The following is a 56855-nucleotide window of genomic DNA, read 5'->3' on the forward strand; positions in this document are numbered from 1 at the left end:
CGACACCGTCATGACCAGCAGCAACACCTACAATCCGCCGGGCAATATCGAGGGTGTGATCTTCACCGGCGTCGGCAGACGCGGCAGCACGAGCGAGAGCAGGCGGGGGCTCGGCGAGGAGGCGCTCATCGGGGTTCCACTCCATGATCCAGCGTCCGCCGCGCCCGGTGCCCCCGGGCTGGCGGCTGCGTTCCAGCACCGCCGCGAAGCGCGGGCGGCCGATGCCGGGAAAGTTTCCGCGCGAAGGCAGGGCGTCGCTGGGCGCGGCGGCGACGCTCCAGCGCGTGGCGGCCCCGCCCGGCCCGCCATGCGCGCCGGCGCGCAGCAGCAAGGCGGGCACGCCGGAGGCCTCCGCCGCCAGCACGAGGCGGCGCGTGGCGGTGAGGTCGAGCGCCTTGGGGTCGCCCCACGGCTCGATCAGCACGACGCCGAGCGCCGCGCAGCGCAGGGCCTCCTCGGCCGCCCGCAGGGCGTCGCGCGCGTCGGCGGCGGCGACCAGGGTCAGCCGGGCGGGATCGAGGCCGAAGGCGGCGAGGCCGGGCCCGTAGGGCTCGCCCGTCTCGCGCCCGGCGAGGTCCTGCCGCACCCACAGCCAGGGCCGCGAGGACGCCGCGCGGTGGAAGGCGAAGCGCGCCGCGCAGGCCAGGGCGAAGCCGGCCGCGGCCGCCGCGTCGCCCGGCTCGGCGGGCCGCACCTCGTGGACGCCGCCGCGCGCCAGCCCGCCGCCCAGCGCGAGGTCGGCGTCCGCGCTCCCCAGCGGCGCGACCCCGCGCGGCGCCTCCAGCGCCCGCGCCCCGCCATCCGCCCCGATGGCCGCGATGCGCGCGCGCAAGGCCGGCAGCGCCCCCGCCCCGGCGGCCGGCGTCTCGCCGGCCTTGCGCTCGATCGCGGCGGACGAGGGCTTGCCGTGGGCGTGCTCCGTCAGCGCGGCGGACGAGGGCGGGCGGGAGCCGGCGTCGCCCGAAGCGTTGGACTTTGCGTCGCCGGAGCCCGGAGCGCCGGCCTTCGCCTCGTCCGCCCTTCCCCCGGCGCGGCCGCGCGCGCCCCTCCCGCCGGGGGCGGGGAGGCCGCCGCCCGGGGCGGGCCATAGGGAAGGGTTCGCGGAAGCGGTCATGGCTCCACGTGGCTCTTTCGTCGACGGTTGGTTCACAGTTTGTTCCGCTATAGATTCCAGCGGCGCGACCCGGAGTCAATGGCTTCCCGCGCCCCCGGTTCCGGCGCCGCCCTGCGAAGCTATGCGCGCCGGCAACGCCGCGCGGAAATCACGAAGCGCGCTAAAATCGGCCTGTCCGGGAAGCACCACGTGCTCTCTCTTGAGCGTGGCGGAGCGTTCGGTCGTTCTATGTTGAGCGTGCGACGAAGCGGGCGGTCATGGATCGTCGCGGACAACCTTTCTCACGAGGATTGTCTCTCCACGGACGAAAGCTTGTTGTATGGTGACATGCACCACAACGTTGCCGAGCACAAACCTTCATGCACGCGGCGAACGAACAGGTGGAGGGAGATGCTCACAACACGCTTGAAGGTTTTTGCAATCAAGCGCGGCATGGCGGGCATAATTCTGGAGAGCGGCAATTGCACTGCTACCCCTGCGGAGTACGATTTTTCGCTACAAACCGCATTGCGGTAGGGTCACCGACGACCGGCGCACTTCGAACGCTCTCCGGAGGCTTGTCGGCAAGCGCCTGACTTATCGGGCAGACGGCTAACTAAAAAGTGACGTCGGGGATTCAAATCCCCGGCGCGGTGTGATAGCTACTGCTTTGTCTGGAAGCAGGGTGGGGCGGGATGATCAGTCCGCACCCCGTGAGGCCCAAACAGCCCCTGCGAACCGCATCGCGTTGCAATCGTGCTGCGGCCCGGAAGACGGCAAGACCGCCCATATCGGCGCGGTCGAGCCGGGGTGCCTAGCCTAGCTAGGCTCTACGTGTTGTGGGCGGCATATGCGCTCCATGATGCTCAATTTTCGGCGGAGGGGTCTGTAGGAGGATTGCCCTCCGCCGAATTCCTGTCGTGGAAGCGGACAAGAAACCACCGCCCCGACGTATTTTCCTCGTATTTTCCTGTGGCCGCGCCGCGGCGGAGTTCACCGCGCACAGACGAAATCTGGATCAGCGATTCCGCTTCCCCCGCCCGGTCCCCCATGATTTCCGCCGTCGTTGCGCCCCAAGCTCCACGAGCCTTTAGAGACCGCTCGATCAGCGTCGCTACGCTGCCTTTCGGTGCCCGTTTCCGCGCTCTATCTTTGGCGGTCGGTGGAGACACCGTGACCGTGGGCGGGTGGATGACGGTGGCTGAAGCAATGAGCCCCCGGATGCGGTCACGCTCAGAAGCTTGCCCGCGCGCATAAGCCTCGTCTGCAACCTTTTCGAATGCCTTGCGGATCAGATTGAACGCCTGTTCCAATGAAGGGTCGTGATCAGACATGGCAACCTCACCTCACGAAGAGCGTCCGAATCGACACCGTGGCCTCGACCGTAACGAGAGTCATAAGCGCGTCGGTAAGCGCGTGTCAATAGGTCGCGCCAGGATAATGACGCCGCGTTTAAACGCGCGACCGAAGATGCCGGGGCCGGTATGTTGGAGGAGGAGTTTGACGCGGCCGTCGGGAAGATAGCCCGATAAAAATAAGACCGGCAGCCGCGCTGAGTTTCCTGCAGTCCAAGTCGAGGCTTGGGCACAGGCGCGATAACGCCGTGGTTCATAAAGGGCATGATCGCCAAAAAAAAGCGCCCCGGAAGATCCGGGGCGCGCCGAGGGGGCCGGGGAAGGGTGGGATCAGGGCGTCGCCGTGCCGGTGCGGATCGCTTCGGCCTGGGTGGCGACGTCGCCGACCAGGGTGTCGTCCGCCGTCAGGCCGAGATTGGCGTTGACCTGCGAGACCACCGCGTCGTCGATCGACTTGTTGGCGGCGGAGGCGAGCGAGGTCGCCGACTGCTCGGTGGCCGCGGCCAGCGCGTCCTTGGCGGCCTGCTCGGCGGCCTGGGCGTCGGCGAGGTCGGTCGTCGCCGTGGTCTGCGCCGCGACCGCCGCGTCGTAGGCTGTCTGCGCCTCGGTGACCTTGCCGGCGGCGGCGGCGTTGTCGGCCACCGCCTGGTTGGCTGCGTCGACCGCGGCCTGGTCGGTCGACTGCTGCGCCTTGGCGGCGTCGAGCGTGGCCTGGGCCGAGGCCGCGGCGGCGGCGAGCGCCGAGTCGAGCGGGTTGGCGGCCGCGGCGGCCGCGGCGGCGTTGTAGGCCGTCTGCGCAGAGGCGACGGCCGCGATGGAGGCGTCGAGCTTGGCCTGCGCGTCGAGCACCGCCTGGTCGAGCGCCGCCTTCTCGGTCGCGGCCTTGGCAGCCGCCGCGATGGCGGCGTCGAGCGCCTTCTGGGCGTCCTCGACCGCCTTCTTGCTGGCGTCGAGCGCCGCCTGGGCGGTGCCGACCTTGGCCGTCGCGTCCTTCAGGGCGGCGGAAGCGGCCGTGGCGGCCGCCATCGCCTCCTTGTAGGCGGCGATCTTGCCGACCGTGGAGTTCGCCGAGGCGCGCTCCAGGGCGCGCGGCGAGGCGTGGGAGGCGTTCAGCCGGCCGAGCTGGGAGGCCGAGGCGAGCTGCGTCTTGGACGCCTTCTTGTCCTCGGTGACGGACGCGGTGCGGACGGACGAAGCCTGCCGGCCGGCGCTCTTGTCGGCGCTCTTGCCGGCGCTCTTGCCGCCGGAGACGGCGTCGGCCGTCCGGGCCGAGCCGCGCTGCGAGGAGACGCCGCCCGAGGTGACGCCGCTCAGGAAATCCGCGAGCGCGCCGACCGGGCCGCCGATGCCCGAGCCGCCGCGCGAACCCTGGCCGCCGCCGTGGGAGGAGCCGCCGCCCTGGCCGCTGCCCATGCCGCCGCCCATGCCGCCCCCCGTGCCGCCGCCCATGCCGCCAGCATTGCCGCCGCCACGGCCATTGCCGCCGCCGGAAGCGTCGGCGGAGGCGCCGCCGCCATTCCCGCCGCCATTGCCATTGCCGTTGCCGCCGCCATTGCCGTTGCCGCCACCGTTACCGCCGCCATTGCCGCCTCCCTCCTTGGCGAGGGCGGGCGAGACGCCGAGCCCGATCTGGGACAAAGGTTGCGCCAGCAGCGCGAGCGATGCGACCGCCGTGGCGAGGAGAAGACCCGAACGCGAAGCAGGCATGGAAGACCTCTCGAATGCCCAAGGTGAAGCCTGATGGTGACGAGAGGACACCTGAACCGTGGCCGCGGGGCAAGTTTCTTTATGTACGTGGGTCAACATGATCCCTCGCCAAATGCAACAATTTGAAACTTATGCGTGCAACTCCATGATGACTCGCGGCATCGGCCGAATGCGGCCCGGAACATCGAAAGTCGTCATCGCCAAGGCTGGCGGACTCTTCACGCCGGAACTTCCGATCAATGCGCTTCGTCTGTATGGAGATCGCGGATTTCGAGCCGTTGCTCGGCTGTGTTTCAACGGCGTATTCCGAAGCCGGCCGGGCCGCCCATGGCGCGCCGGGGCGGCCGTGCATCCTTTTCGCGCCGTCGCACGTTGCAAGTCCGGAGCGAAAGAACGATGCAGTTCACCAAGATCTTCAGCGCTTTCGCGGGCGCTGTTTCACACGCGACGGGACGGCCGATCACATTCGCCCTCGCCGTCGGCACCGTGCTGGTGTGGGGGATCACCGGCCCCCTGTTCCATTACTCGGATACATGGCAGCTGGTCATCAACACCGGCACGACGATTATTACATTTCTGCAAGTTTTCTTGATCCAGAACACGCAAAACCGCGACGGCGCGGCGCTGCAGACCAAGCTCGACGAGCTGATCCGCACCAGCCACGCCCAGAACCGCTATATCGGCATCGAAAACCTCACCGAGGAGGAGCTGGAGGAGCTCCGCCACCGCTGCGAGGACCGCGCGCGCAGGATCACCGATGCGGAGCGCGCCGGCGACGAGGCCAAGCGCAAAACCAACCGCAAGGCCGCCAAGGCCGCCGCCGACGCCGTGCGCTGAACCGCTTGCGCGGCCCTTTGCGCGGTGACACTGTTTGCCGCCGGCGATAACTTAACAATTCGCAACGACGGATAGCGTCGCCGGCCACGGCAGCGGAGGGCGGCGAGATGATCTTCAGGCAGCTTTTCGACAACGTTTCCGGCACTTACAGCTACATTCTGGCGAGCCGCCGGGGCGCCGAGGCGCTCATCATCGACCCCGTGCTCGACAAGGTCGACCGCTACATCAAGCTGCTCAACGAGCTTGACCTGCGGCTGGTCAAGGCAGTCGACACGCACCTCCACGCCGACCACATCACCGGCCTGGCGGAACTGCGCGACCGCACGCGCTGCATCACCGTGATGGGCGAGAACACCAAGGCCGACGTCGTCTCCATGCGGGTCGGCGACGGCGACCGCATCGACATCGAGGGCATCGGCCTCGACGTCATCTACACGCCGGGCCACACCGACGACTCCTATTCCTTCGCCCTGCCCGACCGCGTCTTCACCGGCGACACCCTGCTGATCCGGGGCACCGGCCGCACCGATTTCCAGAACGGCGACGCCCGCGCGCAGTACGACTCGCTGTTCAACCGCCTGCTCAGGCTGCCCGACGAGACGATGGTGTACCCGGCCCACGACTACAAGGGCGACACGGTGAGCACGATCGGCGAGGAGAAGCGCTGCAATCCTCGCCTGCAGGTGCAGTCGGTGGACCAGTACGTCGCCATCATGAACAGCCTCAACCTGCCGAACCCGAAGATGATGGACGTGGCGGTGCCCGCCAACATGCATATCGGCTTCGCCCAGGACACCGTGGCGCAGCGCGGCTGGGCGGTGCTGCCGGAGCAGGGCATGAAGCTGTTGGCCGACCCCGGGACGGTGTTCGTCGACCTTCGCGACAGGGCCGAGCGCGAGCGCCACGGCGTCATCCCCGGCTCGCTGCACGAGCCCTATGGGCGGTTCCGCGACGACCTCGGCGCGGGCGGGATCATGCGGGCCATCGGGGGCGACCGCCGCGTCGTGCTCTACTGCGCCCACGGCGAGCGCTCCGCCATGGCGACCCAGGCCGCGCAGGAAGCGGGGCTCACTGGCGTGTCGCACCTGCACGGCGGCCTCGCCGCGTGGAAGGCGGCGGGCGGCCCGATCGAGCGGCCGGGAGCCTGACATGATCGACTTCTCCCCCCTGCACGGCCTCGCTGGCGGCCTCCTCATCGGGCTGGGTGCGGTGACCATGATGGCCGGCATCGGCCGCATCGCCGGCATTTGCGGCATCGTCGTCAACGCGATGTTCGGCCTCGAGCGGCCGTGGCGGCTGGCCTTCCTGGCCGGGCTGCCGGCCGGCGCTCTCCTCGCGGGAGCCACCGGCGCGGCCGATCTCGCCGATCTCGGCTTCCCGGCTTCGGTCCCGGCCACGGTCGCCGCCGGCCTGCTGGTCGGCTTCGGGGCGACGGTCGGCTCCGGCTGCACCAGCGGGCACGGCGTCTGCGGACTGGCCCGCCTGTCCCCGCGCTCGATCGCGGCGACCGCGGTGTTCATGACCACGGCCGCGCTCACCGTCTTCGTCACGCGTCACCTGGCGGGCTGAACCATGGCGGCTGTCATATCGCTTCTCGCGGGCCTGGTGTTCGGGGCCGGGCTCGCCATCTCGGGCATGATCGACCCGGCGCGGGTGCTCGGCTTCTTCGACGTGGCGGGCGCGTGGGATCCGACGCTCGCCTTCGTCATGGCCGGCGCGCTGGCCGTCACGATCCCGGGCTACAGGCTGGCCTTCGCCCGGCGCGCGCCCGTCGCCGGCCGGACGTTCCACGTGCCGACCGCGTCGGCGATCGACCGGCCGCTGCTGGGCGGCGCGGCGCTGTTCGGCGTCGGCTGGGGGCTGGCCGGCTTCTGCCCCGGCCCGGCCATCGCCGCGCTGGCGACGCTGGCGCCGAAAGTCTGGCTGTTCGTGGCGGCGATGCTGGTCGGCATGGCCGCCGCCAAGGTCTGGCGCGACCGCGCCGGGGCGGATCCCGCTCCCGCGCCGCTGCCGAGCGGTCAGGGCCGGTAGACCTCCACCGCGTCGGACCGCGTCGCGCCCGGACGCGGCCCGCCCCCGACGACGTAGAGCGCGCCCTCGAACACCGCCGCGACCAGGCCGTGGCGCGGCGTGGCCATGGGCGGCAGCGCCGTCCAGGCATCCGACGCCGGGTCGTAGGCCTCGGCGTCGGCGAAGGTGCGCTCGCGCGATTCCCCGCCGACCACCACCACCGACCCGTCCAGCACGGCGGCGGCGACGCCGCTGCGCGGGGTCGGCATGTCGCGTCCGCGCGACCACGCGTCGCGCTCCGGATCGTAGATCTCGACCACCCCGAGATTGCGTCCGGGGTCGCCGTCGCGCCGTCCGCCGGCGGCGACGAATCGTCCGCCGATCTCGGCCATGGCGAAATGGTCGCGCGCGGTCGGCAGCGGCGCGCGCGCCATCCAGCGCCCGGTCGCCGGGTCGAACGCCTCGTGCGCCGGCGTGTTGCGCCCGTCCGCGCCGCTGCCGCCGACGACGTGCAGGCGGCCGCGCCAGACGGCGGCGCAGGGCGAGCCGCGCGGCGTCGGCAGGTCGGGCAACGAAGTCCATGCGTCGCGCGAGGGGTCGTAGAGCCGCACGGCGGCGAGCGGCCGCCAGCCGGGATCGAAGCCGCCGGCGAGGACGAGCCCGCCCTGGAACGCGGCGGCGGCGGCGTGGTGGACCGGGGCGGCCAGCGGCGCGCCCACGCGCCAGCTTTTGGCGGCGGGGTCGAAAATCTGCGTCTCGCGCTCGCCGTGATAGCCTCCCGCCACCACGACAAGGCGGCCGACGAGCGCGCCGGCGATCTCCGTGCGCGCCGAGGGCATCGGGGCGGCGGCGCGCCACGCCCCCGCCGCGCGCCCGGGCGCGACGGGCAAAAGGGGCGCGACAGCGCCGAGGGCCAGAAGGTCACGCCGCGAGGGGGCCATGCGCATCGCTCCGGGACAGGGCGCGATGATGCCGCGTTCGCGAGCGCTCCGCTACGCCGGACGCCGGACCGGCCTCAGCGCTTGCGCAGCCCCAGCGCGGCGATGATCGTCTCGGCCACCTGCGCGGGCGATTGCGACACCGGCACGGAGAGCACATTCTCCTCCGGCGCGGGCGGCTCCAGAGTGGCGAACTGGCTGTCCAGCAGGGAGGTGGGCATGAAGTGGTCGCGCCGGCGCGCCATGCGGTCGCCGATCAGCGCGCGGTCGCCCACCAGGTGCACGAGGCGCGCGCCGTCGTTTCCGGCCATCAGCACGTCGCGATAGGCGCGTTTCAGCGCCGAGCAGGTGACGATGCCGGGCTCGCCGGAGGCGATGCGCTGGCGGATCCACGCCGCGATGGCCTCCAGCCACGGGGCGCGGTCGGCGTCCGTCAGCGGCACGCCGCGGCTCATCTTCTCGACATTGGCCGGCGGATGGAAGCTGTCGGCGTCGCGGAACGGCCAGCCCAGCCGCTCGCTCAGCAGGCTGGCGGTGGTGGTCTTGCCGGAGCTGGACACGCCCATGATGACGACGACGCTCACCGGGGCCGTCTTGTCCGCGCCGCTCATTTCTTGCCGGGCTCCTGGTGGCCGCCGAAGCCCTTGCGCATGGCGGAGAGCACCTTCTCGGCGAAGGTGTGGTCCTGCCGGGAGCGGAAGCGCGCGAAGAGGGCGGCGGTGAGCACTTCGGCCGGCACGGCCTCCTCGACGGCGGCCTGCACGGTCCAGCGGCCCTCGCCGGAATCCTCGACATGGCCGGAATAGCTGCCGAGGTCCGCCTCCTCCGCCAGCGCGGCGGAGGTGAGGTCGAGCAGCCAGGAAGTGATGACGCTGCCGCGCCGCCACACCTCGGCGATGCCGGGCAGGTCCAGCTCCAGCCGGTGCTCGGGGGGCAGCGCGGGCGTGGCGGCGTTCCTGAGGATGTCGAAGCCCTCCGCGATGGCCTGCATCATCCCGTACTCGATGCCGTTGTGGATCATCTTGACGAAATGCCCAGCGCCGGTGGGGCCGGCGTGGATGTAGCCCTGCTCGACGCGCGGGTCGAGCGCGCCGGCGTTGGGGGTGCGCGGGATGTCGCCGAGGCCGGGCGCGAGCGCCGCGAAGATGGGGTCGAGCCGCGCGACCGGCTCGCTGTCCCCGCCGATCATCAGGCAGTACCCGCGCTCCAACCCCCAGACGCCGCCGCTGGTGCCGATGTCGAGGTAATGCAGGCCGCGCGCCTTCAGCTCCGCGCCGCGCCGCACGTCGTCCTTCCAGAAGGAGTTGCCGCCGTCGATGATGACATCGCCCGGCTCCATCAGCCCGGCGAGCTCCTGGACCGCCGCCTCCGTGGCCGCGCCGGCGGGCAGCATCACCCACACGGCGCGCGGCGCGGCGAGGCCGGCGACGACGCCGGCGAGATCCGCCGCCGTGGTGGCCCCGGCCTCGGCGGCGAGCACGCGGCCCGGCTCGGGGTTGCGGTCGAACACCACGCAGCGATGCCCGTTGCGGGCGAGCCGGCGCACGATGTTCGCGCCCATCCGGCCGAGGCCGACGACACCGAGTTCCATTCCCGAGACTCCCACAGGCCGCGACGGCCGAAGCCGGTCATTCGGCGACTTCCCGGGCCGAGTCAAGCGTGGCGGAAAGGCGCTCCCCGCCGCGCCCCCGAGGCGGCCGGGGAGGCCGGCGGGACAGAATCTGGATGGGTGCGGACGTCCGCCGCCGCGCGGTTGAACCGCGCCACGCAATCGGCTAGACAGAACCCGTCGCCCCATAGGGCGGCTAGCACCCGTAGCTCAGCTGGATAGAGCGTTGCCCTCCGAAGGCAAAGGTCACACGTTCGAATCGTGTCGGGTGCGCCAAAGCTTTTTTCGTATCGATGCGACTTGAAAACGTCCGCCGGCACGGCGACCGGCGGCGCGTTCCCCCTTCACGCCTCGCACACGTAGCTGACCGTGCGGATGCGGCGGTCGCGGAGGTTGGCGACCTGGTTGCGGGCCATGGTCGCGAAGTCGGCGCCGAGGAAGGTCTGGAAGGTCACGGCCGGACCCGAGCCCGCCATGCGCGCGGCCATGTCCTCGAACCAGCGCTGGCTCGCTTCGGTCGAATCCTCGGTCGCCACGATGCGGAAGCCCGCGTCGCGCAGCAGGGACGCCATGGCGTCGGGGGTCGCGAGGTGGCTGATGGAAGGCTCGCGCGCCCACGGCACCGGGTAGATCACCTCGCCGCCCTCGCCCTGAAGCACGTCGTAGGCGACGAAGCGGCCGCCGGGCTTCAGGACGCGCCTCGCCTCCGCGTACATCCGGTCCTTGGCGGCGATGTTCATGGCGACATGCATGGTCATCGCCGCGTCGAACGCATGGTCGTCGAAGGGAAGGCTGGTCGCGTCGCCCTGCCGGAAGTCGACGCGGTCCGCGAGGCCGACCCAGCCGCTCATCGCCGTCGCGGCGTCGCAGAAGGCCTGGGTGAGGTCGATGCCCGTCACGTGGCAGAAGAAGGTCTCGGCCAGCGTCCGCGCCGGCCCGCCGAGCCCGCTGCCGATGTCCAGCACGCGCGAGTTGCCGTCGAGGTTAAGAGATGCGGCCAGCTCCAGCGTCGCCTTGCGGCCGCGAATGTGGAACTCGTCGACGGACGCGAGGTCGGCCGTCGTCAGCCGGTCCATGTCCTTGCCGGCCTGGCGCAGCCTGTCGGCGATCGCGCCCGCCAGATCGCCCGCCCCGCCATAATGGCTCGCCACCTCGTCCGCCATGGTCGCCCCTCCCTGGGCCATTCCAGCCAGAACGCTGTCGCGAATAATGAAACATGCGGATTTCGTTAAGTCGATCCGGCAACGGCGTCATTTAAAGCGCGGGCCCGTCGCGTTGCCGTGCTCCCCGCCGACCCTTCCCGCCCGGCCGAACGGGCCGCGCCGAAGGGGCGGAAGCGCACGACCGTCACATTTGTCGTTGAACTGTCGTGGAACGTTCATGTTAAGCTGGCACCAAACCACAACATCCGTTCCATCGAGGGCGGGGTTCACCGGACCCGTGTTGTGGGACCGAAGGGAGAAAGACGAATGAAGTTTCACCTGACCGCCGCCATCTCCGTGCTGGCCATGTCGATGGCCGCGCCGGCTTCCGCGCAGACGGAAATCCAGTGGTGGCACGCGATGACGGGCGCCAACAACGACGTCGTCAACAAGCTCGCCGCCGACTTCAACGCCTCGCAGAAAGAGTACAAGGTCGTCGCCACCTACAAGGGCTCGTATCCGGACGCGCTCAACGCCGGCATCGCCGCGTTCCGCGCCGGCAACGCGCCGCACATCCTCCAGGTGTTCGAGGTGGGCACCGCGACGATGATGGCCGCCAAGGGCGCCATCAAGCCGGTGCAGGAGATGATGAAGGAGGCGGGCGAGAATTTCGATCCCAAGTCCTACCTGCCGGCCATCACCGGCTACTACTCCACGGCGAAGGGCGACATGCTGTCCTTCCCGTTCAACTCGTCGTCCATGGTGATGTGGGTCAACCGCGACGCGCTGAAGAAGGCCAACATCGCCGAGATCCCGAAGACCTGGCCGGAGGTGTTCGAGGCCGGCAAGAAGCTGAAGGCGGCCGGCTGGGACAAGTGCGGCTTCACCGCCGCGTGGTCGCCGTGGGCCCTGGTCGAGCAGTTCTCCGCCTGGCACAACGTGCCGATGGGCACCAAGGCCAACGGCCTTGACGGCTTCGACACCGAGATGAAGTTCAACAGCCCGCTGCACGTCAAGCTGCTGACGGACCTCGTCAATCTGCAGAAGGACAAGACCTACGACTATTCGGGCCGCGGCAACGAGAACGAGGGCCGCTTCACCTCGGGCGAGTGCCCGATCATGCTCACCTCGTCGGGCTTCTACGGCAACGTCAAGGCCAACGCGAAGTTCGACTTCGCCGCCGCGCCGATGCCCTATTATCCCGACGCGCCCGGCGCGCCGCAGAACTCGATCATCGGCGGCGCCTCGCTGTGGGTGATGGGCGGCAAGTCGGCGGCCGAGTACAAGGGCGTCGCCAAGTTCTTCACCTTCCTGTCGGACACCGACCGCCAGGCCAAGCTGCACATCGAGTCCGGTTACCTGCCGATCACCAAGGCGGCCTACGACAAGGTGAAGGCGTCCGGCTTCTACAAGGACTTCCCGGATCGCGAGACGCCGATCAAGGAGCTCACCAACAAGGAGCCCACCGAGAACTCCCGCGGCCTGCGCTTCGGCAACATGGTGCAGATCCGCGACATGATCTCGGAAGAGCTCGAGAACGCGCTGGCCGGCAAGAAGTCGCCGCAGCAGGCGCTGGATGACGCCGTGTCGCGCTCCAACGCCACGCTGCGCCAGTTCGAGCGCACCGCCGGCCGCTAAGGGCCGCCCGGCCGCTCCCCCAGGGAGCGGCCGCATGACATCGACCCCGGCCGCGTCCGCGCGGCCGGCTTGCCTTTCGGACAACCGGGCGGTCCGAACCATCCTTCCCGGCTGGGCGTAGTCAACGCGCATTCCATCCAAAGCGCACGCATCGAAGAGGACGCATGGACAGACGCACGGTCTTCAACAACCGCCTCCTGCCCTATCTGCTCCTCGCGCCGCAACTCGCCGTCACGCTGGTGTTTTTCTACTGGCCGGCCTCGCAGGCGGCGTGGATGTCGTTCCGTCTGGAGGACGCGTTCGGCCTCACGACGGAATTCGTGGGGCTGGAGAACTTCCAGGTCCTGCTGCGCGACCCCTCCTATTACGGCGCCATGGTGAACACGGTGGTGTTCTCCGGCTCGGTCGCCTTCCTGTCGCTGTCGCTGGCGCTGCTTCTGGCGGTCATGGCCGACAAGCAGATCCGCGGGGCCACCGCCTACCGCACGCTGCTGGTGTGGCCCTACGCGGTCGCGCCGGCCATCGCGGGCGTGTTCTGGCTGTTCATGTTCCAACCATCGCTGGGCATGATCGGGCGCACGCTGCGCGGCATGGGCGTCGACTGGAACCCGCTGCTCAACGGCGGCGACGCGATGCTGCTGGTCATCCTCGCCGCGACCTGGAAGCAGATCAGCTACAATTTCCTGTTCTTCCTGGCGGGTCTGCAATCGATCCCCAAGAGCCTCATCGAGGCCGCCGCCATCGACGGCGCGCGCCCGACGCGGCGGTTCTGGACCATCGTGTTCCCGATGTTGTCGCCGACCACGTTCTTCCTGCTGGTCGTCAACATCGTCTACGTGTTCTTCGACACGTTCGGCATCATCGACGCGATCACGCGCGGCGGGCCGGCCAAGGCCACCGAAACGCTGGTCTACAAGGTCTACAACGACGGCCGGCTCGGCGGCGACCTCGGCGGCTCGGCCGCCCAGTCGGTGATCCTGATGGCCATCGTGATCGCGCTCACCGCCATCCAGTTCCGCTACGTCGAGAAGAAGGTCACCTATTGATGCCCCCGCGCGGAGGAAGCGCCTGATGGTCGAGCGCCGCCACTGGTTCAGCGACATGCTGCCCCATCTGATCCTGACGATCGGCGTCGGCATCCTGGCCTTCCCGGTCTGGCTCGCCGTCGTCGGCTCGACATGGGACGCCGGCACCATCGCCAACGGCACGATGCCGCTCTATCCCGGCCCCTACGCGGTGGAGAACTACACCCGCGCGCTGGGCCACGGCGGGCGCAGCTCGGGCGAGCCGGTCGGCATGCTAATGCTCAACAGCTTCGTCATGGCGCTGGCGATCGCGCTCGGCAAGATCGCCATCTCGATGATCTCCGCCTACGCGGTCGTGTATTTCCGCTTCCCGTTCCGCATGGCGGCGTTCTGGCTCATCTTCATCACGCTGATGCTGCCGGTCGAGGTGCGCATCTACCCGACCTACCAAGTCGTGGCGCAGGTCGGCCTGCTCGACACCTATGCCGGCCTCGCCGTGCCGCTGATCGCCTCGGCGACGGCGACGCTGCTGTTCCGGCAGTTCTTCATGACCATCCCGCCCGAGCTCGTCGAGGCGTCGAAGATCGACGGGGCCGGGCCGCTCAAGTTCTTCAAGGACACCGTGCTGCCGCTGTCGATCACCACGATGGCGGCGCTGTTCGTGATCCAGTTCATCTATGGCTGGAACCAGTATCTGTGGCCGCTGCTCATCACCACGCGGCCGGACATGCAGACCATCGTCGTCGGCATCAAGAAGCTCCTGGTGACGCAGGACGCGCTCACCGAATGGCAAATCGCGATGACCACCGCCGTGCTCGCCATGCTGCCGCCCGTGCTCGTCGTGCTGGTCATGCAGAAGCTGTTCGTGCGCGGCCTGGTCGAGACGGAGAAATAAGAATGGCTGTCGTCACCCTCCAGAACGTCCGCAAGGTCTACGCGGGCGACATCGAGGCGGTGAAGGGGGTGAGCCTCGACATCCCCGACGGCCATCTGTGCGTGCTCGTCGGCCCGTCGGGCTGCGGCAAGTCCACGCTGCTGCGCATGGTCGCCGGGCTGGAGACGATCACCTCCGGCTCCGTCGCCATCGGCGGACGGGAGGTCAACGAGGTCGAGCCGGCCGACCGGGACATCGCCATGGTGTTCCAGAACTACGCGCTCTACCCGCACATGTCGGTCTACGACAACATCGCCTATGGCCTGCGCAACCGCCGCACGCCGAAGGACGAGATCGACCGCCGGGTGCAGGAGGCGGCGCGCATCCTCGCCATCGAGCCGTTCCTCAATCGCAAGCCGCGCGCCCTGTCCGGCGGCCAGCGCCAGCGCGTCGCCATGGGCCGCGCCATCGTGCGCAAGCCGCAGGTGTTCCTGTTCGACGAGCCGCTGTCCAACCTCGACGCCAAGCTGCGCGTACAGATGCGCGTCGAGATCAAGAAGCTGCAACGGGCGCTTGGCGTCACCTCGATCTACGTCACCCACGACCAGGTCGAGGCGATGACGTTGTCGGACAAGCTGGTGGTGATGAACGCCGGGCGGGTCGAGCAGGTCGGCGCGCCCTCCGAGGTCTACCGCCGGCCGGCAACGCGCTTCGTCGCCACCTTCATCGGCTCGCCGCCGATGAACCTGCTCGACGGCGTGGTGGAGGGAGAGGGACGCGTGCGCGTCGACGGCGCGGTGCTGGACGTCTCCGACATGCGGGCGGGCCTGCAGCCCGGCCATCTCGTCGAGGTCGGCATTCGCCCCGAGGACCTGGAGATCGTCGGCAGCGCCTCGAACTCGGTGTCGCTGCCGATCGACTTCGTGGAGGAACTCGGCGCGACGCAGCTTTTCTACGGGGCGCTGGGCGGCCAGCCCTTCGTGGTGCAGGCAGGAACCGGAGTCGTGCCGGCGGACGCGAAAAGCCTCGGCCTGCGCATCGCGGCCGAGCGCATCCATGTGTTCGACCGCGAGAGCGGCCAGCGGCTCGGCCGGGTCGCCGAAACCGCCGCCGCCTGAGCCGCCGTCAGGCCGTCAGCGCCAGCCGTGCGCCGACCTTGTCGAGCAGCGCGTGGTGGGCGCGCTCGACGATGTCGTCGAGCGAGGGCGTGCGCACGAACATCGCGTGGGCGCGCTCGCGCAGATCCTCCCGCGTCGGCAGATGCGGCAGGTGGATGCCGGCCAGCACGTCGGCGGCCCGGGTCTGCGCGCTGGCAAGGCGTTCGCGCAGCTCCGCCACGGCGTGCGCGCCCGGCAAGGAGGCCGCGACGGCGGCGGCGATGCTCTCGACGTTGAAGGTGGCCACGAGGTCGGCCGCCGCCTTCTCGATGACGCGGCTGCCGAGCTTCTGCTCGTTGCGCAGCACCGCCTCGGGCGGCGACTTCATGTCCCACACCACGCCGACCCAGGACAAGGCCGTGAGGATATAGAAGGTCGGGTCCACCTCCCACCAGCGGAAGCCCTGGCGCACGCTGCTCTGGTAGGCGTGATGGTTGTTGTGCCAGCCCTCGCCCATGGTGGCCAGCGCCAGCAGCCAATTGTTGCGGCTGTCGTCGCCCGTCACGTAGCGCTTGCGGCCGTGAACATGCGCCAGCGAGTTGATGCAGAACGTGGCGTGGTAGACCAGCACGGTGCTCCAGAAGAAGCCGACCACCAGCCCCGCCCAGCCGTCGATGGCGAAGCACAGCGCGCCCAGCGCCACGGCGGGCGCGAGCTCCAGCCGGTGCAGCCACATCAGCTCGGGATATTTGGCGAAGTCCTCGACCTTGACGAGGTTGGTGTCTTCATGGCGGCGGTCGAAGATCCAGCCGACATGCGAATAGAAGAAGCCCTTGTGCCGAGGCGAGTGGACGTCGAGCGGGGTGTCGGAGTGGAGGTGATGGTGGCGGTGCTTGGCCGCCCACCACAGCACGCTCTTCTGCGCCGTGCTCTGCGCCAGCACCGCCATCACGAACTGGAACACCCGGCTCGTGGAGTAGGAGCGGTGCGAGAAATAGCGGTGGTAGCCGGCCCCGATGGCGAAGATGCGCAGCCAGTACAGCGCCACGCAGATGACGACCGAGGTCGTCGTCACGCCCGTCCACAGCGCCGCGAAGCACGCCAGGTGCACCAGCACGAACGGGATCGCGGAGGGATAGATGATGTCGTCGTGCCCGTCGTCGTGAGCCTGCGGCGCGGCGTCGGGCCGGGCCTCTCGACGGCTGGACTGGCCCGGGCGGGAATCGGGGCGCGTGTGGCGCTGCGGAGAGGTCACGTGGCGGCGGTCCCTGCTTGGAGTGAAGACGCAGGACGGGGGGCCTGCGGAGGCGATCGGTAATTCAGGTTTGCGGCGGTTGCGAGGCTGCTCCCCGCCTTATGCTGGACCGGGGGCGGCCTCAGTTCAAGCGGCCGGCGAAGCGTTCGCGGGCGAGATCCTGCATGGCGCGCAGGTGGAGCACGTGAAGGTCCTGCAGGGCCTCGCGCTGCAGCACCGGCACCTTGCGGTAGTCGAGCGCGAAGGCCCGGCCCTTGAAGATGTGCTCGCCGATGCGCTGCTCGACCTCGGGGTCGTTGGCGTCGAGGACGATGAGGCCCGCCATGCGGGACTTGAAATGATCGGCGGGTGCGCTGCGCGTCTTCGTCATGGTCCCACTCCGCGTGGAACCCAACACCGAAACCGCGCGGCGCGCCATTCGGACCACTACTTGCCCGGCCGTCCGGCGGCGCGCGGAGAGCCTGAGCGCAGCGGAAAACCCTTGCGGGCCAGAGCTTTGGCTCGGCCGCGCGAAAGCTGTGGACAGAACCGGCGGTCAGCGCGCCACCGGCTCGATGACGCCCCTCGCCGTGACCACCTGCCAGCCCTTGCCCTTGCGCTCGAAGCCCTCGATGCGCCCGAGTCCCGGCACGGTCTGGCCCTGCATGATCTCGTAGACGCCGTCCGGACCCTCGACGATGGCGACGCCGTTGCGGACCTGGTGGACGCCCCAGCCCGCGAGCGGCCGGCCGCGCGGCGGCGACGGCTCGGCGGCGGCCTGAGGCGGCTGCGACGGGCCGGCGGGCTGGATCGACGCGGTGGTCAGCGGCCCGCCCTTCTCGAGGCGGTCCAGCTTCTCGGCGATCTGGGCCAGTTTGGCGGCCGGCTCGCGGCTCGCCTGGTCGATGCCCTTGACCGTGGCCGAGATCTGGCCCAGCGCGGCGGTCGTCTCATTGCGCGCCTTGTCGAACTGGCCGTTCAGCAGCGTGGCGTTCTGCGCGGCTTCGGCGCGGACGCGCTCGAGCCCCTGGCCCAGCGCGGCGACGCGCTTGTCGAGCCCGCGCAGGTCGTCGAGCGAGGCCCGCAGCGCGTCGACATTGGCGCGCAGGGCCTTGAGGTCGGCCGCGAGGCGCGGATTTTCCGGCTGGGCGGGGCCCGGCCCGATGGCCATCGCGCCCTTCCATTGCAACATCGCCTGCACGCCGGCCGCGGCCTCCTGACGGGCATCGTGGCGGGCAACCTGGACCGGCGCGCCGCCGCCGGCGGTCGCCATGCCGAGCGCAACGCCGGCGCCGAACAGGACGGCGGCGACGGCGAGGACCGCGCCGTGGGCGCGCGCTTCCACCTTCAGCCGGGATGCGCCGGACCGCAGCGCGGCGGCGACGCCGGGCGGGAGCCAGGGCTTGCCGCCGGCGGGAACGGCGGGCTGCGGCGCCGGGCGCTCGCCGGCTGACAGCGACGGGGCCTCGGCGCGCTTCTCCGGGGCGGAGGCGGCGGCCGGGGCGACGGCTTCGGCGGGCTTGGCGTCGGAAACAGGCGCGGCCTGCGCCTCGCGCGGAGCCTCGGCGGCCGGGGCGTCAACGGTGGCGGGGGTGGGCGACGAGGGGGTCTCGGGAGTCTGCATGGCCGGGTTCCGACGCTGATCGTCAGACTTTGGTAACCGCATCTGTTTACGATTTGGTTACCAGCCCGGCCCCCGCCTCAATCCAGACGTGCCTTCCAGCCGCGCAGCACCAGGGCGTTGAGCACCACGCTGACGCTCGACAGCGCCATCGCCGCCCCCGCGAACACAGGCGACAGGATGCCGAAGGCGGCGAGCGGGATGCCGACCACGTTGTAGAAGAAGGCCCAGAACAGGCCGCGGCGAATTGTCGCGACGGTGCGCCGCGACAGGTCGATCGACGCGGCGACGAGGCGCGGGTCGCCGCGCATCAGCGTGATGCCGGCCGTCTCCACCGCCACGTCCGTGCCCCCGCCCATGGCGATGCCGACATCGGCCGCCGCCAGCGCCGGCGCGTCGTTGACGCCGTCGCCGACCATGGCGACGACCGCGCCGCCGGCGCGAAGCCGCGCGATCTCGGCCGCCTTGCCGTCCGGCTTCACCTCGGCGACGAAGCGGGGCAGCCCGATTTCCGCCGCCACGCGCGCCGCCGCGCCGCGTCCGTCGCCGGTCAGCATGGTCGCCTCGACACCCTCGCGGGCGAGCGCGGCGACGGCCGCGGCGGAGGTGGGGCGCGGCCTGTCGGCGAAAGCGACGAAGCCGAGCACGCGCCTGCCGTCGACGTCGCCGAGCCAGGAGACGCCGTGGCCGCGCCCGGCCAGATCGTCCGCCTCGGCGGCCAGCGCGGCGCGGTCGACGCCGGCCTGGTCGAGCGCCGCGGCATTGCCGAGCAGCAGGGCGCGGCCGTCGACGCGGCCCTCGACCCCGCCGACCACGGCGCGGAAGCCGTCCGCCGCCGGCCAGGGCGCGCTGGCGCGCGCCAGCGCCTCACGCCGGATCGCCTCGGCGAGCGGGTGGTCGCTGCCGGCCTCCAGCGCCGCCGCCAGCGCGGCGACGCGCTCTTCCGTCTCGCCCGGCGCGGCCCGGACCTCGGTGACGGAGGGCTCGCCCAGCGTCAGCGTGCCGGTCTTGTCGAACACCACGACGCCGACCCGCGCGGCGAGCTCCAGCGCGGCGGCGTCGCGCACCAGGATGCCGTGCTTGGCGGCGACGCCGGTGCCGGCGAGGATGGCGGTCGGCGTCGCCAGGCCGAGCGCGCAGGGGCAGGCGATGACCAGCACGGAGACGGCGGCGACCAGCGCGGCGTCCCAGTTGTGGCCCGTCGCCAGCCAGCCGACGAAGGTGACGAGCGCCACGGCGAGCACGATCGGCACGAACACCGCGCTGACCCGGTCGACGAGCTTCTGCACCGGGGCCTTGGAGGCCTGCGCCGTCTCGACGAGGCGGATGACCTTGGCCAGCGTCGTCTCCGCGCCGACCGCCGTCGTCTCCACCACCAGCCGTCCGTCCAGGTTCACCGTGCCGCCGATGACCGTCGCGCCGACGGTCTTCGCCACCGGCAGGCTCTCGCCGGTCACCATCGACTCGTCGACGCCGGCGGAGCCCTCGACGACGCGGCCGTCGACGGCGATGCGCTCGCCCGCCCGCACCAGCACGAGGTCGCCGAGCTCGACGTGCTCGATGGCGGTCTCCACCTCGATGCCGTCGTCGAGCACGATGGCGGTGCTCGGCCGCAGCCGGGCGAGCGCGCGGATGGCCGACGCCGTCTCGCTCGTGGCGCGCTCCTCCAGCCACTTGCCGAGCAGCACGAAGGCGACGACGACCGAGGACGATTCGAAATAGAGGTGCGTCTCGTGGTCGTGGCCCATGCCGAGCGCGCGCCACCACAGCCAGACGCTGAGCCCGTAGGCCGCCGTCGTGCCGAGCGCGACGAGCAGGTCCATCGTGCCCGCCCCGGCCCGCAGCGCCTTCCAGGCCGACAGGTAGAAGCGGCCGCCGAGATAGAACTGCACCACCGTCGCCAGCACGAACTGCATCGACGCCGAGGGCATCAGGTCGAGGCCGAACGGCAGCGCGGCCATCGCCAGCAGGAAGGGCGAGACCAGCGCCAGCGCCAGCATCGCCCGGTGCTTGGCGGCGCGCGCCCGCGCCACAGCGCGGTCGCCCGAGGCTTCGGTGACGGTGGTCGTCACGGCGATGGGCTCGGCGCCGTAGCCGATGTCCTCCACCGCGGCGACCAGCGTTTCGGGCGGCGGCAGCGCGCCGGCGGCGCGCACGCGGGCGCTCTTCGTCGCCAGGTTGACCTCGGCCGCCGCCACGCCGGGCACGTCGGCAAGCGCCTTCTCCACCCGCGCCACGCAGGCGGCGCAGGTCATGCCGTCGATGGCGAGGTCGAGCGTCGATTGCGATGGACTGGCCATGTCGGGTTCCTCGCTCCCGCGGCGAAGCCTTCGCCACGGGAAAAACTGCTTCGCCGCCGCGGCGGAGCCGCGCGGGTCTTTGGCTGATATAGTCAGCCCGCCGCGTCCGCGCCATGCGCTGGCGCAAGTCCCGCATCCGGAGCCGCCGATGACCGACTTCCTTCTCACGCATGCCCAGACCATCGTCGCCGAGGCGCTCGCGCACGGCCGCAAGTCCGGCTTCCAGCCGCTCGCCGTGGCGGTGCTCGACGCGCGCGGCGCGCTCAAGGCGTTCGCGGCCGAGGACGGAACCAGCCTGAAGCGCGGCGAGATCGCGCGCGGCAAGGCGTTCGGGGCGCTGGCGATGGGCCTCGGCTCGCGCGCCCTGCACCGCATGGCCGGCGAGCGGCCGCACTTCGTCGAGGCGCTGCACGGCGTGGTGGAAGGCCCGCTGGTGCCGGTGCCCGGCGGCGTGCTGATCCGCGACGCGTCCGGCCGCCTGCTTGGCGCGGTCGGCATCTCGGGCGACACCTCCGACAACGACGAGGCCGCGGCGCTGGCCGGCATCGCCGCCGTCAAGCTGACGGCCGATCCGGGACAATAGGGCGCGAGCGGGCTGGACAGCGCGGCCGGTCCGCGCTGGGATGGCGGCGACGCAACCTGGACGAGCCCGACCCATGCCCCGCTTCGCCGCCAACCTGTCCATGATGTTCAACGAGTGGGACTTCATGGACCGCTTCGCCGCCGCGGCGGACGCCGGGTTCGACGCCGTCGAGTTCCTGTTTCCCTACGAGCACGCGCCCGACGCCATCGCCCGGCGGCTCGCCGACCATGGGCTGACGCAGGCGCTGTTCAACCTGCCGCCCGGCGACTGGGCGGCCGGCGAGCGCGGCCTGGCGTGCCTCGCCGGCCGCGAGGCGGAGTTCCGCGAGGGCGTGCGCAAGGCCAAGGCCTATGTCGAGGCGACGGGCGTGCGCCGCGTCCACATGATGAGCGGCCACGGCGACGCCGCCGACCCCGCGGCGCGCGGGCGCTACGTCGCCAACCTCCGCCACGCCGCCGACGAGCTGGGGCCGCTCGGCGCGCAGGTGCTGCTGGAGCCGATCAACGGCCGCGACATGCCCGGCTATTTCATGAACTCGTTCGCGCTGGCGGAGAGCATCGTGCGCGAAGTGGCGAGCCCGCGCGTGGCGCTGCAGTTCGACATGTATCACCGCCAGATCCTGCACGGGGACGTCACCATGGGCCTGCGGGCGCAGTTCCCGATGGTCGCGCACGTACAGATCGCCAGCGTGCCGAGCCGCAACGAGCCCGACGGCGAGGAGATGAACTATCCGTTCCTGTTCGCCGAGCTGGACCGGCTCGGCTATGACGGCTTCGTGGGCTGCGAATACCGGCCGCGCGCCGGCACGCGCGAGGGCCTGGGCTGGTTCGCGCCGTGGCGACGCCGCTGAAATCGCCCACGCGGGAACCGGAGCGGCGCCGCAAGGTGCTGTTCATCGCGCTCGACCAGTGGCGCGCCGGGGCGGAACGCCTGGCCGGCGGGCCGTCGCTGACGCCCAACCTCGACGCGCTGGCGGCCGAGGGCGTGCGCTTCAGCCGCCACTACACCAACGCCGCGCCGTGCGGGCCGGCGCGCGCCTCGCTGCTCACCGGCCTCTACCCGCATATCCACCGGTCCGTGCGCAACGCCACGCCGCTCGACGCGCGGTTCACCAACCTGCCGCTGGAAGCGCGCAAGGGCGGCTGGGACCCGGTGCTGTTCGGCTACACGGATTCGTCCGTCGACCCGCGCACTGTCGCGCCGCGCGACCCCGCCCTGCGCACCTTCGAGGGCGTGCTGCCCGGCTTCCGGCTGGAGGCCGCCCATAACGAGGCGAGCCTGGAGCCGTGGCTGACCGACCTCGCCAAAAAGGGCTACGAGGTTCCCGGGAGGCTGCGCGACATCTACCGCCATCCCGGCTCGCCGAAGGAGATGGACCGCTTCTCGCGCGGGGCCGCGCTCTACCGCGCGGCCGACAGCGACACCGCGTGGCTCACCGAGCGCGTGCTCGACTACTGGCGCCTGCGGCGGGCGGAGGACTGGTTCGTCCACCTCGTCTGGTACCGGCCGCATCCCCCGTTCATCGCGCCCTCGCCGTACAACACGCTGGTCCCGGCCGAGCGCGTCGCCGCCCCGGTCCGCGCCGCCACCCTGGAGAGCGAGCGCGCGCTGCACCCCTTCCTCGACGCCTGGCTGAGCGAGCAGGACACCGCCGACTACCTGAAGACGCAGGTGAACGCGCTGCGCGCCTGCGACGAGGACATCGCCGCGATGCGCGCCGTCTATCTCGGCCTGATCGCCGAGATCGACGTGCATCTCGGACGCCTCGTCGCGCATCTGCAGCAGACCGGCGAGTGGGACGAGACGCTCGTCGTCTTCACCTCCGACCACGGCGAGATGCTGGGCGACCATTGGTGCTGGGGCAAGGGCGGCTTCTTCGAGGGCTCGAACCACGTGCCGCTGGTGATCCGCGCGCCCAACATGCCGCCGGAGGCGCGCGGCCGCGTCGTCGACGCCTTCACCGAGGCGGTCGACATCGCGCCCACCATCCTGGAGTGGCTGGGGCTGGAGCCCGACCCCGGCATGAACGGCGTGTCGCTGATGCCGTGGCTGCTCGGCGAGACGCCGGACGAGTGGCGCGACTACGCCTTCTGGGAGTTCGACTTCCGCACGCTGGGCGGCGGCGGCGTCGAGGGCGACCTCGGCCTGACGCCGGACCAGTGCACGCTCAACGTCATCCGCGAGGCGCGCTGGAAATACGTGCACTTCACCGCGCTGCCGCCCTTGCTGTTCGACCTCGAGGCGGACCCGGGCGAGTTCGTCGACCTGTCGCGCGATCCCGCCCGCGCCCCCGAGGTCGCGCGGCTGGCGGGGCGGCTCGCCTCGCATCGCATGCTGCACGCCGAGCGGACCCTGGCCAACACGAAGCTGGCGCGCCACGGCGTGCGCGCCTGGACCGGGCCGCGCGGCCAGGTGCCGTCCGACCTCGCCGAGGCCCGGCCCCCGGGCCCGCGCGCCGACTGAGGCGACGCGCCGCCGGCGGGCAGCGATGAATTAATCTGCACAATCCTTCAACAATCAGCGCGGGGCCGGGCATTTGCCTGTTTGCTGGGCAAGCCGCCCCGGCGCGCCCCGGAGGCCATCCGCCCCGGCGCGGACGCGGCCCGTGCTGTCGTACCGTTTACCGGCGCGCCGGGCCGAGAAACGGCAGGCAAGCGTCGCTCAACCATCGTTCCGGCATCTGGCACAGGGCTTGCGACTCCCCCTTCGGTCACTACCGCTCCACAAGGGGGTCACCCATGACGTTTCGCGTTACATCATTCCTGGCGGGCGCCGCCGTCGCGGCGGGCGTCACGCTCGCCTCGTTCGCGGCGCAGGCGCAAGACACCATCAAGGTGGGCGTGCTCCATTCGCTCTCCGGCACCATGGCCATCAGCGAGACGACGCTGAAGGACGTGATGCTGATGCTGATCGAGGACCAGAACAAGAAGGGCGGCCTGCTCGGCAAGAAGCTCGAGCCTGTCGTGGTCGACCCCGCCTCCAACTGGCCGCTCTTCGCCGAAAAGGCGCGCGAGCTGGTGCAGAAGGACAAGGTCGCGGCGATCTTCTGCTGCTGGACTTCCGTCAGCCGCAAGTCGGTGCTGCCGGTGGTCGAGGAGCTGAACACGGTGGTGTTCTACCCCGTCCAGTACGAGGGCGAGGAGTCCTCGAAGAACATCTTCTACACCGGCGCCGCGCCGAACCAGCAGGCGATCCCGGCGGTCGACTACCTGGCCGAGAACGAGGGCGTGAAGCGCTGGGTGCTCGCCGGCACCGACTACGTCTACCCGCGCACCACCAACAAGATCCTCGAAGCCTATCTGAAGTCCAAGGGCGTGAAGCCCGAGGACATCATGATCAACTACACGCCGTTCGGGCATTCCGACTGGCAGACCATCGTCGCCGACATCAAGAAATTCGGCTCGGCGGGCAAGAAGACGGCAGTCGTGTCGACCATCAACGGCGACGCCAACGTGCCGTTCTACAAGGAGCTCGGCAACCAGGGCGTCAAGGCGACCGACATCCCGGTCGTGGCGTTCTCGGTCGGCGAGGAGGAACTGGCCGGCATCGACACCAAGCCGCTGGTCGGCCACCTCGCCGCGTGGAACTACTTCCAGTCCATCGACACGCCCGAGAACAAGGCGTTCATCGAGAAGTGGAAGGCCTACACCAAGAACCCGAAGCGCGTGACGAACGACCCGATGGAGGCGCACGTCATCGGCTTCCAGATGTGGGTGAAGGCGGTCGAGAAGGCCGGGACCACGGACCCGAACGCGGTGATCGACGCGCTGATCGGCGTCACCGTGCCGAACCTCACCGGCGGCTATTCCGCGATGATGCCGAACCACCACATCACCAAGCCGGTGTTCATCGGCGAGGTGAAGGCGGACGGCCAGTTCAACGTCGTGTGGAACACGCCCGCCCCGGTCGTCGCCAACGAGTGGTCGCCCTACCTCGAAGGGTCCAAGGACCTGATCGCCGACTGGCGCGCCCCGCTCTCCTGCGGAAACTTCAACGTGAAGACCGGCAAGTGCGGCGGCGCGGGCAAGTAAGCCCCGCCTGACCCGAACGCACGACAAGAGGGGGCCGGCCCGACCGGTCCGGCCCCCCTTCGCCTTCCCGGCGACCCTCCCGACCCGCGCGCCGCCGCCCCGCGCCACACCGGACACTCCCATGCGCGATCCCGCCCCACGACGCTTGCGCCGCGCCGCCGCGCTGCTGGCCGCGCTCGTCGCCCTCCTCCTCGTCCCGCTGCTGGCGGGGCCGGCCCGCGCGCAGGACGCCGGGGCCGCCCTGGCGCGCATGGCGACGGAGCAGTTCGCGCAGATCGAAGCCGGCATCGCCGACCTCACGGCCAGCGGCAGCCCGCTCGCCCTGCCCGCCCTCGAGGCGCTGGCCGACGGGCGGCTCTACTACAGCCCCGACAAGAGCGTGTTCATCAAGCAGGCGGACGGACGGTGGATCGACGCGCGCACCGGCGCGGCTTCCGCCGCCGACCCCGCCTCGCCGAAGCCGGTGCGGCTCAACAACCGCGTGCGCCGCGCGCTGGAGGCGGCGCTGGGCTCGCTGAGCCTGATGAACCCCGACCCCGCCAAGCGCCTGGCCGCCGCCGAGGCGGTGGTGAAGTCGCGCGACGCCGCCGCCCTGCCGGCCGTCGAGGCGGCGCTGGCCAAGGAAACCGACCCGCGCATCCGCAAGGCCCTGTCCCAGGCCAAGGCGGCGACGACGATCTTCCTCGACACCGCCACGGAATCCGAGAAGGTCGCGGCCATCGAGACCGTCGCCGGGCGCGGCGACCAGGACGCCCTGAACCTGCTCGGCGCGGTGCGCGAGCGCGGCACGCCCATTCTCAAGCTCGCCGCGGAGACCGCCTCGGCCGGCATCGAGCGCCGCCTCGCCTTGCTCAACGGATTGCAGAACGTCTGGTACGGCCTGTCGCTCGGCTCGGTGCTGCTGCTCGCCGCCATCGGACTCGCCATCACCTTCGGCGTCATGGGCGTGATCAACATGGCCCACGGCGAGATGGTGATGCTGGGGGCCTACACCACCTTCTTGGTGCAGGAGTTCCTGCGCACGCGCTATCCCGCCCTGTTCGACCTCTCGCTGCCGATCGCCATCCCGCTCGCCTTCCTCGTGGCCGGCGCGGTGGGCGTGGCGCTGGAGCGCGGCGTCATCCGCTTCCTTTACGGCCGCCCGCTGGAGACGCTGCTCGCCACCTGGGGCGTCAGCCTGATCCTGCAGCAGACCGTGCGCACGTTGTTCGGCGCCAACAACCGCGAGGTCGGCGCGCCCTCCTACATGGCCGGCTCGTTCGACTTCTTCGGCCTTACCGTTACCCACGGGCGGCTGTGGATCGTCGTGTTCGCCATGGCGGTGTTCGCCTGCCTCTTGTTCGTGCTGAAGGCGACCTCGTTCGGCCTGAAGATGCGCGCCGTCACGCAGAACCGCCGCATGGCATCCTGCATGGGCATCCGCACGCCCTGGCTCGACGCCATGACGTTCGGGCTCGGCTCGGGGATCGCCGGCATCGCCGGGGTGGCGCTCTCGCAGATCGACAACGTCTCGCCCAATCTCGGCCAGAGCTACATCGTCGACAGCTTCATGGTCGTGGTGTTCGGCGGCGTCGGCAATTTGTGGGGCACGCTGGTGGCGGCGCTGACGCTGGGCATCGCCAACAAGTTCCTCGAACCCGTGGCGGGCGCGGTGCTCGGCAAGATCGCGCTGCTCGTGTTCATCATCCTGTTCATCCAGAAGCGCCCGCGCGGCCTGTTCGCCCAGAAGGGCCGCGCGGTGGAAGCATGAGCGCCCGTCCCATGATCGCCTCCCGCCTCCTGGCCGGCCTCGACCTCAAGGGCCGCGTGTTCCTCGCGGCGCTGGCGGGCCTCGCCGTGCTGGTGCCCGTGCTCAACCTCGCCGTGCCGGAGACGTCGGCGCTGCACGTGCCGACCTACGTCGTGTCGCTGCTCGGCAAGTACCTGAGCTACGCGCTGCTCGCCGTGGCGCTGGACCTGGTGTGGGGCTATTGCGGCATCCTGTCGCTCGGCCATGGCGCGTTCTTCGCGCTCGGCGGCTACGCCATGGGCATGTACCTGATGCGCCAGATCGGGCCGCGCGGCGTGTACGGCAACCCGACGCTGCCCGACTTCATGGTGTTCCTGAACTGGAAGGAGCTGCCGCTCACCTGGTACGGCTTCCAGTCCTTCCCCTACGCCATGCTGATGGTGGTGCTGGCGCCGGGGCTGCTCGCGCTTGTGTTCGGCTGGTTCGCCTTCCGCTCGCGCGTCACCGGCGTCTACCTGTCGATCATTACGCAGGCGATGACCTACGCCCTGCTGCTCGCCTTCTTCCGCAACGACATGGGATTCGGCGGCAATAACGGGCTCACCGACTTCAAGGACATCCTGGGGTTCAACATCCAGGCGCAGACAACCCGCGTGGGGCTGTTCGTCGCCACGGTGGTCGCACTGGCGCTCGGCTACGCTGTGGCGCGCGCCATGGTGAACTCGGCCTACGGCAAGGTGCTGATCGCGGTGCGCGACGCCGAGTCGCGGGCGCGCTTCCTCGGCTACCGCGTCGAGCGCTACAAGCTCGTCGCCTTCACCGTCTCGGCCTGCATGGCCGGCGTGGCGGGGGCGCTCTACGTGCCGCAGGTGGGCATCATCAACCCGTCCGAATTCGCCCCCGCCAACTCCATCGAGGCGGTGATCTGGGTGGCGGTGGGCGGGCGCGGCACGCTGGTCGGCGCGGCGCTCGGCGCGATCGTCGTCAACTTCGCCAAGACGTGGTTCACCGGGGCGCTGCCGGAGCTGTGGCTGTTCGGGCTCGGCGCGCTGTTCGTCCTCGTCACCCTGTTCCTGCCCAAGGGCGTCGTCGGCACGCTCTCCGCGTGGAGCGGCGGCCGGCGGCAAGCCGCTCCGGCGGGCGTCGCGGCCGCGCCGGCGGCGGAGTGAGCCCCATGAACGCGCAACCCGAACTCACCCAGGCCCTGCTCTACCTCGACGGCGTCAGCGTCTCGTTCGACGGGTTCAGGGCGCTGAACAACCTGTCGCTCGTCATCGGGCCCGGCGAGATGCGCGCCATCATCGGCCCCAACGGCGCGGGCAAGACGACGATGATGGACATCGTCACCGGCAAGACGCGCCCGGACGAGGGCGACGTGCTGTTTGACGGCCGCGTCGACCTGACGCGGCTCGACGAGGCGTCGATCGCCGAGCTGGGCATCGGCCGCAAGTTCCAGAAGCCGACCGTGTTCGAGAGCCAGACGGTGGAGGACAATTTGCTGCTGGCGCTGAAGGGCCCGCGCTCCGCCGCCGCCTCGCTGTTCGGCTGGCGCAACCGCGTGAAGGCCTCCGAACTGGACGGCGTGCTCGAGACCGTCGGCCTCGCCGAGCACCGCGCCCGCCTCGCCGCCGACCTGTCGCACGGCCAGAAGCAATGGCTGGAGATCGGCATGCTGCTGGCGCAGGATCCCAAGCTGCTGCTGGTCGACGAGCCGGTGGCCGGCATGACCGACGCCGAGACGGAGGAGACGGCGCGGCTGCTCACCCGCATCGCCGGCAACCACGCCGTCGTGGTGGTGGAGCACGACATGGCGTTCGTGCGCGCGCTCGGCTGCAAGGTGACGTGCCTGCACGAGGGCACGGTGCTGGCCGAAGGGCCCATCGACGCCGTCTCGGCCAACGAGCGCGTCATCGAAGTCTATCTGGGGCGCTGATCGTCATGGCCACTCTCGCGATCGACTCGATCGACCTCTACTACGGCGCGGCCCAGGCGCTGCGCGGCGTGTCGCTTACCGCCGAGACCGGCAAGGTGACGAGCGTGCTCGGGCGCAACGGCGTCGGCAAGACGTCGCTGCTGCGCGCCATCATGGGCGTGCAGCCGGTGGCGCGCGGCGCCATCTCCTGGGACGGCCGGGATCTGGGCGGCCTCGCCCCCTACGACCGGGCGCGGCGCGGCATCGCCTACGTGCCGCAGGGCCGCGAGATCTTCCCGCTTCTCACCGTGCGCGAGAACCTGGAGACCGGCTTCTCGCCGCTGCCGCGCGGTCAGCGCTTCGTGCCGGACGAGATCTACGACCTCTTCCCGGTGCTCAAGGACATGCTGAACCGGCGCGGCGGCGACCTCTCCGGCGGGCAGCAGCAGCAGCTCGCCATCGCCCGCGCGCTGGTGACGCGTCCCTCCCTGCTGGTGCTCGACGAGCCGACCGAGGGCATCCAGCCCTCCATCATCAAGGAGATCGGCCGCGCCATCGCCTATCTGCGCGGCAAGGGCGACATGGCCATCGTGCTGGTCGAACAATATTTCGAATGGGCGCGCGACCTGTGCGATAGCTACGCGGTGATGGATCGCGGCCAGGTCGTGCTGGCCGGCGACAAGGCGCACATGGTGGAAGCGGATGTACGTCGCCACCTCTCGGTCTGACCCGGCCGCCCGGCCGCAAGGCGTCGTGCCGGACTATCTGCGGGCGCGCGGCGCGCTCCGCTGCCGCTTCGCGGCCCGGCCGCGCGGCACCGAGGCGGTGGAGACGGCGGAGAGCGGCGGCTTTCGCGTGCGCTTCCCGCGCGTCGGGCGCTGCGAGGCGGTGATGATCAACACCGGCGGCGGCATGACCGGCGGCGACCGCCTCGACGTGACGCTGGACCTCGACGCGGGGGCCGACGCCGTCGTCACAACCCAGTCCTGCGAGAAGGTCTACCGCGCCCAGCACGCCCCCGCGCAGGTGAGCGTGCGCGCCACGCTGGCCGCCGGCGCGCGCCTCGCCTGGCTGCCGCAGGAGACCATCCTGTTCTCCGGCTCGCGCCTGTCGCGCCGCTTCGACGTCGACCTCGACCCCTCGGCCACGCTGACGCTCGCCGAGAGCCTGGTGTTCGGCCGGCTCGCCATGGGCGAGACGCTCGGCCCCGGCCTGCTCGCGGACCGCTGGCGCGTGCGGCGCGGCGGCCGGCTCGTCTTCGCCGAGAATCTGCGCCTCGACGGCGACCTCACGCGCCTGCTCGACAGGCCCGCTCTGGGCGGCGGCGCGCGGGCCGTCGCCACGATCCTGCACGTCGCGCCGGACGCCGAAGCGCGGCTGGAGGCGGCGCGCGCCGCGCTCGAAGCGGCCGGCTCCGATTGCGGCGCGAGCGCCTGGGGCGGCCTGCTGGTCGTGCGCTTCGCCGCGCCCTCGCCCGCCGTGCTGCGCGGCGACCTGTCGCGCTTCCTCGCCGCCTTCCGCGACACGCCGCCGCCGCGCGTGTGGCAATGCTGAACGTCAACGACCGTCAGGGACGCGCCCGATGAACCTCTCTCCGCGCGAAAAGGACAAGCTCCTCGTCGCCATGGCCGCGATGGTGGCCCGCCGCCGGCTCGAACGCGGCGTCAAGCTCAACCATCCCGAGGCGGTGGCGCTGATCTGCGACTTCGTCGTCGAGGGCGCGCGCGACGGGCGCAGCGTCGCCGAGCTGATGGAGGCCGGCGCGCATGTCCTCACGCCCGAGCAGGTGATGGACGGCGTCGCCGAGATGATCCACGACGTGCAGGTGGAGGCGACCTTCCCGGACGGCACCAAGCTCGTCACCGTCCACAACCCGATCCGCGGCGCCGGCGGCCGCGTCATCCCCGGCGAGATCCTGCCCGCCGAGGGCGACATCGTCATGAACGAGGGCCGCGAGACGGTGACGCTGACCGTCGCCAACACCGGCGACCGGCCGGTCCAGGTCGGCAGCCACTACCATTTCTTCGAGACCAATCCGGGCCTGTCGTTCGACCGCGCCAAAGCGCGCGGCATGCGGCTGGACATCCCGCCCGGCGCCGCCGTGCGCTTCGAGCCCGGCCAGACGCGCGAGGTGCGCCTCGTGCCGCTCTCAGGGGCGCGTGAGGTGTACGGCTTCCGGCAGGACGTGATGGGCAAGCTCTGAGGGAACACTGTTTTCGAGCCCTTCGACCATTCTAGGAAAATTTCATGTTCCGAAATTTCTTATTCTGCTCTCTTCAGATCGTGTTGTTGGCTATGTTCATTGGAGGTCAATCCTACGCAAAGGAAGACGATCTGGATGTCGTTCAGTGGCGCAATTTCGACCAGAAGGACCGCGCCTATTTGACGGTCGCACATGGATACGGGGGCGATGCCTACACCGGCCCAAGCCTCGATTGTCAAGCGGGACAGCGAGATGTGCGAATGTGGATAGCTGTAACTAGAGAACAGTTGGCATTTGCGGCAGAACAAATCAAGCAAAATGAGCCAATTGGACTCATGATTGTAAGTCGAAACTTTGAAAAAGCATGTCCCAAAGAGCGGTTGGAATATTGGCGGAACGAAATGGATGAGAACTGGGAGCTACAATGCGAGATGCCCATCAATGAGGGCGAAGACTTCTTCAATGCATTCGTGCGTTCTGGAGTTTTTGGATTGAAATTTGGCTCATTTCAACAAACCAATTCGAACGCGAAAGGCCGACCCTCGATTCGAGCCTTCCAGAAATTTTGCCTGACGTCGAAACATTTTTCGTTCCATTGACCGGCTGCACTTCCGACGTCGCCACACAGCCTTCTCCTGTTGCGCCTTCGTAGGATACCCTTGTTGGAGCAGAACATGGCCACCATCCTTTCCCGCGCCGCCTACGCGGACATGTTCGGCCCCACGGTGGGCGACCGCATCCGCCTCGCCGACACCGCGCTGGTGATCGAGGTGGAGAAGGACTTCACCATCCATGGCGAGGAGGTGAAGTTCGGCGGCGGCAAGGTGATCCGCGACGGCATGGGCCAGTCGCAGCGCACCAACGCCGAAGGCGCGATGGACACCGTCATCACCAACGTCGTGGTGCTCGACCACTGGGGCATCGTGAAGGCCGATGTCGGGTTGCGCGGCGGGCGCGTCGCCGCCATCGGCAAGGCCGGCAACCCCGACATCCAGCCCGGCGTCGACATCGTCATCGGGCCGGGCACCGAGATCATCGCCGGCGAGGGCAAGATCCTCACCGCCGGCGGCTTCGACAGCCATATCCACTTCATCTGCCCGCAGCAGGTGGAGCACGCGCTGATGTCGGGCGTCACCTCGATGCTCGGCGGCGGCACCGGCCCGGCCGCTGGCACCAACGCCACCACCTGCACGCCCGGCCCGTGGCACCTGGCGCGCATGATCCAGGCGGCCGAGGCGTTCCCCGTCAATCTCGGCTTTTCCGGCAAGGGCAACGCCTCGCGCCCGGAGGCGCTGCGCGAGATGGTGAACGCCGGGGCCTGCGCGCTGAAGCTGCACGAGGACTGGGGCACCACGCCCGCGGCCATCGACTGCTGCCTCTCGGTGGCGGACGAGATGGACATCCAGGTGATGATCCACACCGACACGCTCAACGAGTCCGGCTTCGTCGAGGACACGGTGGCGGCGTTCAAGGGCCGCACCATCCACGCCTTCCACACCGAGGGCGCGGGCGGCGGCCACGCGCCGGACATCATCAAGGTCGCGGGGCTCGCCAACGTGCTGCCCTCGTCGACCAACCCGACCCGCCCGTTCACACGCAACACGCTGGACGAGCACCTCGACATGCTGATGGTGTGCCACCACCTCGACGGCGCCATCCCGGAAGACCTCGCCTTCGCCGAGAGCCGCATCCGCCGCGAGACGATCGCCGCCGAGGACATCCTGCACGACATCGGCGCGCTCTCGATGATGTCGTCCGACAGCCAGGCGATGGGGCGGCTGGGCGAGGTCGTCACCCGCACCTGGCAGACCGCCGACAAGGTGAAGCGCCAGCGCGGCGCGTTGAAGGGCGACGGGCCCGGCAACGACAATTTCCGCGCCCGCCGCTACGTCGCCAAGTACACGATCAACCCGGCCATCGCGCACGGCGTGTCGCGCCATATCGGCTCGGTGGAGCCGGGCAAGCTCGCCGACCTCGTGCTGTGGTCGCCGGCCTTCTTCGGCGTCAAGCCGGACATGGTGCTGAAGGCCGGCATGATCGTCGCCGCGCCGATGGGCGACCCCAACGCCTCCATCCCCACGCCGCAGCCGGCGCACTACCGCCCCATGTTCGGCGCGTTCGGCAAGGCGCTCACCGCCTCCTCGCTGGTGTTCGTGTCGCGCGCCGCCGTCGAGAACGGGCTGCGCGAACGGCTCGGCGTCGACAAGGAGTTCGTGGCGGTGGAGAACGTGCGCGGCGGCATCTCCAAGGCCTCGATGATCCACAACGACGCCACGCCCGACATCCAGGTCGACCCCGAGACCTACGCGGTGACGGCCGACGGCGAGCCTCTGGTGTGCGAGCCCGCGGCGGAGCTGCCGATGGCGCAGCGCTACTTCCTGTTCTGAGCGGCGCGTGCCTGCCCGCCTTGGGCGTGCTATGAGCCGCCCTGACCAGACCCAGGGAGTTTCCGCCATGCAGCGCGCCACCACCGTCGTCCGCAAACCGGCCGTCAAGGCCGACAAGGTCGTCGACACCGTCGTGCTGGACCACGAGGGCCGCCACCGCCGCCGCGTCGTGCTGTCGACGCAGGGCGGGCGGTCCGTGCTGCTCGACCTCGACAAGGCCACCGTGCTCAACGACGGCGACGCCGTGCGGCTGGAGGACGGCGCGCTGGTGCTGGTGAAGGCCGCGGCGCAGACGCTCGTCGAGATCACCGCCGCCACCCCGAAACGGCTGATGCGCATCGCCTGGCACATCGGCAACCGGCACACGCCCGCCGAAATCGGCGAGGAGGCGGTGTGGATCGAGCCCGACCACGTGCTGGTCGAGATGGTGCGCGGCCTGGGCGCGCAGACGCGCGAGGTGGAGCGGGCCTTCCAGCCCGAGCGCGGCGCCTACGAGGCCGCCGCCGCTCACGGCCACGCCCATGGGCACGATCACGGCCATGGGCACGAGCACGGCCATGGTCACGATCACGGTCATGCACACGGACACGCGCACGAGCACGAGCATGTCCACGGCGAGGCTTGCGGCTGCGGCCATGACCACGCGCACGGCGACGCCCACGGCCACCAGCATGGTCACGGCCATGAGCACGCGCATGGTCACGAGCACGGCCATCAGCACGGCCACGAGCACGCGCACGGCGAAGCCTGCGGCTGCGGCCACGAGCACGCGCACGACCATGAGCACGGGCACGGACACGGCCACGGACGCGGGCATGGCTGACGGGCCGGCGCTGCCGCTGTTCGCCTGGCTGTCGCCGGCCTTCCCGGTCGGCGCGTTCGCCTACTCGCACGGCGTCGAATGGGCCGTCGAGACCGGCCAGGTGAAGGACGCGGCCAGCGCGCTCGACTGGATCGGCGACGTGCTGCGCGACGGCTCCGGCCGCAACGACGCCATCCTGCTCGCCATGGCCCATCGCGCGACGCTCGCCGGCGACGACGCGGCGCTCGCCGAGGCGGCGGAGCTGGCCGTCGCCCTGCAGCCCTCCCGCGAACGCTGCCTCGAGGCCACGGCGCAGGGCAACGCCTTCGTCGCCGCCGCGCGCGCGTCATGGCCGACGCCGGCGCTCGACCGCCTCGCCGCATGCTGGCCGGGGGACGTGTGCTACCCGGTGGCGCTCGGCGTCGTCGCGGCCGGCCACGGCGTCGCCCCGCGCGCCACGCTGGAGGCGTTCCTGCTCGCCTTCGTCGCCAATCTCGTCTCGGCCGCCGTGCGGCTGGGCCCGCTCGGCCAGAACGACGGGCAACGCATCGTCGCGGCGCTGATGGCCGACGTTCGCGAGGTCGCCCATTCCGGCGAGACGGCCGGGCCCGACGACCTCGGCGGCTCGGCGTTCCGCTCCGACATCGCCTCGCTGAGGCACGAGACCCAGTATTCCCGCCTGTTCCGGTCGTGACCGGGGGCGAACGCGCGAGGACAGCATGACCCGTTCTTCCCACGGCCCGCTGCGGGTCGGCATCGGCGGCCCGGTCGGGTCGGGCAAGACCGCCCTGATGGAGGCGCTGTGCAAGCGCTTCCGCGACGTCTACGACATCGCCGCGATCACCAACGACATCTACACCAAGGAGGACGCGCGGCTGCTCACCGTGGCCGGCGCGCTGCCGGAAGAGCGGATCATGGGCGTGGAGACGGGCGGCTGCCCGCACACGGCCATCCGCGAGGACTGCTCCATCAACCTGGCCGCCATCGACGAGATGAACCGCCGCTTCCCGCGCCTCGACCTCGTGCTGATCGAAAGCGGCGGCGACAACCTCGCCGCGACCTTCTCGCCCGAGCTGGCCGACCTGACCATCTACGTCATCGACGTGTCCGGCGGCGAGAAGATCCCGCGCAAGGGCGGGCCCGGCATCACCCGCTCCGACCTGCTGGTCATCAACAAGATCGACCTCGCGCCCTTCGTCGGCGCGAGCCTGGAGGTGATGGACCGCGACGCCAGGCTGATGCGCCGCGACAAGCCGTTCGTGTTCACCAACGTGAAGACGGGCGAGGGCGTCGAGACGGTCGCCCGCTTCATCGAAACGGCCGGCGGCCTTTCGCCGGCCTGACCGGGCGTCAGCCCTTCACGAAGTCCTGCCGGTGCGGCGTGAAGGCGTCGAGCAATCCGCCGGCCTCGACGCAGACGACGCCGTGGACGGCGTTGGGAGGCGCGATGAAGCTGTCGCCCGCCGTCAGCCGCTGCGTGCGGCCGGCGATGGTGACGTCGAACGCGCCGCTCTCCACCAGCGTGCACTGCACGTGCGGGTGGCTGTGCGGCGTTCCCGTCGCGCCGGCCTCGAAGGCGACGCGCACCATCATGACGCCCTCGTCCCAGGTGAGGATCTTGCGGCGCACGCCGGGGCCGACGCTCTCCCAGTCCACGTCGGCGTCGCGCACGAAAATGTCGGTGCCCTTGCTCATCGTCTCTTCCTTTCAGCGCGCCAGCCAGCCGCCGTCGACGGGGATAACGGCGCCATGCACGTAGGCGGCGGCATCGGAGCACAGGAACACCGCCGCGCCGCCGAGATCGTCCGGGCGACCCCAGCGGCCGGCGGGGATGCGCGCCAGGATCTGCTCGCTCCGCGCGGGGTCGTTGCGCAGCGCCTCGGTATTGTTGGTGACGAAATAGCCCGGCGCGATGGCGTTGACGTTGACGCCCTTCGCGGCCCATTCGCAGGCGAGCAGCCGCGTCAGCCCGGCGAGCCCGCTCTTGGAAGCGGTGTAGGAGGGAATGCGGATGCCGCCCTGGAAGGAGAGCAGCGAGGCGATGTTGACGATGCGCCCGCCACCGGCCGGGATCATGTGCCGGGCGGCCGCCTGCGACAGGAAGAACGCGCTCTTCAGGTTGACGTCCATCACCGCGTCCCAGTCGGCCTCGGTGAAGTCGAGCGCGTCGGCGCGGCGGATGATCCCGGCGTTGTTGACGAGGATGTCGAGCCGGCCGCGCCAGGCCAGCGCCTCGTCGACGATGCGGGCGACCGGCTCGATCGTGCCGAGGTCGGCGGCGATGGCGAGGAAGGGCGCGCCCTGCGCCTCCACCAGCGCGCCCGTCTCGTCCATGGAGGAACGCCCGACGCCGGCCACCGCCGCGCCGGCCCGCGCCAGCGCCACGGCGATGGCCTGGCCGAGGCCCGTGTTCGCGCCGGTGACGATTGCGGTGCGGCCGGTGAGGTCGAAAAGCGAGTCCATGGCGCGCCTCAGCGCAGCGCGGACATGGGCACCATGTCCATGTCGGTGAAGTCCTGGTTGTCGCCCGCCATCGCCCACATGAAGCCGTAGCTCGCCGTGCCGACGCCGGAGTGGATCGACCAGCCCGGGGAGATGATCGCCTGCTCGTTGGCGACCACCAGATGCCGCGTCTCGTGCGGCTCGCCCATCATGTGGAAGACGCGGCCGTCCTCCGGCAGGTCGAAATAGAGGTAGATCTCCGAGCGGCGGTCGTGCGTGTGCGAGGGCATGGTGTTCCACACGCTGCCGGGCGAGAACAAGGTGATGCCGGCGACAAGCTGGCAGGTCGGCAGCACGTCCGGGTGGATCACCTGGTTGATGACGCGCTTGTTGGCCGAGGCCTCGGCGCCGAGCGGCACCTTCCGCGCGCGCTCCAGCGGCACCAAGGCCGTCCGGTGGCTGGCGTGGGCGGGGCAGGAGAGCAGGTAGAACTTGGCCGGGTCGGCCGGGTCGAGGCTCTCGAAGACGACCTCATCCGCGCCCATGCCGACATAGAGCGTGTCGAGGCGGCCGAGCGTGTGAACCGTCCCGTCGACGGTGACGCGGCCGGGGCCGCCGACATTGGTCGCCGACATTTCGCGCCGGGCGAGGAAGGTCTTCTGGCCGATTTCGCGGGGCGCGGTCAGCGCCAGCGGAGCGTCGGTCGGCATCGCGCCGCCGACGACGAAGCGGTCGACATGGGTGTAAGTGAGCGCGATCAGCCCCGGGGCGAAGACGCGCTCGATCAGGAAGTGCCGGCGCAGCTCGCCGGTGTCGAAGCGCTTCACCGCGTCGGGGTGGGAGGCCTGGCGGGTCTCGACGATGACGTGGTCTGGCATGGGCCCTCCCGGAGTTTGGTGGCGCGAGTTGTCGTACAATCGGACAACTCTCTAGCGCGAGACGCGGCGCGGGGGAAGTCCCCCGGCCGAGCCTCACCGCCCAGTCTCCGCCGTTCGGCCCCGCGCGGGAAGCCCCCGCGAAAAGCCCGCTCCCGATCAGCCCTGCTTGAGCGCCTGGCCCGGCCAGGTCGCCTTGCGGGCGCGGGCGAACTGCGGCACGGCCGGAAGCTCGGCCCCCAGCGCGTCGGCGGCGTGGATGCCCCAGCGCGGGTCGTCCAGCGCGGCGCGGCCGATGGCCACCATGTCGGCCTTGCCCTCGGCCAGCAGAGCCTCGGCCTGAGCCGGCGTGACGATCATGCCGACCGCGCGGGTGACGATGCCCGTGCCCTGCTTCACCGCCTCGGCGAGGTGGGCCTGGTAGGCGGCCCCGACGGGGATCTTCTGCCCCATGGCGACGCCGCCCGACGACACGCAGGCATAGGCCAGGCCGAGGTCGCGCAGCGCGCCGGCCAGCGCGACGGCGTCCTCGGCGACCAGGCCTCCCTCCACCCAGTCGCTGCCGGTGATGCGCGCCGCCACCGCGACGTGAGGCGGCAGCGCCGCCTTCACCGCCCGCGCCACCTCGATCGGGAAGGAGCGCCGCCCGGCGGCGTCGCCGCCGTAGCGGTCGTCGCGGCGGTTGGAGATCGGCGACTGGATGGAGTGCAGCAGATAGCCGTGGGCCATGTGCAGCTCGATCAGGTCGAAGCCGACGCGCACGGCGCGCAGCGCCGCGTCCACGAAGGCCTGCCGCACGCGGGCGAAGTCCGCCTCGTCCATCTCGCGAGGGGTGTGCCAGGCCTCGCCCATCGGGATCGCCGAGGGGGCGATGGTCGGCCACGGGTCCTGGTCCGCCTTCAGCGCGCCGCCGCCTTCCCACGGGCGCTGCGAGGAGGCCTTGCGGCCGGCATGGGCGAGCTGCACGCCGATCTTCGTGCCCGGCAGCGCCACCGCGCGCGCCGCCTCCAGCGCCCGCCGGGCGGCGCGCTCGTTGGCGTCGGAGTAGAGGCCCATATCGCCATGGCTGATGCGGCCGATGCGCTCCACCGCGGTCGCCTCGACGACGAACAGGCCGGCGCCCGACATCGCCATGTTCATCCAGTGGTGCAGGTGCCAGTCCGTCGCCGAGCCGTCGTCGGCCGTGTACATGCACATGGGCGCGATGGCGATGCGGTTGGGAACGACGATCGGGCCGAGCTGGAGCGGGGTGAACAGGTGCGAGGTCATGGCGCGTCCGGGTGTGGGGTGAAGGGATGTCCCCGCATACATGGGCGATGCGGGGCCCGAAAGCCAGCGCAGGGCTGCGTTGCGGCCATGCGAGGCTTCGGCGTGGCTGGACCCGCGCCGCGAACCCTGTAGGAATGCGCCATGCGCAACCGGTCGCCGAACGCGGAGTCGACGCGATGAACCCCGTGAACCCCCATCTGGCCGACACCGGTTCGCCGCCGATCCCCGAGGCCCAGGCCTGGCTGCGCCGCTACGAGGGCGCGCGCGGCCCGCTGCTGGACCTGTCGCAGGCGGTGCCGGGCTATCCCCCGCACGACGACATGCTGGCCCGGCTCGCCGCGGCGGCGGGCGACGCCGCCTGCGCCGGCTACGGCCCCATCGTCGGCGACGCGCAACTGCGCGAGGCCTACGCGGCGCACGTCTCCGAGCTTTACGGGGCGCGCGTGGACGCCGGCGAGGTGGCGATCACCGCCGGCTGCAACCAGGCGTTCTTCGTGGCGATGATCGCGCTGGCGCGGGCCGGCGACGCTGTGCTGCTGCCCTCGCCCTGGTATTTCAACCACCAGATGACGCTCGCCATGCTCGGCGTCGAGGCGCGGGCGCTGCCGTGCCGGGCCGAAGCCGGCTTCGTGCCGGACCCGGACGAGGCCGAGCGGCGGATCGACGCGCGCACGCGCGCCATCGTGCTGGTGACGCCCAACAACCCGACCGGGGCGATCTACCCGCCCCACGTCATCCAGCGCTTCGCCGAACTGTGCCGGCGGCGGGGCCTGTGGCTGGTGCTCGACGAAACCTATCGCGACTTCATGCCCGGCGAGGGCGACGTGCCGCACGCCCTCTTCGCCGACCCCGCGTGGCGGGACTCGGTGGTGGGGCTTTACAGCTTCTCCAAGTCCTACTGCATCCCCGGCCACCGGATCGGGGCGATCACCGCCGGCGCGAAACTCGGCGCCGAGATCGCCAAGGTGCTCGACTGCATGCAGATCTGCGCCGCGCGGCCGGGACAGGCGGCGCTGGCCTGGGCGATCCCTGCGCTGGCGGAGTGGCGCGAGGCGAACCGCCAGGAGATCGCGGCGCGCGCCGCCGCCTTCGAGGCCGCCGTGGCGGCCGCGCCCGGCTGGCGGGTGGACTCGGTGGGGGCCTATTTCGCCTATCTGGCGCACCCTTTCCCCGGCCTCGCGGCGTCGCGCGTCGGCGAGCGCCTCGCGGCCGAGCGCGGCGTGCTCGGCCTGCCGGGCAGCTATTTCGGCCCGGGGCAGGACACGCATCTGCGCATCGCCTTCGCCAACGCGGACCGCGCCCGCATCGCGCTGCTGCCGGAACGCCTCGCCGGCTTCGCCGCCTGACGCCGGAGTTCCCCCGCCGCGATGACCTATCTCGACTTCCTCCGACGCCACGGAGCCATGGCGTCGTTCGGCTATTCGATGGCCTTGATGTCGTCGTTCGGGCAGACCTTCTTCATCTCGCTCTCCGGCCCCGACATCCGCGCCGCCTTCGGGCTCGGCAACGCCGCCTTCGGGAGCCTCTATTCCGCAGCGACGCTGGCCTCGGGCGTGACGATGATCTGGGCCGGCGGCGTGCTGGACCGGGTCAGCGTCCGGGTCTACGCGACCGCGGCGCTGGCGGGATTGGCCACCGCGGCGCTGTCGCTGTCGCTGGCGGGCAATATCGTCATGCTCGGCCTGTCGCTGTTCATGCTGCGCGTCTTCGGGCAGGGCATGCTCGGCCACGCCGCGATCACCAGCGCGGCGCGCCTGCCGTCCGGCGTGCGCGGACGGGCGGTCGGCCTCGCCACGCTGGGCTTTCCGACCGGCGAGGCGATCCTGCCCGGCATCGCGCTGGCGGTGATCGCGTCGCTCGGCTGGACGGTGGCGTGGAAGATGGCCGCGAGCGTGCTGGCGCTCGCGCTGGCGGCGGTGCTCTGGCTGCGGCCGGACGGCGAGGCCCCGGCGTCCTCCCCGGCGGGGCGGGCCGAGCCGGACGCCACGGCCCCGACCCGCCTCTCGATCCTGCGCGACCGCGCCTTCCTCGCCTTCCTGCCGTCCATCGTGGCCCCGCCCGCCATCATGACCGGCTACCTGTTTTACCAGCGCCACCTCGCCGAGACGAAGGGCTGGCCGCTGGAACTGATGGCGGCGAGCCTCACCGGCTACGCCCTGGCCTCGGTGGGCTGCGGCGTGCTGATGGGCTTCGCGGTGGACCGCTTCGGCGGCCTGCGCATGAGCCGCCTCCATTTGGCCGGGCTGTTCGCCTCGTCGCTGATGCTGGCCTTCGTCACCGGCCCGTTCGCCGCGCTCGCCTTCTTCGCGCTGACCGGCGCGACGGCGGGGGCCAACAACGTGGTCGTGCCGGCGGTGTTGGCCGAGCTCTACGGCACGCGCCACCTCGGCATGGTGCGGGCGCTGTGCCTGTCGGTGGCGGTGGTGGCCTCGGCCGCCACGCCCATCCTGTTCGGCTTCGCCATCGACGCGGGGGTGACCGTCGAGTCCATCGGCATCGCCTGCGCCGTCTACCTCGCCGGCGCGTCGGCGCTCAACTGGCTGCTGCCGGGCCTGCGCCGCTGAGGCCGCTCAGACGATCTTGATGCTCTTGGGATCCCACGACACCTTCGGATAGGTGGGGTTCATGTCCTCGAGCGTCTTGCGCACCACGTCGGCGATGACGGCGTTGCGGGCCCATTTGCGGTCGGCCGGCACGATCCTCCACGGCGCCCACTCGGTGGAGCAGCGGTGCAGCATGGTTTCGTAGGCGTCCATGAAGTCGCCCCAGCTCTTGCGGTCGTCGAGATCGCCGGGGTTGAACTTCCAGTGCTTCTTGGGGTCGTCCAGGCGCTCCTGCAGCCGCTCGCGCTGCTCGGCCTTCGAGATGTGCAGCATGAACTTGAGAATGGTGACGCCGTTTTCGGTCAGCATCTTCTCGAAGGCGTTGATCTGGTCGTAGCGCTTCTCGATGTCGGACGCCGGCACGAGCTTGCGCACCTTCACCACCAGCACGTCCTCGTAATGCGAGCGGTTGAAGATGCCGATCGTGCCCCGGCGCGGCGCGGCGAGGTGCGCGCGCCACAGGAAATCGTGCGCCATCTCCTCCTCGGAGGGCCGGCGGAACGCGGTCACCTGGACGCCGAGCGGGCCAGTCGTGTTGAACACACCGCGCACCGTGCCGTCCTTGCCGGACGTGTCCATGCCCTGCAGGATCACGAGGAGCGAGCGCTTGCCCTCGGCGTAGAGCCGGTCCTGCAGCGTGTCGATGGCGGTGGCGTCGAGATAGAGCCGGCCGCGCGCTTCGTCCTCGGAGCCCAGCGCGTCGGTGTCGCGCGGGTCGATGTCGGAGAGCTTGACCTTCTGGCCCGGTTTCACGCGATACGGATCGCCCACGTCGTGCTCCTCTGATTGCCGCAGTCCATTCTCCGCGCCCCGGCCCCGCTTGCGCAAGGACAACGCTCGAAAGGACAACGCGCGGCCGGCCTGCCCGGTCGCCGCAGAAGGCGGCCCGCCCTCGCTTACGAGCGTTCGCGCAGCCGGCGGCGGCCGGTCCGCACGCGCGGCGGCAGGGGTTCGAGCTTGGCCTCGGCCAGTCGCCGGGGCAATCTGTCCATGATGGCCCGGCGCTCCGCCGGGCTCATCGCGGCCCAGCGGGAAATTTCGTCGATGGTGCGGCCGCACCCGATGCAGAGGCCCGCCGCGCGGTCCATGACGCAAACCTGGATGCAGGGGCTCTCGGTGATCTCCATGCCGGCACAGCTAGGCTTGAATCGGCGCGCCGGCAAGTCACCTGCCACGTCACGTCCGGGCAACCGCGCCCCGCGCAAGGCGTTGTCGGGCGTCCCGCCGCACCGGATCGCCGCATGACCTCCAGGACCCTTCGCGCCGCGCCGCCCGTCCCGCGCGCCGGCCCCTCCGCGCCCGCCGGCTCGGAAGGGGCGGCGGCCCTCGTCGCTCTGGCGGCGGCGCGCGAACGCGGCGCGGCCGTGTTCGTGGCCCGCGACGAGCCTCGGGCCGCCGCCGTCGCCGAGATCGCCGCCGCTCTCGATCCGGACGTGGACGTGCACGCGCTGCCCGCGTGGGACTGCCTGCCCTATGACCGCGTGCCGCCCTCCGCCGGCATCATGGGCCGCCGCCTCGCGGCGCTCGCCGGGCTGGCGCGGACGGGCGGCCCCCGCCTCGCCGTCACCACCGCCGAGGCGCTGGCCCAGCGCCTGCCCGACCCCGCCGCGCTGCGCGACGCGGCGCTGACGCTGGCGCGAGGGCCGTTCGACGCCGAGGCGCTCGACCGCGCGCTCGCCTCGCGCGGCTACTGGCGCGACGACCGCGTCGACGAGCCGGGCGAGGTCGCCTGGCGCGGCGAGGTGATCGACCTGTTCCCCTCCGACCGCGCCTCTCCGGTGCGGCTCGAGATCGACGACGGGCGCATCGCCGGCCTGCGCGTCTACGACGCGGCGACCCAGCGCGGCGTCGGCGAGCTTGGCGACATCGCCGTCTGGCCCGCGAGCGAGGCGTGGCGGCCGGGACAGGAGAGCCTGCCGGGCCCGTTCGCCGCCCCCGGGCCGCTGGCATCCCCCTTCGACCTGCTGGCCGGCTTCGCCGCCGTGGCGGATCCGGGCGCGCGGGAGCGCATCGAAGCGTTCCTGGCGCTCGCCGCCGAAGCGTGGGAGACGCGTCGGCGCTTCGGCCCGCGCGAGGCGCAGGGGCTGGCCGAGCCGTCCGCGCTCTATCTCACGCTGGACGCGTGGCGGGACGGCTTCGCGGCGCTGTCGCCCGTCGAGCTGGCCGAGGCGGAGGAGAACGACGCGCCGCGCTTCTCCGCCGCGCCGGACCCGGCGGCCGCCCTGCACGAGTTCGCCGCCGCCGAGCGAAAGGCCGGCCGCCGCGTCGTCCTTGCCGCGCCGGACGAGGCCGGGCTGCGGCGGCTGGCCCGCGCCGCCGGCCTCGGCGCGCCGGCGCGGGCCTCGTCATGGCGCGACGTCGCGAAGCTGCCGAAGGGTGCGGCGGCTTCCCTCGTGCTGCCGTCGACGAGCGGCTTTCGCGCGCCGGAAGGCGACGCCGTCGTCGTCACCGCCGCCGACCTCCACGGGGCCGACGCCGGCGCGCCGGCCGGCCGTGCGGCCGACGCCTTCCTCGGCGACGAGGCCTTCCGGCCCGGCGACGTCGTGGTCCACCGCGACCACGGGCTATGCGTGCTGGAGGGGCTGGAGACGGTCGAGGCGGGCGAGGCCGGCGCGACCGAGACGATCCGCCTGCGCTTCGCCGGCGACGAGGCGCTGATGCTGCCGGTGGCGCAGGCCGGTGCGCTGTGGCGCTACGGCTCCGCCGAGGCCGACGTGGCGCTCGACGCGCTCAACGCGCGCGCCTGGCTGCGCCGGCGCGGCGAGGTGGAGGCGGAGCTGGCCGAGACGGCCCGGCGTCTGGCCGAGCTGGCCCGCCGGCGCGCCACGGAAACGGCCGCGCCGCTGGCCGCGCCCGCCGACCGGCTGGCGCGCTTCGCCGCGCGCTTCCCCTGGCGCGAGACGCGCGACCAGGCGCGCGCCATCGCCGACGCGTTGCGCGACCTCGCCGGCAACCGGCGCACCGAGCGGCTGGTGTGCGGCGATGTCGGCTTCGGCAAGACGGAGGTGGCGCTGCGCGCCGCCGCCGCCTGCGTGTTCGCCGGGCGGCAGGTCGCCATCGCCGCCCCCACCACCGTGCTCGCCCGCCAGCACGTCGAGACCTTCCGCCGCCGCTTCGCCGGCTTCGGCGTCGAGGTGCGCGAGCTGTCGCGCTTCGTCGCCGCGGCCGAGGCGCGCGCCGTCAAGGCGGGGCTGCGCGACGGCTCGGTGCGCATCGTCATCGGCACGCACGCGCTGGCCGGCAAGGGCGTGGCGTTCCGCGAGCTGGGGCTGGTCGTCATCGACGAGGAGCAGCGCTTCGGTGAGGCGCACAAGGCGAAGATCCGCGCGCTCGGGCAAGACGCGCACGTGCTGGCGCTGACGGCAACGCCGATCCCGCGCACGCTGCAGGCCTCGCTCGCCGGGCTCATCGACCTCAGCGTCATCGCCACGCCGCCCGCCCCGCGCCGGCCGGTGCGCACCGCCCTGCTGCCCTACGCGCCGTCGGTGGTGCGCGAGGAGCTGCTGCGCGAGCGCCGGCGCGGCGGCCAGAGCTTCGTCGTCTGCCCGCGCGTCGAGGACATGGCGCCGTGGACGCGGCGGCTCGCCGAGATCGCGCCGGAGCTCGAGATCCTGACCGCCCATGGCGGCATGAAGCCCACCGACATCGACGACGCCATGCTGCGTTTCGCCGACGGGCGCGGCGACGTGCTGCTGGCCACCAACATCGTCGAGAGCGGGCTCGACGTGCCCAACGCGAACACCATGATCGTGTGGCGGCCGGACCGCTTCGGCCTGGCGCAGCTCCACCAATTGCGCGGACGCGTCGGGCGCGGCCGTGCGCGCGGCTCCTGCCTGCTGCTGACCGACCCCGACCGCCGCCTCGCCGCGCCGACGCGTCGGCGGCTGGAGACGCTGGCGGCGCTCGACCGGCCGGGCGCGGGCTTCGCCATCAGCGCGCGCGACCTCGACCAGCGCGGCGCGGGCGACCTGCTCGGGGCCGACCAGAGCGGGCACCTGCGGCTGGTCGGCGCGGGGCTGGCCCAGCACCTGCTGGAGCGCGCGCTGGCCGCCGCGCGCGGCGAAACGCCGCCGGAGGAGTGGACGCCGGAGATCGAGCTGGGCTGCGCCGCCGCCATTCCGCCGGAATACATCCCCGAGCCCGAGCCGCGGCTCAACCTCTACCGCCGCATCGCGCTTGCGGGCTCGGCGCGCGAGGTCGCCGGGCTGGCGGAGGAGATCGAGGACCGCTTCGGCGACCGGCCGAAGGCGCTCGACCGGCTGCTCGTGCTGGCGCGGCTCGCCGTCGAGTGCCGGGCGCTCGGCGTGGCGCGGCTCGACGGCGGCCCGCAGGGGCTGGCCGCGAGCTTCCGGCCCGGCTCGGAGCCGGCCGCGCCGCCGCACCTCGACCCGCCCTGCGCCTGGCGCGAGGGACGGCTGGTGTGGCCGACGCCGACGCGCACGCCGGCCGAGCGGCTGCGCGCCGCCGCCGCCTTCCTGCGCGCTTGCGCCGGGGCCGGCTGATAGCTAGCTGAGGTCGACGAAACGCCTCCGGGACGCCCGCCATGCCGCACCAGCCCCACCGCACGCCCATCGCCGTCACCATCGCCGGCTCGGATTCGGGCGGCGGCGCTGGCATCCAGGCCGATTTGAAAACCTTCTCGGCGCTGGGCGTCTACGGCGCGACGGTGATCACCGCGCTGACGGCGCAGAACACGCTGGGCGTGCAGGCGATCCAGGACGTGCCGGTGAGCTTCATCAAGGCGCAGATGGATTCGGTGTTCTCGGACTTCGACGTGAGCGCGGTGAAGATCGGCATGCTGGCCAACGCCCGCGTCATCGAGGCGGTGGCGGCGGGGCTCGACCGCCACAACGTCGAGACGGTGGTGCTGGACCCGGTGATGGTCGCGACGAGCGGCGACAGGCTGCTCGTGTCGGACGCCGTGGCGGCGCTGCGCGACGTGCTCGTTCCGCGTTGCCTGCTGATCACGCCCAACCTGCCCGAGGCGGCGGCGCTGCTCGACGAGCCGGTCGCCACCGACGAGGCCGCCATGCGCCGCCAGGGCGAGGCGCTGCTGGCGCGCGGCGCGAGGCGCGTGCTGATGAAGGGCGGCCACGCCGAGGGGCCGGCCAGCGTCGACCTGCTGGTGACGCCCGAGGGCGTCGAGCGGCTGGAGGCGAAGCGCATCGCCACCCGCAACACGCACGGCACGGGCTGCACGCTGTCGGCCGCCATCGCGGCCGGGCTGGCGCGCGGGCTGGAACTGCCGCGCGCCGTGCGCGAGGCGAAGACCTACCTCACCGGCGCGCTCGCCGCCGCCGACCGGCTGACGATCGGACGGGGCCACGGCCCCGTCCACCACTTCCACCGGCTGTGGAAGGCCTGACTCAGCGGCGCACCGCGTAGCGCTCCACCGGCTCGATCGTGTCGATCAGGCCGCGCGCCTTCATGAACTCGGCGAAGCGGGCGTAGCGCGCGCCGTCGAGCGCGGCGGGGCTGGCGGCCAGCCGCGGCAGCGTGTCGGTCCAGGCCTGCCGGTTGAGCGCGTCGTCCGACTTCGGGTTGGCCTTGGCGAAGAGCGCCCACGCCTCGCGCGGGTTGTTCAGCGTCCATAGCGTCGCCTGCTCCACGGCGTCGAGGAAGCGGCGCACGCGCGCGTCGCCGGCGAGGTCCTGGCGCACCACGTAGATCAGCTCGTCATAGGGCGGCACGCCGTTCTCCTCCGGGTAGAAGGCGCGGCCGGGCCTGCCGGCCTGCGACAGCTCGGTGAGGTCGAAATTGCGGAACGAGCCGATCACCGCGTCGACCTGCCCGCCGAGCAGGGCCGGGTTCAGCGCGAAGTTGACGTTGACGAGCTTCACGTCCGAAAGCTTCAGCCCCGCCTGCTCCAGCATCGCGCCGAGCAGCGCCTCCTCGAAGCCGGCGACGGAGTAGCCGACGGTGCGGCCCTTGAGGTCGGCGAGGCTCTTCACAGGCCCGTCGGCGAGCACGACGAGGCTGTTGAGCGGCGTCGCCACCGCCGCGCCGATGCGCACCAGCGGCAGGCCTTCCTTCACCTGCTGGTACAGGTTCGGCTGGTAGGTGACGGCGATGTCGCCCTGCCCGGCCGCCACGAGGCGCGGCGGCGCGGAGGGGTCGGCCGGCTCGACCAGCGTCACGTCGAGCCCCGCCTTGGCGAAGAAGCCCTTTTCCCGGGCGATCACGAGGGCGGCGTGGTCCGGGTTCACGAACCAGTCGAGCAGCACGGTGAGCTTGTCCTGCGCGGCGGCGGGCGTCGCGGCGAGCGCGGCGGCTATCAGGGCGGCTGCGAGACGGGGGAGGCGCATAACGTGTCCTTTCAGCGGGAGAGCGTGTCGGGGGCCCAGCGGACCAGCCGGCGCGTCGCGGCGTCGACGGCGGCCCACAGGGCGATGGAGATCAGCGCCAGCACGACGAGCGCGGCGAACACCGTGTCCGTCTGCATGCGCGCGTTGGCGTGGAGGATGAGCAGGCCGAGGCCGGACGAGGCCCCGACCCATTCGCCGACGATGGCTCCGATGGGCGCCACCGCCGCGGCGATGCGCAGCCCGGCGGCGAGGCTCGGCAGGGCCGAGGGCGCGCGCACCAGCCACAACAACTGCGCCGGCGTCGCGCTGTAGAGCCGCGCCAGGTCGACGAGGCCGGGCGGCGTGCGGCGCAGCCCCTCGAGGAAGCTCGTGGCGACGGGGAAGAAGATGATGAGGCTCGACATCGCCACCTTGGAGCCGATGCCGAAGCCGAACCACACCACCAGCAGCGGCGCGATGGCGAACACCGGCAGGGCCTGGCTCGCCACCAGCGCCGGGCCGACGGCGCGCTCCACCAGCGGCCAGCGCGCCATGGCGAGCCCGGCCGCCACGCCGACCAGCCCGCCGACCGCCAGCCCGCAGACGATCTCGCCCAAGGTCACCGCCGCCTCGGGCAGGATGACGTCGGCGCGCGTGACGAGCACGGTAAGCACGCGGGAGGGCGCGGGCAGCACCCAGGCGGGCACGGCGAGGAGGCGCGTCGCCGCCTCCCACAGCGCCAGCAGGACGAGGCCGGCCAGCGGCCCGGCGAATCCGCGCCGCGCGCGGGGGCGAGCGCTGGACGGACTGCCGGCGGGCGGGCGCGCGGCAGGCGCGCGGCTCGCGTTCGAAACGACAGGTGCGGGGTTTGGCCCTGCGGGCCGGAGCGGACTCATCGCGCGTTCCCTTCGCCGGTACGAGCCGGATCAGGTTCGACGGGTTGGCCTCGCGGCCTCTCAGCGACGCCCGAAGGCGCCGCACCCCGACACGGAGAATGGCCCTGTGTAGCGCGCGGCGGCCCCAAGTGGCAAGTGCGGGGCGCTCAAGGCTGCCGCGCATTGACAGGCGCGCGCGGCGACCCGAAACCTTCGTCCCGGCCGGCGGGCGCGCCGGACGCGACCGGCCCGCGAGCGGCCGCTCCACGAGGTTTCCCCGCGATGGCCGCGCGCGACACGGTTTTCCTCCTGACCCTCGGGCTCGCCTGCTTCGCGAGTTCGCTCGGCGCGCGCGTCACCGACCCGATGGTGCCCTCCATCGCCGCCGAGTTCGCCGCCCCGGTCACCACGGTGGCGCTGCTGTCGACCAGCTACGCGCTGCCCTACGGCCTTTGCCAGCCCATCCTCGGCCCGCTCGGCGACACGTTCGGCAAGTCGGCGGTGCTGAAGGTGTGCGTCGCGCTGATGGCGCTGATGATCGGGCTCGGCGCGGTGGCCGGGTCGCTGAACCTGCTGTTCGCCAGCCGCGTCGCGGCCGGCATCGCCGCCGGCGGCGTCATCCCGCTGGCGCTCGCCATGCTGGGCGACCGGTTCGCGCTCGACCGCCGGCAGATCGCCATCGGCCGGCTGATGGCCGTCACGCTGATCGGCCAGATCGCCGGCGTCACCACGGCGGGCGTGCTCGCCGACGCGGCGGGATGGCGCGTCGCCATCGGCGTCACCGCCGGCATCGCCGGGGCGGCGGCGCTCGGCACGGTGCTGCTGCTGCCGCGCAACGGCCCGGAAACGCGCCCGCGCTTCGACCTCGGCACGACGTTCGGGCGCTACGGCATCATCTTCCGCAACCCGCGCGCCTATATCTGCTACGGCGGCGTGTTCGCCGAGGGCCTGTCGATCTACGGCGTGCTGCCCTACATCGCCGAGATGCTGCGCAGCCAAAGCGCGGGCGGCCCGTCGGAGGCGGGGTTCATCATCGCCGGCATCGGCGTCGGCGGCATCCTGTTCTCGGTGCTGGCGGGGCGCATCCTCGGGACCATCGGCCCGTTCGGCGCGATGCGGCTCGGCGGCGTGCTCGTCGGCCTCGGGCTGGCCGGGTTCGGCTTCGCCGCGAACTGGCGCGTCGGCATGGCCTGCTTCACCGCCATCGGCCTCGGCTTCTTCATGCTGCACAGCACGCTGCAGAACCGCGCCACCGAGCTCGCGCCCACGGCCCGCGGCTCGGCGGTGGCGCTGCACGCCTTCTTCTTCTTTTCGGGACAGGCGATCGCGCCGGCGCTGTTCGGCCCGGCCTATCACCGCTTCGGCGCGGCGCCCTCGCTGTTCGCCTGCGCGCTGGCCATGGCCGCGACGGGCTTCGTCGCCGCCTGGCTCCTCCACGGCGTCGACCGCCGCGAAGCCGAACGCGCCGCGTGAGATTAATGGGCGGGCCTCCCGCCCGCCCCCCGTTCCCGGAGCCCCGCAGCGAAGCGGAGGGGAATCCGGGACCCAGCGCATGGATGATGCCGCGAAGCGGCGCTGCATCAGCCTTTTCATCAGGACGCGCTGACGCGCGACATATTGCGCTGGGCCCCGGGTTCGGTTCCGCTTTCGCTGCACCGACCCGGGGACGGGCGGGCCGGAGGCCCGCGCGCCAGCGTGGCGCTTTACCGCGTCGGGGAGGGGCGGGCCGGAGGCCCGCCCGAAAATTTCTCCCTGAGCGTCCAGTCCTACCCCGGCCCGGTCATGCGCTCGGGGCGGACCAGTTCGTCGAACTCCGCCTCGGTGACCAGGCCGAGGCGCAGGGCCTCTTCGCGCAGCGTCGTACCGTTGGCGTGGGCGGCCTTGGCGAGCTTGGCCGCCGCGTCGTAGCCGATGCGCGGGGCGAGCGCCGTCACCAGCATGAGCGAGCGGCGCATCAGCTCGTCGATGCGGGACCGGTTGGCGTCCAGCCCCTCGACGCAATGGGCGCGGAAGCTGTCGGCCGCGTCGGCGAGCAGGCGCACCGATTGCAGCACCGCGTCGGCGATGACGGGCTTGTAGACGTTCAGCTCGAAATGGCCCTGGCTGCCGGCCATCGCCACCGTGGTCTCGTTGCCGAACACGCGTGCGCACACCATGGTCAGCGCCTCCGCCTGCGTCGGGTTGACCTTGCCGGGCATGATCGAGGAGCCCGGCTCGTTCTCGGGCAGGATCAGCTCGCCCAGCCCCGAGCGCGGGCCGGAGCCGAGCAGGCGGATGTCGTTGGCGACCTTGAACAGGCCGGCGGCGGCGGCGGACAGCGCCCCGTGGACGAACACCAGCGCGTCGTGGCTCGCCAGCGCCTCGAACTTGTTGGGGGCGGAGACGAAGGGCAGGCCGGTGAGCGCGGCGATGCGCTCCGCCACCATGCGCGCGAAATCGGGATGGGCGTTGAGCCCGGTGCCGACCGCCGTGCCGCCCTGCGCCAGCGGGTAGAGCTCCGGCAGCGCGGCCTCGACGCGGCGGATGGCCCCGGCCACCTGCGCCTCGTAGCCCGAGAACTCCTGGCCGAGCGTCATCGGCGTGGCGTCCTGCGTGTGGGTGCGGCCGATCTTGACGATGTCGGCGAACGCCTCCGCCTTGGCGGCGAGGGCCTTGCGCAGACCGGCGAGCGAGGGCAGCAGGCGCTGCGCGATCTCGCGCGCCGCGGCGACGTGCATCGCCGTCGGGAACGTGTCGTTGGACGACTGGCCCCGGTTGACGTGGTCGTTGGGGTGGACCGGCGACTTGCCGCCGCGCGTGCCGGCAAGCGCTTCGTTGGCGCGCCCGGCCAGCACTTCGTTGACGTTCATGTTGGTCTGGGTGCCGGAGCCGGTCTGCCACACGGCGAGCGGGAATTCGCCCGCCAGCCGCCCGGCCAGCCCCTCGTCCGCCGCCGCGACGATGGCGTCGGCGAGCCTGGGGTCCAGCTCGCCCAGCTCGCGGTTGGTCTGCGCCGCCGCCTTCTTGACGATCAGCAGCGCCTCGATCAGCGGCGCCGGCATCAGCTCCGTGCCGATGCGGAAATTCTCCAGCGAGCGCTGCGTCTGCGCGCCCCAGTAGCGCGCGGCCGGGACCGCGATGGGGCCGAACGAGTCGGTTTCGGTGCGGGTCGCTGCGTCAGCCATGGCGGCCTCCCTGGGCTCGAAGGGTCATCATCGCCCAACGCGCCAGGCGGCGAAAGCGCGCCCGATCCGGCATGACCCTTGCCTCCTCCGCCGTCGCGCCTAGGCTGGAGCGCGGCCGCAACACGGCCGCCTCCTCAACGCGGGATGGAAAACGTGTCGATCGTCGCCGCCCTGAACCACGTCACGCATTACCGCTACGACCGGCCGGTGGCGATCGGCCCGCAGACCATCCGGCTGCGCCCGGCCCCGCACAGCCGCACGGCGGTGGAGAGCTACGCGCTGCGGGTGACGCCCGCCAACCATTTCATCAACTGGCAGCAGGACCCGCACGGCAACTGGCTGGCGCGGCTCGTCTTCCCCGAGCCCGCGACCGAGCTGAAGATCGAGGTCGACCTCGTGGCCGAGCTGGCCGTGGTCAACCCGTTCGACTTCTTCGTCGAGGACTACGCCGAGACGGTTCCCTTCGCTTACCCGCCCGAGCTGAAGCACGAGCTTCTGCCCTATCTGGAGCCCGAGGACGGCAGCCCTGAGCTCGACGCCTACGTGGCGGCGATCCCGCGCGAGCCGACGCCGGTGGTGAACTTCCTCGTCGGGCTGAACCAGCGCCTGCAGGAGGAGATCGGCTACATCGTGCGCATGGAGCCCGGCGTCCACACGCCGGCGGAGACGCTGCGCCTGCGCAAGGGCTCGTGCCGCGACACGGGCTGGCTGCTGGTGCAGGTGCTGCGCCGCCTCGGCCTCGCCGCGCGCTTCGTCTCCGGCTATCTCATCCAGCTCAAGCACGACCTCAAGGCGCTGGACGGGCCGGCGGGCACGGACCACGACTTCACCGACCTGCACGCCTGGGCGGAGGTCTACATCCCCGGCGCGGGGTGGATCGGCCTCGACCCCACTTCCGGGCTGTTCTGCGGCGAGGGCCACATTCCGCTGGCGGCGACGCCGCACTACCGCTCGGCCGCGCCGATCTCCGGCCTCGTCGGCTACGCCGAGGTCGACTTCGACTTCCACATGGGCGTGACGCGCATCCGCGAGGCCCCGCGCGTGACGCTGCCCTTCTCCGACCCGGCGTGGCAGGCGCTTGAGCGGCTGGGCCACGAGGTCGACCGCGACCTCGCCGCGCAGGACGTGCGCCTGACCATGGGCGGCGAGCCGACCTTCGTGTCGATCGACGACTATGACGGCGCGGAGTGGAACACCGCCGCCGTCGGCCCCACCAAGCGCGCGCTGGCCGACGACCTGGCGCGCCGGCTGCGCGCCCGCTTCGCCCCCGGCGGCCTGCTGCACCACGGCCAGGGCAAGTGGTATCCCGGCGAAAGCCTGCCGCGCTGGACCTTCGCGCTGTACTGGCGCAAGGACGGCGAGCCGATGTGGCGCGACCCCTCGCTGCTGGCCGTCGAGACGCCGGCCGCACCGCCGCCCGACGACGCCCCGGCCCGCGTCGCGGCGGGCGTGGCGCAGCGGCTCGGCATCGCCGCCGACTTCGCCCTGCCGGCCTACGAGGATCCGGCGCGCTGGATCCTCAAGGAGGCCGAGCTGCCGGCCAACGTGGACCCGCTCGACTCCCGGCTCGACGACCCCGAGGCGCGGGCGCGCATCGCCCGCGTGTTCGAGCGCGGCCTCGGCCAGCCCGTCGGCTACGTGCTGCCGGTGCAGGCCGCGCAGGGGCGCGCCGGCGACCGGCGCTGGACCAGCGAGAAATGGACGCTGCGGCGGGGCCGGCTGTTCCTCGTGCCCGGCGATTCGCCGGTCGGCTTCCGCCTGCCGCTCGCCTCGCTGCCGCACGTGCCCGAGGCGGACTACCCGTTCATCCAGCCGGCCGACCCGTTCGAGCCGCGCGCCCCGCTGCGGCCGGCGGAAGACCTCGCGGCGGCGCGCCGCCTGCACCCGACGGCGCAGACGCAGCACGCCTCGGAAGCGGCCTTGGACATGCGGCAGGACGTGCGCGAGCAGAGCGCCGGCGACGCCGGCGAGCCGGTGCGCACCGCCATCGCCTTCGAGACGCGCGACGGCATCCTGCACGCCTTCATGCCGCCGGCGCGGGCGCTGGAGGACTATCTCGACCTGCTCGCCGCGCTGGAGGAGACGGCGCGCGAACTCGGCCTGCCGGTGCGCGTCGAGGGCTACCCGCCGCCCTCCGACCCGCGCGTCGACGTGCTCAAGGTGACGCCGGACCCCGGCGTGATCGAGGTCAACGTGCAGCCCGCCGCCTCGTGGGGCGAGTGCGTGGCGATCACCCGCGACCTCTACGAGGACGCACGGCAGGCGCGGCTCGGGGCCGAGAAGTTCATGGTCGACGGGCGGCACACCGGCACCGGCGGCGGCAACCACGTGGTGGTCGGCGGCGCGACGCCGGCCGACAGCCCGTTCCTGCGCCGGCCCGACCTGCTGCGCAGCCTGGTGACCTACTGGCAGCGCCACCCCTCGCTGTCCTATTTGTTCTCCGGCCTGTTCATCGGGCCGACGAGCCAGGCCCCGCGCGTCGACGAGGCGCGCCACGACAGCCTGTACGAGCTGGAGATCGCCATGGCCCTGGTGGAGGGGCCGGGCGGCCGCCCGACGCCTCCGTGGCTCGTCGACCGGCTGTTCCGCAACCTGCTCACCGACGTCTCCGGCAACACCCACCGCTCGGAGATCTGCATCGACAAATTGTTCTCGCCGGATTCGCCCACCGGACGGCTGGGGCTGGTGGAGTTCCGCTCGTTCGAGATGCCGCCGGACTGGCGCATGAGCCTCGCCCAGCAGGTGCTGCTGCGGGCGCTGATCGCCTGGTTCTGGCGCGCCCCGCGCACCGGCCCGCTGACGCGCTGGGGCACGCGCCTGCACGACCGCTTCATGCTGCCGCACTTCGTGTGGGCCGACTTCCTCGAAGTGCTCGACGATCTGCGCGGCGCGGGCTACGCGCTCGACCCGCTGTGGTTCGAGGCGCAGCGCGAGTTCCGCTTCCCGTTCTACGGCAAGGTCCGCCACGGCGGCGTCGAGATGGAGATCCGACAGGCGCTGGAGCCCTGGCACGTCACCGGCGAGGAGGGCGCGGCCGGCGGCACGGTGCGCTACGTCGACAGCTCGGTGGAGCGGCTGCAGGTCAAGGTGACCGGCTTCGACGCCGCGCGCCACGTCGTCGCCTGCAACGGACGGCGCGTGCCGCTGGTCGAGGCCGGCGCGCCGGGCGAGGCGGTGGCGGGCGTGCGCTTCAAGGCGTGGAAGCCGGCCTCCGGCCTGCACCCCGTCATCGACGTCCACGCGCCGCTGACCTTCGACATCCTCGACGGCTGGAACGGCCGCTCGTTGGGCGGCTGCGTCTACCATGTCAGCCATCCCGGCGGGCGCAACTACGAGACCGCGCCGGTCAACGCCTACGAGGCGGAGGCGCGGCGGCTGGCGCGGTTTGTCCCGTTCGGCCACACGCCCGGCCCGACGGCGATGCCGCCGGCCGAGCGCCCGGCGGAATTTCCGACGACGCTGGACCTGCGGCGGCCGCCGGGCGTTTGAGGAGCGGCGCTTTCCGCCGCCGCCGCGAATGGTCTAGGCTGCCGCCGCCGCCCCGGCGACGCCGGGCGCTGACACAGGATGCCCGCCTTCATGCCGCCGCGCCCCGCCGAGCCCGCCCTGCGCGACGACGTCGCCGCCCTGCTCGGCGGCTACCGCGCGCTGCCCGGCGTGCGCGACGAGCTGGTCGACGAGCACGGCCGTCCCCGCCCGCACTGGGCGACGGCGCTGGAGGCGCTCGCCCGCATGGGGCGCGAGGAGGTGGGGCGCGCCTTCGCCCTCGCCGACCGCCACCAGCGCGACACCGGCGTCTACTACCGCGTCTACGACGCCGGCGAGAGCCGCGAGCGGGCGTGGCCGCTGAGCCATCTGCCGCTGGTGATCCCGCAGGCGGAATGGCGCGAGGTCGAGGCCGGGCTGAAGCAGCGCGCCGCGCTGCTCGACCGCGTGCTGGCCGATGCCTACGGCCCCGCCGGGCTGGTGCGCGACGGCGCGCTGCCGGCCGCCGCGCTCGCCGCCAGCCCGGACTTCCTGCGCCCGATGGTCCGCGTCACCGGGCGTGGCGCGGGCCGCCTGCAGGTCTACGCCGCCGATCTCGGCCGCGGCGCGGACGGGCGCTGGTGGGTGCTCGGCGACCGCGCGCAGGCCCCCTCCGGCATGGGCTACGCGCTGGAGAACCGCATCGCGCTGTCGCGCGCTCTGCCGGACCTCTACGCCGCCATGAACGTGCGCCGGCTCGCGCCGTTCTTCCAGGCGTGGCGCGGCGCGCTCGCGGCGCAGGCCGGCCGCGAATCCTCGCGCATCGGCCTGCTGACGCCCGGCCCCCTCAACGAGACCTATTTCGAGCACGCCTATCTGTCGCGCTATCTCGGCTTCCTGCTGGTCGAGGGCGGCGACCTGACGGTGCGCGACGACGCCGTCTACGTGCGCACCATCGGCGGGCTGAAGAAGGTCGACGTGCTGGTGCGCCGGCTCGACGCCGAGTTCGCCGACCCGGTGGAGCTGGACCCGGATTCGCGCATCGGCGCGCCGGGGCTGGCGCAGGCGGTGCGCGCCGGCTCCGTCGTGCTCGCTAACCCGCTCGGCGCGGGCCTGCTGGAATCGCGCGCCTTGCTCGCCTTCCTGCCGGCGCTCGCCCGCCGCCTTCTCGGCGAGGATTTGAAGCTGCCCAACGTCGCGACGTGGTGGTGCGGGCAGGAGGCGGCGCGCGACGCGGCGCGGGCGCGGCTCGAGGAGTTCGCCGTCGCCCCGGCCTATTCGCGCGCCGAGGGCTGGCCGTTCGGCACGATGCCCGTGCGCGTCGCCGCGCTCGACGCGGCCTCCCGCGCCCGGCTCGACGACTGGCTGGAGCGGCGCGCCGTCGAGGTGGTGGCGCAGGAGCCCATCGGCGTCTCCACCATGCCGGTGTGGCGCGACGGGCGTCTGCGGCCGCGCCCGTTCACGCTGCGCGCCTTCGTGGTGGCGACGCCGGACGGCTGGGAGGTGCTGCCCGGCGGCTTCTGCCGGCTCTCCGACGACGACGACCCGCGCTCGCTCTCCATGCAGCTCGGCGGCCGGTCCGCCGACGTGTGGATCGCCGCCGACGAGCCGGTCGAGCCGGCGACGCTGCTGCCGACGCCCGACCGCGTCGCGATCACGCGCGTCATCGGCTACCTGCCGAGCCGCGCCGCCGAGAACCTGTTCTGGCTCGGCCGCTACATGGAGCGCGCCGAGGCGACGCTGCGCGCGGT

The 56855-nt window shown here is 71.7% G+C and carries 50 protein-coding genes, 1 tRNA gene and 1 riboswitch (1 of these 52 running past the window's edge); of the genes, 31 read left to right on the forward strand and 20 right to left on the reverse strand.

All coding sequences use genetic code 11. The annotated features are described in order from the left end of the window. The 3 genes from NK718_RS18970 to NK718_RS18980 form a co-directional block, all read right to left on the reverse strand. Positions 1-1114, reverse strand: a 1114-nt coding sequence (locus NK718_RS18970) for an ImuA family protein (RefSeq protein ID WP_254745542.1), incomplete at its 3' end; no start/stop codon positions are given. A gap of 845 nt (positions 1115-1959) precedes the next feature. Further along, positions 1960-2427 carry a hypothetical protein gene (locus tag NK718_RS18975; protein ID WP_254745544.1) on the reverse strand — a complete coding sequence of 156 codons (468 nt, stop codon included), beginning with the start codon at positions 2425-2427 and terminating at the stop codon, positions 1960-1962. Positions 2428-2778: 351 nt separating this feature from the next. Then, positions 2779-4155 carry a hypothetical protein gene (locus NK718_RS18980; protein WP_254745546.1) on the reverse strand — a complete coding sequence of 459 codons (1377 nt, stop codon included), beginning with the start codon at positions 4153-4155 and terminating at the stop codon, positions 2779-2781. A gap of 396 nt (positions 4156-4551) precedes the next feature. Here NK718_RS18980 and NK718_RS18985 point away from each other — a divergent pair, with 396 nt between their 5' ends. The 4 genes from NK718_RS18985 to NK718_RS19000 all read left to right on the forward strand — a co-directional run bounded on the left by NK718_RS18985 (position 4552) and on the right by NK718_RS19000 (position 7023). After that, the gene (locus NK718_RS18985) at positions 4552-4992 is read left to right on the forward strand and encodes a low affinity iron permease family protein (protein WP_254745548.1); all 441 of its coding nucleotides are present in this window, start codon (positions 4552-4554) and stop codon (positions 4990-4992) included. A 107-nt stretch (positions 4993-5099) separates the two neighbouring features. Further along, a complete protein-coding gene (locus NK718_RS18990) occupies positions 5100-6140 on the forward strand; it encodes an MBL fold metallo-hydrolase (protein WP_254745550.1) in 1041 nt (346 codons plus the stop codon). 1 nt (position 6141) lies between these two features. Then, positions 6142-6561 (forward strand): YeeE/YedE family protein, encoded by a 420-nt coding sequence (locus NK718_RS18995; RefSeq protein WP_254745552.1) that lies wholly within the window; start codon positions 6142-6144, stop codon positions 6559-6561. Between the two features lie 3 nt (positions 6562-6564). Further along, positions 6565-7023 (forward strand): YeeE/YedE family protein, encoded by a 459-nt coding sequence (locus NK718_RS19000; protein WP_254745554.1) that lies wholly within the window; start codon positions 6565-6567, stop codon positions 7021-7023. Here the strand turns inward: NK718_RS19000 and NK718_RS19005 are convergent. The 3 genes from NK718_RS19005 to gnd all read right to left on the reverse strand — a co-directional run bounded on the left by NK718_RS19005 (position 7011) and on the right by gnd (position 9531). After that, complete coding sequence (locus NK718_RS19005) at positions 7011-7943, reverse strand: Kelch repeat-containing protein (RefSeq protein ID WP_254745556.1); 933 nt, start codon at positions 7941-7943, stop codon at positions 7011-7013. The genes NK718_RS19000 and NK718_RS19005 overlap by 13 nt on opposite strands. A gap of 74 nt (positions 7944-8017) precedes the next feature. Beyond that, the gene (locus NK718_RS19010; RefSeq protein ID WP_254745558.1) at positions 8018-8551 is read right to left on the reverse strand and encodes a gluconokinase; all 534 of its coding nucleotides are present in this window, start codon (positions 8549-8551) and stop codon (positions 8018-8020) included. Next, positions 8548-9531 carry a phosphogluconate dehydrogenase (NAD(+)-dependent, decarboxylating) gene (gnd, locus tag NK718_RS19015; protein WP_254745560.1) on the reverse strand — a complete coding sequence of 328 codons (984 nt, stop codon included), beginning with the start codon at positions 9529-9531 and terminating at the stop codon, positions 8548-8550. Before gnd ends, NK718_RS19010 begins: the two co-directional genes overlap by 4 nt. A gap of 217 nt (positions 9532-9748) precedes the next feature. Here gnd and NK718_RS19020 point away from each other — a divergent pair. Continuing rightward, positions 9749-9825 (forward strand) — tRNA-Arg (locus NK718_RS19020). Positions 9826-9893: 68 nt separating this feature from the next. Here the strand turns inward: NK718_RS19020 and NK718_RS19025 are convergent. After that, positions 9894-10712: a class I SAM-dependent methyltransferase gene (locus tag NK718_RS19025; RefSeq protein WP_254745562.1), complete on the reverse strand. Its 819-nt coding sequence runs from the start codon at positions 10710-10712 to the stop codon at positions 9894-9896. A 306-nt stretch (positions 10713-11018) separates the two neighbouring features. On the opposite strand from NK718_RS19025, the gene ugpB reads away from it, so the two are divergent. The 4 genes from ugpB to NK718_RS19045 all read left to right on the forward strand — a co-directional run bounded on the left by ugpB (position 11019) and on the right by NK718_RS19045 (position 15346). After that, a complete protein-coding gene (ugpB, locus tag NK718_RS19030) occupies positions 11019-12329 on the forward strand; it encodes a sn-glycerol-3-phosphate ABC transporter substrate-binding protein UgpB (protein WP_254745564.1) in 1311 nt (436 codons plus the stop codon). Positions 12330-12493: 164 nt separating this feature from the next. Continuing rightward, positions 12494-13375 carry a sn-glycerol-3-phosphate ABC transporter permease UgpA gene (gene ugpA, locus NK718_RS19035; RefSeq protein WP_254745566.1) on the forward strand — a complete coding sequence of 294 codons (882 nt, stop codon included), beginning with the start codon at positions 12494-12496 and terminating at the stop codon, positions 13373-13375. Between the two features lie 25 nt (positions 13376-13400). After that, on the forward strand, positions 13401-14249 hold the full coding sequence (ugpE, locus tag NK718_RS19040; RefSeq protein WP_254745568.1) for a sn-glycerol-3-phosphate ABC transporter permease UgpE: 849 nt from the start codon (positions 13401-13403) through the stop codon (positions 14247-14249). A 2-nt stretch (positions 14250-14251) separates the two neighbouring features. After that, entirely contained in the window at positions 14252-15346 is a 1095-nt protein-coding gene (locus NK718_RS19045) for a sn-glycerol-3-phosphate import ATP-binding protein UgpC (protein ID WP_254745570.1), read from the forward strand. A 7-nt stretch (positions 15347-15353) separates the two neighbouring features. On the opposite strand, the gene NK718_RS19050 is transcribed toward NK718_RS19045, so the two are convergent. The 4 genes from NK718_RS19050 to NK718_RS19065 all read right to left on the reverse strand — a co-directional run bounded on the left by NK718_RS19050 (position 15354) and on the right by NK718_RS19065 (position 20480). Beyond that, the gene (locus NK718_RS19050) at positions 15354-16466 is read right to left on the reverse strand and encodes an acyl-CoA desaturase (protein ID WP_254745657.1); all 1113 of its coding nucleotides are present in this window, start codon (positions 16464-16466) and stop codon (positions 15354-15356) included. 235 nt (positions 16467-16701) lie between these two features. Continuing rightward, positions 16702-16950: a hypothetical protein gene (locus NK718_RS19055; protein ID WP_254745572.1), complete on the reverse strand. Its 249-nt coding sequence runs from the start codon at positions 16948-16950 to the stop codon at positions 16702-16704. Between the two features lie 165 nt (positions 16951-17115). Then, positions 17116-18183, reverse strand: a complete 1068-nt coding sequence (locus NK718_RS19060; RefSeq protein WP_254745574.1) for a hypothetical protein — start codon at positions 18181-18183, stop codon at positions 17116-17118. A gap of 77 nt (positions 18184-18260) precedes the next feature. Next, positions 18261-20480 carry a heavy metal translocating P-type ATPase gene (locus NK718_RS19065; protein ID WP_254745576.1) on the reverse strand — a complete coding sequence of 740 codons (2220 nt, stop codon included), beginning with the start codon at positions 20478-20480 and terminating at the stop codon, positions 18261-18263. Positions 20481-20628: 148 nt separating this feature from the next. On the opposite strand from NK718_RS19065, the gene NK718_RS19070 reads away from it, so the two are divergent. The 15 genes from NK718_RS19070 (at position 20629) to ureG (ending at position 35470) form a co-directional block, all read left to right on the forward strand. Then, the gene (locus tag NK718_RS19070) at positions 20629-21063 is read left to right on the forward strand and encodes a GlcG/HbpS family heme-binding protein (RefSeq protein ID WP_254745578.1); all 435 of its coding nucleotides are present in this window, start codon (positions 20629-20631) and stop codon (positions 21061-21063) included. A gap of 73 nt (positions 21064-21136) precedes the next feature. Further along, positions 21137-21913, forward strand: coding sequence for a 2-oxo-tetronate isomerase (otnI, locus tag NK718_RS19075; RefSeq protein WP_254745580.1), 777 nt, complete (start codon positions 21137-21139; stop codon positions 21911-21913). After that, positions 21898-23526, forward strand: coding sequence for an alkaline phosphatase family protein (locus tag NK718_RS19080; protein WP_254745594.1), 1629 nt, complete (start codon positions 21898-21900; stop codon positions 23524-23526). The genes otnI and NK718_RS19080 overlap by 16 nt, the downstream gene beginning before the upstream one ends. A 275-nt stretch (positions 23527-23801) precedes the next feature. After that, positions 23802-25094: an urea ABC transporter substrate-binding protein gene (gene urtA / locus NK718_RS19085; RefSeq protein WP_254745596.1), complete on the forward strand. Its 1293-nt coding sequence runs from the start codon at positions 23802-23804 to the stop codon at positions 25092-25094. A gap of 121 nt (positions 25095-25215) precedes the next feature. After that, entirely contained in the window at positions 25216-26844 is a 1629-nt protein-coding gene (gene urtB / locus NK718_RS19090; RefSeq protein ID WP_371877327.1) for an urea ABC transporter permease subunit UrtB, read from the forward strand. Next, complete coding sequence (urtC, locus tag NK718_RS19095) at positions 26841-27992, forward strand: urea ABC transporter permease subunit UrtC (protein ID WP_254745599.1); 1152 nt, start codon at positions 26841-26843, stop codon at positions 27990-27992. The genes urtB and urtC overlap by 4 nt, the downstream gene beginning before the upstream one ends. A gap of 5 nt (positions 27993-27997) precedes the next feature. After that, complete coding sequence (gene urtD / locus NK718_RS19100) at positions 27998-28756, forward strand: urea ABC transporter ATP-binding protein UrtD (RefSeq protein ID WP_254745601.1); 759 nt, start codon at positions 27998-28000, stop codon at positions 28754-28756. A gap of 5 nt (positions 28757-28761) precedes the next feature. Next, positions 28762-29463, forward strand: coding sequence for an urea ABC transporter ATP-binding subunit UrtE (urtE, locus tag NK718_RS19105; RefSeq protein WP_254745603.1), 702 nt, complete (start codon positions 28762-28764; stop codon positions 29461-29463). Continuing rightward, positions 29438-30289 (forward strand): urease accessory protein UreD, encoded by an 852-nt coding sequence (locus tag NK718_RS19110; protein ID WP_254745605.1) that lies wholly within the window; start codon positions 29438-29440, stop codon positions 30287-30289. The genes urtE and NK718_RS19110 overlap by 26 nt, the downstream gene beginning before the upstream one ends. A gap of 28 nt (positions 30290-30317) precedes the next feature. Beyond that, the gene (locus tag NK718_RS19115; protein WP_254745607.1) at positions 30318-30938 is read left to right on the forward strand and encodes an urease subunit gamma; all 621 of its coding nucleotides are present in this window, start codon (positions 30318-30320) and stop codon (positions 30936-30938) included. Positions 30939-30982: 44 nt separating this feature from the next. After that, positions 30983-31537: a hypothetical protein gene (locus NK718_RS19120; RefSeq protein WP_254745609.1), complete on the forward strand. Its 555-nt coding sequence runs from the start codon at positions 30983-30985 to the stop codon at positions 31535-31537. Between the two features lie 75 nt (positions 31538-31612). Next, entirely contained in the window at positions 31613-33325 is a 1713-nt protein-coding gene (gene ureC, locus NK718_RS19125) for an urease subunit alpha (RefSeq protein WP_254745611.1), read from the forward strand. A gap of 67 nt (positions 33326-33392) precedes the next feature. Continuing rightward, on the forward strand, positions 33393-34148 hold the full coding sequence (locus NK718_RS19130; protein WP_254745613.1) for an urease accessory protein UreE: 756 nt from the start codon (positions 33393-33395) through the stop codon (positions 34146-34148). Next, positions 34141-34821 carry an urease accessory protein UreF gene (locus NK718_RS19135; protein ID WP_254745615.1) on the forward strand — a complete coding sequence of 227 codons (681 nt, stop codon included), beginning with the start codon at positions 34141-34143 and terminating at the stop codon, positions 34819-34821. The genes NK718_RS19130 and NK718_RS19135 overlap by 8 nt, the downstream gene beginning before the upstream one ends. A gap of 25 nt (positions 34822-34846) precedes the next feature. After that, positions 34847-35470 carry an urease accessory protein UreG gene (ureG, locus tag NK718_RS19140; protein ID WP_254745617.1) on the forward strand — a complete coding sequence of 208 codons (624 nt, stop codon included), beginning with the start codon at positions 34847-34849 and terminating at the stop codon, positions 35468-35470. Positions 35471-35477: 7 nt separating this feature from the next. Here ureG and NK718_RS19145 read toward each other — a convergent pair whose 3' ends face one another. The 4 genes from NK718_RS19145 to NK718_RS19160 all read right to left on the reverse strand — a co-directional run bounded on the left by NK718_RS19145 (position 35478) and on the right by NK718_RS19160 (position 38713). Further along, positions 35478-35822: a cupin domain-containing protein gene (locus tag NK718_RS19145; protein ID WP_254745619.1), complete on the reverse strand. Its 345-nt coding sequence runs from the start codon at positions 35820-35822 to the stop codon at positions 35478-35480. Between the two features lie 12 nt (positions 35823-35834). Beyond that, the gene (gene kduD, locus NK718_RS19150) at positions 35835-36590 is read right to left on the reverse strand and encodes a 2-dehydro-3-deoxy-D-gluconate 5-dehydrogenase KduD (protein WP_254745621.1); all 756 of its coding nucleotides are present in this window, start codon (positions 36588-36590) and stop codon (positions 35835-35837) included. Positions 36591-36598: 8 nt separating this feature from the next. Continuing rightward, positions 36599-37447: a 5-dehydro-4-deoxy-D-glucuronate isomerase gene (gene kduI / locus NK718_RS19155; RefSeq protein ID WP_254745623.1), complete on the reverse strand. Its 849-nt coding sequence runs from the start codon at positions 37445-37447 to the stop codon at positions 36599-36601. Positions 37448-37603: 156 nt separating this feature from the next. Continuing rightward, a complete protein-coding gene (locus NK718_RS19160; RefSeq protein ID WP_254745625.1) occupies positions 37604-38713 on the reverse strand; it encodes an NADH:flavin oxidoreductase/NADH oxidase in 1110 nt (369 codons plus the stop codon). A gap of 176 nt (positions 38714-38889) precedes the next feature. On the opposite strand from NK718_RS19160, the gene NK718_RS19165 reads away from it, so the two are divergent. Together NK718_RS19165 and NK718_RS19170 are read left to right on the forward strand one after the other, a co-directional pair. Further along, positions 38890-40059 carry an aminotransferase gene (locus NK718_RS19165; protein ID WP_254745627.1) on the forward strand — a complete coding sequence of 390 codons (1170 nt, stop codon included), beginning with the start codon at positions 38890-38892 and terminating at the stop codon, positions 40057-40059. Positions 40060-40080: 21 nt separating this feature from the next. After that, on the forward strand, positions 40081-41277 hold the full coding sequence (locus NK718_RS19170) for an MFS transporter (protein WP_254745629.1): 1197 nt from the start codon (positions 40081-40083) through the stop codon (positions 41275-41277). Between the two features lie 6 nt (positions 41278-41283). Here NK718_RS19170 and NK718_RS19175 read toward each other — a convergent pair whose 3' ends face one another. Together NK718_RS19175 and NK718_RS19180 are read right to left on the reverse strand one after the other, a co-directional pair. Further along, positions 41284-42087, reverse strand: a complete 804-nt coding sequence (locus tag NK718_RS19175) for a polyphosphate kinase 2 family protein (RefSeq protein WP_254745631.1) — start codon at positions 42085-42087, stop codon at positions 41284-41286. Positions 42088-42212: 125 nt separating this feature from the next. After that, positions 42213-42443 (reverse strand): DUF1289 domain-containing protein, encoded by a 231-nt coding sequence (locus NK718_RS19180; protein WP_254745633.1) that lies wholly within the window; start codon positions 42441-42443, stop codon positions 42213-42215. Positions 42444-42557: 114 nt separating this feature from the next. Here NK718_RS19180 and NK718_RS19185 point away from each other — a divergent pair, with 114 nt between their 5' ends. Next, on the forward strand, positions 42558-45818 hold the full coding sequence (locus NK718_RS19185) for a DEAD/DEAH box helicase (RefSeq protein WP_254745635.1): 3261 nt from the start codon (positions 42558-42560) through the stop codon (positions 45816-45818). Positions 45819-45859: 41 nt separating this feature from the next. Then, positions 45860-46681 (forward strand): bifunctional hydroxymethylpyrimidine kinase/phosphomethylpyrimidine kinase, encoded by an 822-nt coding sequence (gene thiD, locus NK718_RS19190; RefSeq protein ID WP_254745637.1) that lies wholly within the window; start codon positions 45860-45862, stop codon positions 46679-46681. Between the two features lies 1 nt (position 46682). Here thiD and NK718_RS19195 read toward each other — a convergent pair whose 3' ends face one another. Then, positions 46683-47621, reverse strand: coding sequence for an ABC transporter substrate-binding protein (locus tag NK718_RS19195; protein ID WP_254745639.1), 939 nt, complete (start codon positions 47619-47621; stop codon positions 46683-46685). Positions 47622-47632: 11 nt separating this feature from the next. After that, positions 47633-48496 (reverse strand): ABC transporter permease, encoded by an 864-nt coding sequence (locus NK718_RS19200; RefSeq protein WP_254745641.1) that lies wholly within the window; start codon positions 48494-48496, stop codon positions 47633-47635. Then, a riboswitch (TPP riboswitch) is annotated at positions 48487-48595 on the reverse strand. (Overlaps the previous gene by 10 nt.) Before the next feature lie 162 nt (positions 48596-48757). On the opposite strand from NK718_RS19200, the gene NK718_RS19205 reads away from it, so the two are divergent. After that, positions 48758-49948 (forward strand): MFS transporter, encoded by a 1191-nt coding sequence (locus tag NK718_RS19205; protein ID WP_254745643.1) that lies wholly within the window; start codon positions 48758-48760, stop codon positions 49946-49948. 293 nt (positions 49949-50241) lie between these two features. Here NK718_RS19205 and fumC read toward each other — a convergent pair whose 3' ends face one another. Further along, the gene (fumC, locus tag NK718_RS19210; RefSeq protein ID WP_254745645.1) at positions 50242-51639 is read right to left on the reverse strand and encodes a class II fumarate hydratase; all 1398 of its coding nucleotides are present in this window, start codon (positions 51637-51639) and stop codon (positions 50242-50244) included. Positions 51640-51792: 153 nt separating this feature from the next. Here fumC and NK718_RS19215 point away from each other — a divergent pair, with 153 nt between their 5' ends. Together NK718_RS19215 and NK718_RS19220 are read left to right on the forward strand one after the other, a co-directional pair. After that, the gene (locus NK718_RS19215; protein WP_254745647.1) at positions 51793-55128 is read left to right on the forward strand and encodes a transglutaminase family protein; all 3336 of its coding nucleotides are present in this window, start codon (positions 51793-51795) and stop codon (positions 55126-55128) included. A gap of 90 nt (positions 55129-55218) precedes the next feature. After that, a protein-coding gene (locus tag NK718_RS19220) for a circularly permuted type 2 ATP-grasp protein (protein WP_254745649.1) crosses the window boundary here: on the forward strand, positions 55219-56855 show its 5' portion. Its footprint extends 883 nt past the window's final position; only the first 1637 of its 2520 coding nucleotides appear in the window; it begins with the start codon at positions 55219-55221; the stop codon falls past the right edge of the window.

It is taken from the genome of Alsobacter ponti (genome assembly GCF_024294805.1).
Taxonomy (GTDB): domain Bacteria; phylum Pseudomonadota; class Alphaproteobacteria; order Rhizobiales; family Beijerinckiaceae; genus Alsobacter; species Alsobacter ponti.

Coding starts and splice junctions, on each gene's coding strand:
- NK718_RS18975 (WP_254745544.1), bottom strand. CDS start 2,427: ATGTCTGATCACGACCCTTCATTGGAACAGGCGTTCAATCTGATCCGC.
- NK718_RS18980 (WP_254745546.1), bottom strand. CDS start 4,155: ATGCCTGCTTCGCGTTCGGGTCTTCTCCTCGCCACGGCGGTCGCATCG.
- NK718_RS18985 (WP_254745548.1), top strand. CDS start 4,552: ATGCAGTTCACCAAGATCTTCAGCGCTTTCGCGGGCGCTGTTTCACAC.
- NK718_RS18990 (WP_254745550.1), top strand. CDS start 5,100: ATGATCTTCAGGCAGCTTTTCGACAACGTTTCCGGCACTTACAGCTAC.
- NK718_RS18995 (WP_254745552.1), top strand. CDS start 6,142: ATGATCGACTTCTCCCCCCTGCACGGCCTCGCTGGCGGCCTCCTCATC.
- NK718_RS19000 (WP_254745554.1), top strand. CDS start 6,565: ATGGCGGCTGTCATATCGCTTCTCGCGGGCCTGGTGTTCGGGGCCGGG.
- NK718_RS19005 (WP_254745556.1), bottom strand. CDS start 7,943: ATGGCCCCCTCGCGGCGTGACCTTCTGGCCCTCGGCGCTGTCGCGCCC.
- NK718_RS19010 (WP_254745558.1), bottom strand. CDS start 8,551: ATGAGCGGCGCGGACAAGACGGCCCCGGTGAGCGTCGTCGTCATCATG.
- gnd (WP_254745560.1), bottom strand. CDS start 9,531: ATGGAACTCGGTGTCGTCGGCCTCGGCCGGATGGGCGCGAACATCGTG.
- NK718_RS19025 (WP_254745562.1), bottom strand. CDS start 10,712: ATGGCGGACGAGGTGGCGAGCCATTATGGCGGGGCGGGCGATCTGGCG.
- ugpB (WP_254745564.1), top strand. CDS start 11,019: ATGAAGTTTCACCTGACCGCCGCCATCTCCGTGCTGGCCATGTCGATG.
- ugpA (WP_254745566.1), top strand. CDS start 12,494: ATGGACAGACGCACGGTCTTCAACAACCGCCTCCTGCCCTATCTGCTC.
- ugpE (WP_254745568.1), top strand. CDS start 13,401: ATGGTCGAGCGCCGCCACTGGTTCAGCGACATGCTGCCCCATCTGATC.
- NK718_RS19045 (WP_254745570.1), top strand. CDS start 14,252: ATGGCTGTCGTCACCCTCCAGAACGTCCGCAAGGTCTACGCGGGCGAC.
- NK718_RS19055 (WP_254745572.1), bottom strand. CDS start 16,950: ATGACGAAGACGCGCAGCGCACCCGCCGATCATTTCAAGTCCCGCATG.
- NK718_RS19060 (WP_254745574.1), bottom strand. CDS start 18,183: ATGCAGACTCCCGAGACCCCCTCGTCGCCCACCCCCGCCACCGTTGAC.
- NK718_RS19065 (WP_254745576.1), bottom strand. CDS start 20,480: ATGGCCAGTCCATCGCAATCGACGCTCGACCTCGCCATCGACGGCATG.
- NK718_RS19070 (WP_254745578.1), top strand. CDS start 20,629: ATGACCGACTTCCTTCTCACGCATGCCCAGACCATCGTCGCCGAGGCG.
- otnI (WP_254745580.1), top strand. CDS start 21,137: ATGCCCCGCTTCGCCGCCAACCTGTCCATGATGTTCAACGAGTGGGAC.
- urtA (WP_254745596.1), top strand. CDS start 23,802: ATGACGTTTCGCGTTACATCATTCCTGGCGGGCGCCGCCGTCGCGGCG.
- urtB (WP_371877327.1), top strand. CDS start 25,216: ATGCGCGATCCCGCCCCACGACGCTTGCGCCGCGCCGCCGCGCTGCTG.
- urtC (WP_254745599.1), top strand. CDS start 26,841: ATGAGCGCCCGTCCCATGATCGCCTCCCGCCTCCTGGCCGGCCTCGAC.
- urtD (WP_254745601.1), top strand. CDS start 27,998: ATGAACGCGCAACCCGAACTCACCCAGGCCCTGCTCTACCTCGACGGC.
- urtE (WP_254745603.1), top strand. CDS start 28,762: ATGGCCACTCTCGCGATCGACTCGATCGACCTCTACTACGGCGCGGCC.
- NK718_RS19110 (WP_254745605.1), top strand. CDS start 29,438: ATGTACGTCGCCACCTCTCGGTCTGACCCGGCCGCCCGGCCGCAAGGC.
- NK718_RS19115 (WP_254745607.1), top strand. CDS start 30,318: ATGAACCTCTCTCCGCGCGAAAAGGACAAGCTCCTCGTCGCCATGGCC.
- NK718_RS19120 (WP_254745609.1), top strand. CDS start 30,983: ATGTTCCGAAATTTCTTATTCTGCTCTCTTCAGATCGTGTTGTTGGCT.
- ureC (WP_254745611.1), top strand. CDS start 31,613: ATGGCCACCATCCTTTCCCGCGCCGCCTACGCGGACATGTTCGGCCCC.
- NK718_RS19130 (WP_254745613.1), top strand. CDS start 33,393: ATGCAGCGCGCCACCACCGTCGTCCGCAAACCGGCCGTCAAGGCCGAC.
- NK718_RS19135 (WP_254745615.1), top strand. CDS start 34,141: ATGGCTGACGGGCCGGCGCTGCCGCTGTTCGCCTGGCTGTCGCCGGCC.
- ureG (WP_254745617.1), top strand. CDS start 34,847: ATGACCCGTTCTTCCCACGGCCCGCTGCGGGTCGGCATCGGCGGCCCG.
- NK718_RS19145 (WP_254745619.1), bottom strand. CDS start 35,822: ATGAGCAAGGGCACCGACATTTTCGTGCGCGACGCCGACGTGGACTGG.
- kduD (WP_254745621.1), bottom strand. CDS start 36,590: ATGGACTCGCTTTTCGACCTCACCGGCCGCACCGCAATCGTCACCGGC.
- kduI (WP_254745623.1), bottom strand. CDS start 37,447: ATGCCAGACCACGTCATCGTCGAGACCCGCCAGGCCTCCCACCCCGAC.
- NK718_RS19160 (WP_254745625.1), bottom strand. CDS start 38,713: ATGACCTCGCACCTGTTCACCCCGCTCCAGCTCGGCCCGATCGTCGTT.
- NK718_RS19165 (WP_254745627.1), top strand. CDS start 38,890: ATGAACCCCGTGAACCCCCATCTGGCCGACACCGGTTCGCCGCCGATC.
- NK718_RS19170 (WP_254745629.1), top strand. CDS start 40,081: ATGACCTATCTCGACTTCCTCCGACGCCACGGAGCCATGGCGTCGTTC.
- NK718_RS19180 (WP_254745633.1), bottom strand. CDS start 42,443: ATGGAGATCACCGAGAGCCCCTGCATCCAGGTTTGCGTCATGGACCGC.
- NK718_RS19185 (WP_254745635.1), top strand. CDS start 42,558: ATGACCTCCAGGACCCTTCGCGCCGCGCCGCCCGTCCCGCGCGCCGGC.
- thiD (WP_254745637.1), top strand. CDS start 45,860: ATGCCGCACCAGCCCCACCGCACGCCCATCGCCGTCACCATCGCCGGC.
- NK718_RS19195 (WP_254745639.1), bottom strand. CDS start 47,621: ATGCGCCTCCCCCGTCTCGCAGCCGCCCTGATAGCCGCCGCGCTCGCC.
- NK718_RS19200 (WP_254745641.1), bottom strand. CDS start 48,496: ATGAGTCCGCTCCGGCCCGCAGGGCCAAACCCCGCACCTGTCGTTTCG.
- NK718_RS19205 (WP_254745643.1), top strand. CDS start 48,758: ATGGCCGCGCGCGACACGGTTTTCCTCCTGACCCTCGGGCTCGCCTGC.
- fumC (WP_254745645.1), bottom strand. CDS start 51,639: ATGGCTGACGCAGCGACCCGCACCGAAACCGACTCGTTCGGCCCCATC.